Source organism: Streptomyces sp. GbtcB6 (assembly GCF_019091475.1).
In the GTDB taxonomy this organism is placed as follows: Bacteria; Actinomycetota; Actinomycetes; order Streptomycetales; family Streptomycetaceae; genus Streptomyces; species Streptomyces hyaluromycini.
Window position 1 is genome coordinate 106,861 of record NZ_JAGXJL010000021.1, and the last position, 57,031, is coordinate 163,891.

At 72.7% G+C, this 57,031-nt stretch carries 48 protein-coding genes and 2 tRNA genes; 29 read left to right on the plus strand and 21 right to left on the minus strand.

The window, feature by feature from the left end; genetic code table 11:
- From KVT45_RS31280 to KVT45_RS31300, 5 genes are all read right to left on the minus strand, one after another.
- Positions 1-913, minus strand: a 913-nt coding sequence (locus tag KVT45_RS31280; RefSeq protein WP_308310916.1) for a ribonuclease inhibitor, incomplete at its 3' end; no start/stop codon positions are given.
- On the minus strand, positions 910-2,238 hold the full coding sequence (locus tag KVT45_RS31285; protein ID WP_217552493.1) for an SDR family NAD(P)-dependent oxidoreductase: 1,329 nt from the start codon (positions 2,236-2,238) through the stop codon (positions 910-912). The genes KVT45_RS31285 and KVT45_RS31280, both read right to left, overlap by 4 nt.
- 27 nt (positions 2,239-2,265) lie before the next feature.
- Positions 2,266-2,337 (minus strand) — tRNA-Glu (locus tag KVT45_RS31290).
- An 11-nt stretch (positions 2,338-2,348) separates the two neighbouring features.
- Positions 2,349-2,419 (minus strand) — tRNA-Ala (locus tag KVT45_RS31295).
- Between the two features lie 67 nt (positions 2,420-2,486).
- The gene (locus KVT45_RS31300) at positions 2,487-2,741 is read right to left on the minus strand and encodes a WhiB family transcriptional regulator (protein WP_174856072.1); all 255 of its coding nucleotides are present in this window, start codon (positions 2,739-2,741) and stop codon (positions 2,487-2,489) included.
- Between the two features lie 259 nt (positions 2,742-3,000).
- Between KVT45_RS31300 and KVT45_RS31305 the strand changes: the two genes are divergently transcribed.
- Positions 3,001-3,792, plus strand: a complete 792-nt coding sequence (locus tag KVT45_RS31305) for a VOC family protein (protein ID WP_217552494.1) — start codon at positions 3,001-3,003, stop codon at positions 3,790-3,792.
- A 35-nt stretch (positions 3,793-3,827) separates the two neighbouring features.
- Here KVT45_RS31305 and KVT45_RS31310 read toward each other — a convergent pair whose 3' ends face one another.
- Positions 3,828-4,856 carry a LacI family DNA-binding transcriptional regulator gene (locus tag KVT45_RS31310; RefSeq protein WP_217552495.1) on the minus strand — a complete coding sequence of 343 codons (1,029 nt, stop codon included), beginning with the start codon at positions 4,854-4,856 and terminating at the stop codon, positions 3,828-3,830.
- 119 nt (positions 4,857-4,975) lie between these two features.
- Positions 4,976-5,995, minus strand: a complete 1,020-nt coding sequence (ligD, locus tag KVT45_RS31315) for a non-homologous end-joining DNA ligase (RefSeq protein WP_217552496.1) — start codon at positions 5,993-5,995, stop codon at positions 4,976-4,978.
- 140 nt (positions 5,996-6,135) lie between these two features.
- On the opposite strand from ligD, the gene KVT45_RS31320 reads away from it, so the two are divergent.
- Positions 6,136-7,200 (plus strand): ATP-dependent DNA ligase, encoded by a 1,065-nt coding sequence (locus tag KVT45_RS31320; RefSeq protein WP_217552497.1) that lies wholly within the window; start codon positions 6,136-6,138, stop codon positions 7,198-7,200.
- 119 nt (positions 7,201-7,319) lie between these two features.
- On the plus strand, positions 7,320-8,303 hold the full coding sequence (locus KVT45_RS31325; RefSeq protein ID WP_217552498.1) for a DUF3048 domain-containing protein: 984 nt from the start codon (positions 7,320-7,322) through the stop codon (positions 8,301-8,303).
- On the opposite strand, the gene KVT45_RS31330 is transcribed toward KVT45_RS31325, so the two are convergent.
- Complete coding sequence (locus KVT45_RS31330; protein ID WP_217552499.1) at positions 8,273-8,764, minus strand: MarR family winged helix-turn-helix transcriptional regulator; 492 nt, start codon at positions 8,762-8,764, stop codon at positions 8,273-8,275. The two genes, KVT45_RS31325 and KVT45_RS31330, sit on opposite strands and share 31 nt — an antisense overlap.
- A gap of 184 nt (positions 8,765-8,948) precedes the next feature.
- Between KVT45_RS31330 and KVT45_RS31335 the strand changes: the two genes are divergently transcribed.
- From KVT45_RS31335 to KVT45_RS31370, 8 genes are all read left to right on the plus strand, one after another.
- Positions 8,949-9,704 (plus strand): CoA transferase subunit A, encoded by a 756-nt coding sequence (locus KVT45_RS31335; RefSeq protein WP_217552500.1) that lies wholly within the window; start codon positions 8,949-8,951, stop codon positions 9,702-9,704.
- Positions 9,704-10,348: a CoA transferase subunit B gene (locus KVT45_RS31340; protein ID WP_217552501.1), complete on the plus strand. Its 645-nt coding sequence runs from the start codon at positions 9,704-9,706 to the stop codon at positions 10,346-10,348. Before KVT45_RS31335 ends, KVT45_RS31340 begins: the two co-directional genes overlap by 1 nt.
- Positions 10,345-11,547: a thiolase family protein gene (locus KVT45_RS31345; protein ID WP_217552502.1), complete on the plus strand. Its 1,203-nt coding sequence runs from the start codon at positions 10,345-10,347 to the stop codon at positions 11,545-11,547. The genes KVT45_RS31340 and KVT45_RS31345 overlap by 4 nt, the downstream gene beginning before the upstream one ends.
- Positions 11,548-11,638: 91 nt before the next feature.
- Complete coding sequence (gene pcaH / locus KVT45_RS31350) at positions 11,639-12,412, plus strand: protocatechuate 3,4-dioxygenase subunit beta (protein WP_217552503.1); 774 nt, start codon at positions 11,639-11,641, stop codon at positions 12,410-12,412.
- Positions 12,413-12,418: 6 nt separating this feature from the next.
- On the plus strand, positions 12,419-13,021 hold the full coding sequence (pcaG, locus tag KVT45_RS31355; RefSeq protein WP_217552504.1) for a protocatechuate 3,4-dioxygenase subunit alpha: 603 nt from the start codon (positions 12,419-12,421) through the stop codon (positions 13,019-13,021).
- A complete protein-coding gene (gene pcaB, locus KVT45_RS31360; protein WP_217552505.1) occupies positions 13,018-14,358 on the plus strand; it encodes a 3-carboxy-cis,cis-muconate cycloisomerase in 1,341 nt (446 codons plus the stop codon). Before pcaG ends, pcaB begins: the two co-directional genes overlap by 4 nt.
- On the plus strand, positions 14,355-15,473 hold the full coding sequence (gene pcaD / locus KVT45_RS31365) for a 3-oxoadipate enol-lactonase (RefSeq protein ID WP_217552506.1): 1,119 nt from the start codon (positions 14,355-14,357) through the stop codon (positions 15,471-15,473). The genes pcaB and pcaD overlap by 4 nt, the downstream gene beginning before the upstream one ends.
- A gap of 64 nt (positions 15,474-15,537) precedes the next feature.
- On the plus strand, positions 15,538-16,329 hold the full coding sequence (locus tag KVT45_RS31370; RefSeq protein WP_217552507.1) for an SDR family NAD(P)-dependent oxidoreductase: 792 nt from the start codon (positions 15,538-15,540) through the stop codon (positions 16,327-16,329).
- Positions 16,330-16,390: 61 nt separating this feature from the next.
- Here the strand turns inward: KVT45_RS31370 and KVT45_RS31375 are convergent, their stop codons facing one another.
- Positions 16,391-19,072 carry an AAA family ATPase gene (locus KVT45_RS31375; RefSeq protein WP_217552508.1) on the minus strand — a complete coding sequence of 894 codons (2,682 nt, stop codon included), beginning with the start codon at positions 19,070-19,072 and terminating at the stop codon, positions 16,391-16,393.
- 208 nt (positions 19,073-19,280) lie between these two features.
- Here KVT45_RS31375 and KVT45_RS31380 point away from each other — a divergent pair, with 208 nt between their 5' ends.
- From KVT45_RS31380 to KVT45_RS31390, 3 genes are read left to right on the plus strand one after another with little or no spacing between them, the layout of a single operon-like run.
- Complete coding sequence (locus KVT45_RS31380) at positions 19,281-20,525, plus strand: MFS transporter (RefSeq protein WP_308310917.1); 1,245 nt, start codon at positions 19,281-19,283, stop codon at positions 20,523-20,525.
- Between the two features lie 4 nt (positions 20,526-20,529).
- The gene (locus KVT45_RS31385; protein WP_217552510.1) at positions 20,530-21,672 is read left to right on the plus strand and encodes an anhydro-N-acetylmuramic acid kinase; all 1,143 of its coding nucleotides are present in this window, start codon (positions 20,530-20,532) and stop codon (positions 21,670-21,672) included.
- Between the two features lie 54 nt (positions 21,673-21,726).
- Positions 21,727-22,794 carry a DUF2510 domain-containing protein gene (locus KVT45_RS31390; protein ID WP_217552511.1) on the plus strand — a complete coding sequence of 356 codons (1,068 nt, stop codon included), beginning with the start codon at positions 21,727-21,729 and terminating at the stop codon, positions 22,792-22,794.
- 177 nt (positions 22,795-22,971) lie between these two features.
- Here the strand turns inward: KVT45_RS31390 and KVT45_RS31395 are convergent, their stop codons facing one another.
- Positions 22,972-23,586, minus strand: coding sequence for a TetR/AcrR family transcriptional regulator (locus KVT45_RS31395; protein ID WP_217552512.1), 615 nt, complete (start codon positions 23,584-23,586; stop codon positions 22,972-22,974).
- A gap of 225 nt (positions 23,587-23,811) precedes the next feature.
- Between KVT45_RS31395 and KVT45_RS31400 the strand changes: the two genes are divergently transcribed.
- Complete coding sequence (locus KVT45_RS31400) at positions 23,812-24,606, plus strand: phosphatase PAP2 family protein (protein ID WP_217552513.1); 795 nt, start codon at positions 23,812-23,814, stop codon at positions 24,604-24,606.
- On the plus strand, positions 24,603-25,538 hold the full coding sequence (locus KVT45_RS31405; protein WP_217552514.1) for a hypothetical protein: 936 nt from the start codon (positions 24,603-24,605) through the stop codon (positions 25,536-25,538). The genes KVT45_RS31400 and KVT45_RS31405 overlap by 4 nt, the downstream gene beginning before the upstream one ends.
- A 92-nt stretch (positions 25,539-25,630) precedes the next feature.
- Here KVT45_RS31405 and KVT45_RS31410 read toward each other — a convergent pair whose 3' ends face one another.
- From KVT45_RS31410 to KVT45_RS57780, 3 genes are all read right to left on the minus strand, one after another.
- Entirely contained in the window at positions 25,631-27,679 is a 2,049-nt protein-coding gene (locus KVT45_RS31410) for a phosphocholine-specific phospholipase C (RefSeq protein ID WP_217552515.1), read from the minus strand.
- A 202-nt stretch (positions 27,680-27,881) separates the two neighbouring features.
- Positions 27,882-28,340 (minus strand): hypothetical protein, encoded by a 459-nt coding sequence (locus KVT45_RS31415; RefSeq protein WP_217552516.1) that lies wholly within the window; start codon positions 28,338-28,340, stop codon positions 27,882-27,884.
- Between the two features lie 88 nt (positions 28,341-28,428).
- The gene (locus KVT45_RS57780; RefSeq protein ID WP_302832582.1) at positions 28,429-29,361 is read right to left on the minus strand and encodes a hypothetical protein; all 933 of its coding nucleotides are present in this window, start codon (positions 29,359-29,361) and stop codon (positions 28,429-28,431) included.
- Between the two features lie 408 nt (positions 29,362-29,769).
- Here KVT45_RS57780 and KVT45_RS31425 point away from each other — a divergent pair, with 408 nt between their 5' ends.
- From KVT45_RS31425 to KVT45_RS31440, 4 genes are all read left to right on the plus strand, one after another.
- The gene (locus tag KVT45_RS31425) at positions 29,770-32,817 is read left to right on the plus strand and encodes a BTAD domain-containing putative transcriptional regulator (RefSeq protein ID WP_217552517.1); all 3,048 of its coding nucleotides are present in this window, start codon (positions 29,770-29,772) and stop codon (positions 32,815-32,817) included.
- A 106-nt stretch (positions 32,818-32,923) separates the two neighbouring features.
- A complete protein-coding gene (locus tag KVT45_RS31430) occupies positions 32,924-33,589 on the plus strand; it encodes a M15 family metallopeptidase (protein WP_217552518.1) in 666 nt (221 codons plus the stop codon).
- A 118-nt stretch (positions 33,590-33,707) separates the two neighbouring features.
- Complete coding sequence (locus KVT45_RS31435; RefSeq protein ID WP_217552570.1) at positions 33,708-34,190, plus strand: RNA polymerase sigma factor; 483 nt, start codon at positions 33,708-33,710, stop codon at positions 34,188-34,190.
- Positions 34,191-34,337: 147 nt separating this feature from the next.
- Positions 34,338-35,414 (plus strand): C40 family peptidase, encoded by a 1,077-nt coding sequence (locus tag KVT45_RS31440; protein ID WP_254647633.1) that lies wholly within the window; start codon positions 34,338-34,340, stop codon positions 35,412-35,414.
- 54 nt (positions 35,415-35,468) lie between these two features.
- Here KVT45_RS31440 and KVT45_RS31445 read toward each other — a convergent pair whose 3' ends face one another.
- The gene (locus tag KVT45_RS31445; protein WP_217552520.1) at positions 35,469-36,047 is read right to left on the minus strand and encodes a PadR family transcriptional regulator; all 579 of its coding nucleotides are present in this window, start codon (positions 36,045-36,047) and stop codon (positions 35,469-35,471) included.
- A 63-nt stretch (positions 36,048-36,110) separates the two neighbouring features.
- On the opposite strand from KVT45_RS31445, the gene KVT45_RS31450 reads away from it, so the two are divergent.
- Together KVT45_RS31450 and KVT45_RS31455 are read left to right on the plus strand one after the other, a co-directional pair.
- Entirely contained in the window at positions 36,111-36,506 is a 396-nt protein-coding gene (locus KVT45_RS31450; RefSeq protein ID WP_217552571.1) for a nuclear transport factor 2 family protein, read from the plus strand.
- A 247-nt stretch (positions 36,507-36,753) separates the two neighbouring features.
- On the plus strand, positions 36,754-37,032 hold the full coding sequence (locus tag KVT45_RS31455) for a hypothetical protein (RefSeq protein WP_217552521.1): 279 nt from the start codon (positions 36,754-36,756) through the stop codon (positions 37,030-37,032).
- Here the strand turns inward: KVT45_RS31455 and KVT45_RS31460 are convergent.
- From KVT45_RS31460 to KVT45_RS31480, 5 genes are all read right to left on the minus strand, one after another.
- Positions 37,001-39,838 (minus strand): AAA family ATPase, encoded by a 2,838-nt coding sequence (locus KVT45_RS31460; protein ID WP_217552522.1) that lies wholly within the window; start codon positions 39,836-39,838, stop codon positions 37,001-37,003. The genes KVT45_RS31455 and KVT45_RS31460 overlap by 32 nt on opposite strands.
- 145 nt (positions 39,839-39,983) lie before the next feature.
- Positions 39,984-40,580: a TetR/AcrR family transcriptional regulator gene (locus KVT45_RS31465; protein ID WP_217552523.1), complete on the minus strand. Its 597-nt coding sequence runs from the start codon at positions 40,578-40,580 to the stop codon at positions 39,984-39,986.
- A gap of 256 nt (positions 40,581-40,836) precedes the next feature.
- The gene (locus KVT45_RS31470) at positions 40,837-41,457 is read right to left on the minus strand and encodes a hypothetical protein (protein WP_217552524.1); all 621 of its coding nucleotides are present in this window, start codon (positions 41,455-41,457) and stop codon (positions 40,837-40,839) included.
- A 66-nt stretch (positions 41,458-41,523) separates the two neighbouring features.
- Positions 41,524-42,213, minus strand: coding sequence for a CBS domain-containing protein (locus KVT45_RS31475; protein WP_217552525.1), 690 nt, complete (start codon positions 42,211-42,213; stop codon positions 41,524-41,526).
- Between the two features lie 153 nt (positions 42,214-42,366).
- A complete protein-coding gene (locus KVT45_RS31480; protein WP_308310918.1) occupies positions 42,367-44,121 on the minus strand; it encodes a GAF domain-containing protein in 1,755 nt (584 codons plus the stop codon).
- A gap of 315 nt (positions 44,122-44,436) precedes the next feature.
- On the opposite strand from KVT45_RS31480, the gene KVT45_RS31485 reads away from it, so the two are divergent.
- On the plus strand, positions 44,437-44,901 hold the full coding sequence (locus KVT45_RS31485) for a pyridoxamine 5'-phosphate oxidase family protein (protein WP_217552527.1): 465 nt from the start codon (positions 44,437-44,439) through the stop codon (positions 44,899-44,901).
- A gap of 24 nt (positions 44,902-44,925) precedes the next feature.
- Here KVT45_RS31485 and KVT45_RS31490 read toward each other — a convergent pair whose 3' ends face one another.
- On the minus strand, positions 44,926-45,366 hold the full coding sequence (locus KVT45_RS31490) for a pyridoxamine 5'-phosphate oxidase family protein (RefSeq protein WP_217552528.1): 441 nt from the start codon (positions 45,364-45,366) through the stop codon (positions 44,926-44,928).
- Positions 45,367-45,679: 313 nt separating this feature from the next.
- Here KVT45_RS31490 and KVT45_RS31495 point away from each other — a divergent pair, with 313 nt between their 5' ends.
- Positions 45,680-46,060, plus strand: a complete 381-nt coding sequence (locus KVT45_RS31495) for an STAS domain-containing protein (protein WP_217552529.1) — start codon at positions 45,680-45,682, stop codon at positions 46,058-46,060.
- A 42-nt stretch (positions 46,061-46,102) separates the two neighbouring features.
- Here KVT45_RS31495 and KVT45_RS31500 read toward each other — a convergent pair whose 3' ends face one another.
- On the minus strand, positions 46,103-48,487 hold the full coding sequence (locus KVT45_RS31500) for a phosphoketolase (RefSeq protein ID WP_217552530.1): 2,385 nt from the start codon (positions 48,485-48,487) through the stop codon (positions 46,103-46,105).
- Between the two features lie 41 nt (positions 48,488-48,528).
- On the opposite strand from KVT45_RS31500, the gene ppk2 reads away from it, so the two are divergent.
- The 5 genes from ppk2 (at position 48,529) to KVT45_RS31525 (ending at position 56,897) form a co-directional block, all read left to right on the plus strand.
- Entirely contained in the window at positions 48,529-49,332 is an 804-nt protein-coding gene (gene ppk2, locus KVT45_RS31505; protein WP_217552531.1) for a polyphosphate kinase 2, read from the plus strand.
- Positions 49,333-49,642: 310 nt separating this feature from the next.
- On the plus strand, positions 49,643-51,364 hold the full coding sequence (locus KVT45_RS31510; RefSeq protein WP_217552532.1) for a SulP family inorganic anion transporter: 1,722 nt from the start codon (positions 49,643-49,645) through the stop codon (positions 51,362-51,364).
- Positions 51,365-51,571: 207 nt separating this feature from the next.
- A complete protein-coding gene (locus KVT45_RS31515) occupies positions 51,572-52,036 on the plus strand; it encodes a cyclic nucleotide-binding domain-containing protein (protein WP_217552533.1) in 465 nt (154 codons plus the stop codon).
- A 725-nt stretch (positions 52,037-52,761) separates the two neighbouring features.
- Complete coding sequence (locus KVT45_RS31520; RefSeq protein ID WP_217552534.1) at positions 52,762-55,449, plus strand: glucosidase; 2,688 nt, start codon at positions 52,762-52,764, stop codon at positions 55,447-55,449.
- Positions 55,446-56,897 carry an alpha-amylase gene (locus KVT45_RS31525; RefSeq protein WP_217552535.1) on the plus strand — a complete coding sequence of 484 codons (1,452 nt, stop codon included), beginning with the start codon at positions 55,446-55,448 and terminating at the stop codon, positions 56,895-56,897. Before KVT45_RS31520 ends, KVT45_RS31525 begins: the two co-directional genes overlap by 4 nt.
- The last annotated feature ends 134 nt before the right edge of the window (positions 56,898-57,031 follow it).

Consider the following 57,031-nt stretch of genomic DNA (forward strand, 5'->3'; position numbering starts at 1 on the left):
CGGGCCCGCCCCCTTTGCCCCCCCCGGCGCGCCCGCCCCCCGCGCCCCCCCCCCCCGGGGCGGGGGGGCCCCCCCGGGCGGGGCCCCCCCCCGCCACCAGGGGGGCGGCGGCCGACGGCCCGATGCCGTTGCTGGCGACCGAGAGCCGGGTGAGCCGCCCGTACGGTGCCCGGTCCAGGGCGTCGGCCAGCTCCAGCGCGCCCGCGTCCCCCAACCGGGCGGCGGACACGTACAGTTCGCCGAGCGCGCCGCCGGCGACGACGGCGGCCAGGGCCCGCGCCCCGGCCGCGCCCAGCGGATTGCCGCCGGCGAAGAGCCGCTCGATCCGCCGCCCGTTGCCGGTCGCCGCCAGCAGCGCGTCGGCGAGCACCGCCGCTCCGGCCGGGTCGAGCCCGGTCTGGACGAGGTCGAGGGTGCGCAGGGAGCGTGCGGATTCGATGAGTTCGGCGGCGGCCTGCCCGCCTCCGCCGCCCAGCGGGTTGCGCTTGAGCCACACCCCGGTGACGACCTGCGGCGAGGCCCGCAGCTGGTCGGCGATCCGGCAGGCGCCGCCCGCCGTGATGCCGTTGCAGCCGAGGTAGAGCGTCTCCACCCCGGCGCCGGAACCGGCCACGGCTTCGGCGCCCTCGTCGCCGAGCGCGTCCGTGCCGAGCAGCAGGTGCCGTACCGGAGTGGGCCCTTCGCCGAGGGCCTCGGCGATCAGGGCGGCGCCGGCCGCGCCGACGTCCTGCTTGCACAGGTCGAGGCGGCCGTCCGGCAGGGCGGTGCCGGCGGCGAAGTCCAGCCGTTCCCCCGCCGGGCGGCCGGCCCGCAACCAGTCGAGCAGCGGGGCGAGTTCGGCGGCCGGGCGCGGCATGACGTGCGGGACACCGGCGAAGGTCTCCCGCTGAGAGTCCTGCGGGTCCTCGTTCACCACTCCGCCTCCCGGTAGTCCTTCAGGAACACCCCGGACACCGGGTCCCCGGCCTCGCCCCGCACGATCGGGTCGTACACGCGGGCCGCGCCGTCGACGATGTCGAGGGGGGTGCGGAAACCGGCGCCCGCCATCCGGGCCTTCTTCGGCGCCGGGTTCTCGTCGGTGATCCAGCCGGTGTCGACGGCGCACATGTGGACGCCCCGCTCGGCGAGTTCGGCGGCGCTGGTGCGGGTGAGCATGTTGAGGGCGGCCTTGGCCATGTTGGTGTGCGGGTGGCCCGCCATCTTGTTGCGGACGGTGAAACGGCCTTCGACGGCGGTCACGTTGACCACATAGCGGCGCGGGTGCGGGGAGGCCAGCAGCAGCGGCAGCAGCCGGTCGCAGAGCAGGGCCGGGGCCAGGGCGTTGACGAGCTGGGTCTCCAGGACCTCGGCCGGGTCGAGGTCGCCGAGCCGGGCCGACCAGGAGTTCTCGGGTGACGGGTCGGGCAGCAGTCCGGCCTCGTCGGCCTCGCGCAGCGCGACGGGCAGGGCCGCGGCCGAGCCCTCCAGCCGGCGCATCGGGGTGAACCCGGGGGCCTGCCGGACACCCGGGGGCAGGGCGTCACGCTCGCCGGCGGCCAGCAGGGCGTACGACTCGGGCGGTCTGCGCACGGTCTGTGCCGCGTTGTTGACGAGGATGTCCAGCGGCTGGCCCTCCTGCCGCAACTCCTCGCACAGGCCGAGGACCTGGCGCGGATCGCGCAGGTCGACGGCGAGGACGGTGAGCCGGTCCAGCCACCTGGCGCTGCCCGGCGCCGCCTCGAAACGCCGCCGGGTGTCGTACGGGAAGCGCGAGGTGACGAGGACGTCGGCGCCGTCGCGCAGCATCATCAGCGCCAGCTGGAAGCCGATCTTCACCCGGCCGCCGGTGAGCAGCACCCGACGGCCGTCGAGGTCAGTGCTCAGGGCGCGGCGTGCGGAGTTGTCGACGGCGCAGTCGGGGCAGAGCCGGTGGTAGAAGGTGTCGACCTGTCGATAGGGCGACTTGCAGACGTAGCAGGTGCGCGCCTTGTGGAAGACGCCGCCGGCGCCGGGCACGGCCAGCGGCGCGTCCTCGCGGCGGTCCAGGGCGCCGGTCGCGGTCGCGGCCATCACGGCGGCGTCGGCCGTCGACGTCTCGGTGCTGCGCGTCCTGCGGCGGCGCAGCCGGCCGTCGCGGGCGAAGGAGGCGGCGACCTGCTCGGCACGCAGTCGCACCGGGTCGTCGACGGGCAGCGCCCGCAGCTTCCCCACCACCTGGTGGAAAGCCGCCAGTTCCGCCTCGGTGATCGCCTCGCTCATCCGTCCCGCCCCGTGTCCGCCGTACCGTGGTCCCGGCCGGATTCGAACCGGCGTATCCACCTTGAGAGGGTGGCGAGTCTGCCTCTGCTCTACGGGACCTCGTCACGCTGCCCGGACGACCGGATTCGAACCGGTGTGTCCCGCATGCCATGCGGTGCGCCTGCCTCTGCGCTACGTCCGGCCGCGTCCCCGGATGGTATCCGGGCCTGGGCGTACGGCCGTACCGCATTTCCCGGGCGGGCGTGGGTTCAGCGGGACGCGCGGCGCAGTTCCAGGCGTTCCTTCTCGGACAGGCCGCCCCAGACGCCGAAGCGTTCGTCGTTGTCCAGCGCGTACTCCAGGCAGGCCGAACGCATCTCGCACATACCGCAGATGCGCTTGGCCTCGCGCACCGAGCTGCCGGGCTCGGGAAAGAAGAAGTCCGCCCCGGTCTGCGCGCACAACGCCTGCGCCTGCCAGGCCGGGACGGGCGTGCGGGGCGGGGTGATGGTGTCGAAGTGCATGGCCAGGATCGTGCCGGGCGGCGAAAAACGTTCGATCAACGCCCGCTCAACGTGACAGCGACAGAGCGGGGCAGCCTCGATCATGCGCCTCGGCACCACGCCCGCGCACGGCGGCACGCGGAACGAGTCCGAAACTCGGCGATTGCGTCGGGTGACCCACGGTAACCGGGCCGCGGTGGGCGTGGTCGGGCAGCGATTGTCACTGGGCGGTGGAAGACTCGGCGCAGCAGAGAACAGGACCCTTCCGAGGAGGGCGATGATGCTCACCACCCGTTTCGTCAACGGCGCTCCCAACTGGATCGACCTCGGCACACCCGAGATCGACGGCGCCGTCTCCTTCTACAACGGTCTCTTCGGCTGGCAGTTCCAGTCGGCGGGGCCCGACGCCGGCGGTTACGGATTCTTCCAGCTGGACGGCAGGACCGTCGCCGGCGGTATGCAGACCACCCCGGAGCAGGGTCCGCCGTCCTGGACCGTGTACTTCCAGAGCGAGGACGCGCAGGCCACCGCGAAGGCGGCCGAGCAGGCGCACGGCAGCGTCCTCGCCCAGCCGATGGACGTGATGGGCCAGGGCCACCTGGCGATCCTCGCCGACCAGGCGGGCGTGCCCTTCGGCATCTGGCAGCCGGCGCTGACCAAGGGCGTCGACATGGCGGGCGATCCGGGTTCGCTGTGCTGGGTCGAGCTGTACACCCCGGACATCGCGGCCGCCGCGGCCTACTACCACAAGGTGCTGGGTCTGGAGACCTCCGGCGTGCCCTTCCCCGGCGGCACCTACACCTGTGTCAACCCGGCGGGCGGCGACGACGCGTCGATGTTCGGCGGGATGGTCCCGCTGGCCGAGGACCCGGCGGAGGCGCAGGCCGGCGCGTACTGGCTGCCGTACTTCGAGGTCGAGGACCCGGACTCGGTGGTCGAGAAGGCCCAGCAGACGGGCGGCCGGGTGCGGATGCCGGCGACCACGCTGGAGGGTGTGGGCCGGATGGCGAAGCTGGCCGACCCGTACGGCGCCCGCTTCGCGGTGATCAAGGGCGAGCCGCAGCAGACCTGAGGGCAGCCCCGCGGGCAGACCGAGGCGGAGACGGGCTAGGCGGTCGCGCGCCGTATCAGTGTCGTGGGCAGGACGACGCCGGCCGGCGCGCCGGTCGCCGGCTCGCCGCGGTTCAGCGTGGCCAGCAGCAGCCGGGCCATCAACCGGCCCATCTCCTCGATGTCCTGACGGACCGTCGTCAGCGCCGGCTCGGTCTGTTCGGCGACGGGCAGCACGTCGTCGAAGCCGATCACGGCGACGTCCTCGGGCACCCGGCGGCCGCGCTCGCGCAGGACGCGCAGGGCGCCGAGCGCGGTGAGGTCGTTGGCCGCGAACACGGCGTCCACGTCCGGGCAGCGGTCGAGGAGTTCGCCCATGGCGCGCTCGCCGCCGGACGGGGTGAAGTCACTGGCGACGACCAGCCGTGGATCGGTCTCCCCCATGACGTCCCGGTACCCCTGGAGGCGGTCGGCCGCCGACGTCTGGTCCAGCGGCCCGGTGATGTGCGCGATCCGGGTCCTGCCGAGGCCGACGAGATGGCGTACGGCGTCCTCGGCACCGCCCCGGTTGTCGCAGTCGACGTACACGGCGCTCTTCGAGCCGCCGCTCCAGCCGGGCCGGCCGCCGAACACGGTGGGGACACCGGCGCCCTCGATCAGACCGGGCAGCGGGTCGTCGAGGTGGAGCGAGAAGACCAGTGCGCCGTCGACGTGGCCCCCGGCGAGATAGCGGGCCACCCGTGCGTGGTCGTCCCGTCCCTCGGTGAGCAGCAGCACGAGCTGGTTGTCCTGGGCGGTCAGCTCCTTGCTGATGCCGCGCAGTTGGAGGGCGAAGAAGGGGTCGGTGAAGATCCGGGTCTCCGGTTCGGCGATGACGACGGCGACGGCGTCGTGCCGTTTGGTGACGAGGCTGCGGGCCGCCTGGTTGGGGACGTAGCCGAGTTCCTCGACCGCCCGGCGCACCCGCTCGACGAGGGGCTCGCGCACGCCGTCCCCGCCGTTGACGACCCGTGACGCGGTGGCCCGGGAGACCCCGGCCCGCGCGGCCACGGCCTCCAGCGTGGGGCGGGACACTGCCTCGGACACCTCGGCCCTCCTCCTCGGCGGCTGGCGATCAGCATAGTCCCGGGCGCCAGGAGGCGGTCAGAGCGCTCTCGGGGCCGTGCCGCCGCCGACTGCCGCCGGGGTGCCGCCGGGTCCCGCCGTCAGGAGGGCTGTTCGGGCCGCGCCCGGCTGGGCTGGACGCGTTTGGGCTCGCCCGGCATCTTCGGGTACTCCGGCGGGTAGGGCAGGTCGCCGAGGCCGTGATCGTGTTCGTCGCGGCGGGCGAGTTCCAGGAGGGCGTCGAGGGAGTAGGCGTGGTCGTCCATGTCGGCGTGCACGTCGCCGACTTCGGCGAACCGGGCCGGCATCGTGGCCAGGTCGAAGTCCGCGGGCTGCACGTCGTCGACCTCGACCCAGTGCAGCGGCGCGGAGACGGGGGCGTGCGGGCGGGGCCGCAGGGAGTAGGCGGAGGCGATGGTGCGGTCGCGCGCGGTCTGGTTGTAGTCGATGAAAATGCGCTCGCCGCGCTCCTCCTTCCACCACTTGATGGTCACCCGGTCCGGCATCCGGCGTTCCAGCTCCCGGCCCACGGCGATCGCCGCCCGCCGGACCTGGGTGAAGGTCCAGCGGGGTTCGATGGGCACGAAGACGTGCAGGCCACGGCCGCCGGAGGTCTTGGGCCAGCCCCGCAGCCCGCCGAACTCGTCCAGGACGGCGCGCAGTTCGTGGGCGGCGCGGACCGCGTCGGCGAAGTCGGTGCCGGGCTGCGGATCGAGGTCGATACGGAGCTCGTCGGGCCGGTCGACGTCGGCGCGCCGCACCGGCCAGGGGTGGAAGGTGAGCGTGCCGTACTGCGCGGCCCACACCACGGCGGCCGCCTCCGTGGGGCACATCTCGTCGGCGGTACGGCCGCTGGGGAAGGTGATGTGGGCGGTGGGGATCCAGTCGGGCATGCCCTTGGGGGCGCGCTTCTGGTAGAACCACTCGCCCTCGACGCCGTCCGGGTAGCGCTGGAGGGTGGTGGGGCGCTCGCGCAGGGCGCGCAGGATGCCGGGGGCGACGGCCGCGTAGTAGCGGGCGACGTCCAGCTTGGTGAAACCGCGCTCCGGGAAGAACACCTTGTCCGGGCTGGACAGCCGTACGGTCCGGCCGGCCACCTCCAGTTCCACCGCATCGCCCATGCGGCCACGGTAGGCGCACCACCCCCACCGCGCATATCGGCTCGACGCGGTCTCCGGGCCCGGGAGACACCGGACCACAGGCCCGTACCGGGGGTGCCGCATGCCGAGCGCACACCGGGGACCGCTCGTAGAGTCGTGGCATGGATCTGCCGGTGATGCCGCCCGTGAAGCCGATGCTCGCCAAGTCGGTGGCGACGATCCCGCCGGACATGCAGTACGAGGCGAAGTGGGACGGCTTCCGCGCGATCGTGTTCCGGGACGGCCCCGAGGTGGAGCTCGGCAGCCGTACCGGGAAGCCTTTGACCAGGTATTTCCCCGAGCTGGTGGCGGCGCTGAAGGAGCGGGTGCCCGAGCGGTGCGTGCTGGACGGGGAGATCGTCATCGCCCGGGAGGGCCGGCTGGACTTCGACGCGCTGACCGAGCGGATCCATCCGGCGGACTCCAGGGTGCGCACGCTGGCGGAGCGGACGCCCGCCTCCTTCGTCGCCTTCGACCTGCTGGCGCTGGCCGACGAGTCACTGCTCGACGTGCCGCTCACCGACCGCCGCGCGCTGCTCGCGAGGGCCCTGGACGGGGTGACCCCGCCGGTGTATCTGGCGCCGGCCACGACCGATGTCGAGGTGGCCCGGCGGTGGTTCGAGCAGTACGAGGGGGCCGGCCTCGACGGGGTCATCGCCAAGCCGCTCACCCTGCGCTACCGGCAGGACGAGCGCGCCATGTTCAAGGTCAAGCACGAGCGGACGGCCGACGTCGTGGTGGCCGGCTACCGCCTCCACAAGAGCGGCCCGGTGGTGGGCTCGCTGCTGCTGGGCCTGTACGACGACCGGGGCGCCCTCCAGCACGTGGGCGTGTCGGCCGCGTTCCCGATGAAGCGGCGGGCCGAGCTGATCGAGGAGCTGGAGCCGCTCCGCATGGCCGACGTCTCCGGGCATCCGTGGGCGGCCTGGGCGGAGGAGGCCGCCCATGAGTCGGCCCGGCTGCCCGGTGCGCCGAGCCGCTGGTCGGGCAAGAAGGACCTGTCCTGGGTGCCGCTGCGGCCGGAGCGGGTGGCCGAGGTGGCGTACGACCACATGGAGAACGGGGCGCGCTTCCGGCACACGGCCCGGTTCCGCCGCTGGCGCCCGGACCGCACACCGGACAGCTGCACCTACGCCCAGCTGGAGGAGCCGGTGCGCTACGACCTCACGGAGATCCTGGGGTCCTGACCGCGGGGCTAGGGCCTCCCGCGCCCACGATCGGATTCGACCGGGTATGGCCATCGATGATCCGATGAGCACACAATCAAGGGGGCGGACAGGGGCCGGACCGGGGGGCAGCAGTGGGCATGGGACTGGGCACGGGACACGGGGCGCCGACGCGCCGGACCGTGCTGACGGCAGGGCTGGCGGCGGCCGTGACGGCCTCGCTCACGGCAGGCTGCACCCGGCACGGCCCGGCGGGCGACGACGGCCGCGCGCCGCAGAGCAGCACCCCGACACCGAGCCTGCGGCAAGCCACCGGATCCGTACTGGCCGTGAAGATCGACAACGTGGCCGCGGCCCGCCCCCAGACCGGCCTTGACGCGGCGGACGTGGTGTACGCGGAGCAGGTGGAGGGCGGCCTCAGCCGGTTGATGGCGGTTTACGCCACCAGGCTCCCCGAAGTCATCGGCCCCGTCCGCAGCGCCCGCGAGTCCGACCTGGAGCTGCTGCGCCAGTTCGACCGGCCGACGCTGGCCTTCTCCGGCGCCCAGAAAAAACTGCTCCCCCTGATCCGCCGGGCGCCATTGCGGCCTGAGTCACCCGCCGAGGCGTCCGGCGCCTACTACCGGGGCAGCGGCCGACCGGCCCCGCACAACCTGTACCTCCGTCCGGCCAAGCTGGTGGACGGGGCGCCCGGCCGGGCGGCGCTCACCACCGGCTTCCGCTACGGCCCGGCCCCGGCCGGCGGGACGGCCACCGCCGCACGCACCGTGCGGTACCCGGCGGCCCGCTTCACCTTCACCTGGTCCGCCGGCCGGAACCGCTGGCTGGTGTCGATGGACGGCACACCGGCGAGGACGACGGCGGGCAGCCGGCTGGCACCGGCGACGGTCGTGGTGCAGCACGTGCGGGTGACGAAGTCGACGTATCACGACGTGCTCGGCAACTACACGCCGTTCACCGAGACGGTCGGTACGGGGAAGGCGGAGGTGCTGCGCGACGGCCGGTCGTACGAAGCCACCTGGTCACGCCCGGAGGCCACCGACGGGACGACGTTCACGGGCACGGACGGCAGCCCGGTGAACTTCGCCGACGGTCAGGTGTGGGTGGTGTTCGCCAAGGCCTGACCATGCGGCACGGCCGGCTCGGCCGGGTTGCGCAGGCCCTCCGCCGCGTCCGAGACCCGTCGGATCAGGTCGAAGAACTGGCTCTGCTCCTCGGCCGAGAGCGGGGCGAGGAAGACCTGGTTCATCCGGGCGGTGCGCACGGCGAGCTTGCGGTGAACCCGTAGTCCCTCGTCGGTGAGGCGCAGCAGGAAGCGGCGCCCGTCCTGCGGATCGCGCACCTTGTCGAGGAGCCCGCGCCGGCCCAGCCGGCTGATGACCTCGGCGATGGTCGACCGGTCCAGCCCCACCCGCTCCCCCACGGTCCGCTGGTCCAGCCCCGGCTCGGCGACGAGCGCGTTCAGCACGGCGAACTGCGGCGAGGTGATCTCCTCCGAGACCATCGTGTTCCACAGCAGGTAGTGGGCCTGCTGGAGCCGCCGGGCCAGGTGCCCGGGGTGGGTGGTGAGGTCCACCGCAGCCATATGCGCTCCCATGGTCCGAATTCGTTGGTGCACTGAACGATACCGGCAGACATCGATGCTGTCTGTACACCCGTCTGCCATCGCCCCAGCTCTTGACGGGTGGCGACGCCAGTGGCAGCGTGGCAGACATCTCGCTGAAATACTCAGTGCCCTGATTAATTCGCTGAGAGATGAGGCTTCACGGATGGACAAGGTGGTCGCCACTGCCGGGGAGGCGGTGGCCGATGTGCCGGAGGGCGCGTCGCTGGCGGTGGGCGGGTTCGGGCTGAGCGGTGTGCCGAACGTGCTGATCGGGGCGTTGTTCGAGCGGGGCGTGGGTGGCCTGTCGGTGGTCTCGAACAACTGCGGGGCGATGGACACGGGGCTGGCTGTCCTTCTCGCCGCCGGGCGGATCGCGCGGGTGACCGGTTCCTACATCGGGGCCAACAAGGAGTTCGCCCGGCAGTATCTGGCGGGTGAGCTGGAGGTGGAGCTGATCCCGCAGGGCACTTTGGCGGAGCGGTTGCGGGCGGGCGGTGCCGGGATCCCGGCGTTCTACACCCCTGCGGGGGTGGGCACGCAGGTCGCGGAGGGCGGGCTGCCGTGGCGTTACGACGGCTCCGGCGGGGTGGCGCTGGCGTCGCCGGCGAAGGAGGTGCGGGACTTCGACGGCACCGAGTACGTCCTGGAGCGGGGTATCCGTACGGACTTCGCGCTGGTGCGGGCGGCGAAGGGCGACCGGCACGGGAACCTGGTGTTCAACAAGTCCACCCGCAACTTCAACCCGCTCGCGGCGATGGCCGGGAAGGTCACGATCGCTGAGGTGGAGGAGCTGGTGGAGCCGGGCGCGATCGATCCGGACGCGGTGCATCTGCCGGGGATCTTCGTGCAGCGGGTGGTGGCGCTGACGGCTGAACAGGCGGCGGACAAGAAGATCGAGCAGCGGACGGTGAGCAGCTGATGGCCTGGACGCGCCAGGAGATGGCCGCACGGGCGGCCCGCGAGCTGGAGGACGGCCAGTACGTCAACCTCGGGATCGGGCTGCCGACGCTGATCCCGAACTATCTGCCCGAGGGGGTCGAGGTGGTCCTGGAGTCGGAGAACGGCATCCTGGGCACCGGCCCCTACCCCGCCGAGGACGCCGTCGACCCGGACCTGATCAACGCCGGGAAGGAGACCGTCACGGTCCTGCCCGGGGCGTCGTTCTTCGACTCGGCGCTGTCGTTCTCGATGATCCGCGGCGGGCACATCGACGTCGCCGTGCTCGGCGCCATGCAGGTCTCCGCGCGCGGGGACCTGGCCAACTGGGCGATCCCCGGCAAGCTCGTCACCGGGATCGGCGGGGCGATGGACCTGGTGCACGGGGCCCGCACGGTCATCGTGGTGATGACGCACACCGCGAAGGACGGCTCGGCCAAGATCCTGACCGAGTGCGCGCTGCCCCTGACCGGGAAGGCATGCGTGGACCGGATCATCACCGACCTCGCCGTCCTGGACGTCACCGGCGAGGGACTCGTCCTCGTCGAGACCGCGCCCGGGGTCGGCGTCGAGGAGATCATCGCCAAGACCGACGCCGAACTCACTGTCCCGGAGGGTCTGCTGTGAACACGGTGTACATCGTCGACGCGGTCCGCACACCGATCGGCCGCCACAACGGCGGCCTCGCCGGGGTACGCCCGGACGACCTGGCCGCCCACGCCATCCGTGAACTCCTCGCCCGCACCCCCGACCTGGACCCGGCCCGGATCGAGGACGTCTACTTCGGCAACGCCAACGGCGCCGGCGAGGAGAACCGCAACGTCGGCCGGATGGCCGCGCTGCTCGCCGGTCTGCCGACGTCCGTGCCGGGGGTGACGGTCAACCGGCTGTGCGCCTCCGGGCTGGAGGCGGTCATCCAGGCCGCCCGCGCCATCGCGGTGGGCGATGCCTCCATCGCCGTGGCCGGCGGTGTGGAGTCGATGACCCGGGCGCCGTACGTACTGCCCAAGAACGACCGGCCGTTCCCCGCCGGGCACGCCGAGCTGTACTCGACCACCCTCGGCTGGCGCATGGTCAACCCCAGGATGGACCCGCAGTGGACCATCCCCCTCGGCGAGAGCGCGGAACGCATCGCCGACAAGCACAAGATCAGCCGTGAGCAGCAGGACGAGTTCGCCCTCGCCTCCCACCAGAAGGCGGCCGCCGCCCAGGAACAGGGCCTGTTCGACGCCGAGCTGGCACCCGTGCCGGTCCCGCAGCGCAAGGGCGACCCGGTCCCCTTCGCCGCCGACGAATGCGTACGTGCCGACGCCTCCCTCACCGCGATGGCCAAGCTCAGGCCGTCCTTCCGCACGGAGGGCGGCACGGTGACCGCGGGCAACGCCTCTCCCCTCAACGACGGCGCGGCCGCCTTGCTGCTGACCGACGAGGAAGGCCTGAAGGCGGTCGGGCGGGAGCCGCTGGCGCGGGTCAGCGCGACCGGGGTGTCCGGGATCGACCCGGACTACTTCGGGCTGGCGCCGGTCGAAGCGGTGACGCGTGCGCTGGGCAGGGCCGGCAAGGGGTTCGGTGATCTGTCGGTGCTGGAGCTGAACGAGGCGTTCGCGGCGCAGGTGCTGGGGTGCGTCGCCGAGTGGCCCGAGTTCGATCCCGCGATCCTCAATCCGCAGGGTGGGGCGATCGCCCTCGGTCACCCGCTGGGAGCTTCGGGAGCGCGGCTCGCCGGGACCGTGGCGCATCAGCTTGCGCGGCGTGGCAGCGGTACCGGTGTGGCCACCCTTTGCATCGGCGTCGGGCAAGGGCTCGCGCTCGTCCTTGAGCGATAGAGCGACAGGTCGTAGGGCACCTGCGGGTGCGTTGTGGCTGGTCGCGCAGTTCCCCGCGCCCCTGACGGGGCGCTCACATCTAGGACTTTTTATGACACTAACCCAGGCCGACATCGACCTCGAAATCGCCGCCGAGCATGCCGCTTATGAAAAGCGTGTCGCCGACGGCGGTCCCGTCGAGCATCACCCCCGCCGGGACTACGCCCCCTACCGGTCTTCCGTGCTCCGGCATCCGAAACAGCCCCTGGTCGCCATCGACACGGCCAAGGACCCGGAGCTGGTGGAGCTGCACTCCCCCGCGTTCGGGGAGCGGGACATCACCGGAATAGACAATGACCTGACCCGGCAGCACAGCGGAGAGCCCGTCGGTGAGCGGATCACCGTCTCCGGGCGACTCCTGGACCGGAGCGGCCGGCCGGTCCGGGGCCAGCTGATCGAGATCTGGCAGGCCAACTCGGCCGGCCGCTACGCGCACCAGCGCGAGCAGCACGACGCCCCGCTGGACCCCAACTTCACGGGTGTCGGCCGTACGATCACCGACGCCGACGGCGGCTACCACTTCACCACCATCCAGCCGGGGCCCTACCCCTGGCGCAACCACCTCAACGCCTGGCGTCCGGCCCACATCCACTTCTCGATGTTCGGGACGGCGTTCACGCAGCGGCTGGTGACGCAGATGTACTTCCCGAGCGACCCGCTGTTCCCGTACGACCCGATCATCCAGTCGGTGACGGACGACGCGGCCCGGCAGCGCCTGGTCGCGACCTACGACCACGGCCTGTCCGTGCCGGAGTTCTCGATGGGCTACCACTGGGACATCGTGCTGGACGGCCCGAACTCCACCTGGCTCGAAGAAGGACGCTGACCTGCCATGACGAAGATCGACACGAGCAGCCCGGAGAACGTGCTGCCCACGCCGTCGCACACGGTCGGCCCCTTCTACGGGTACGCGCTGCCGTTCCGCGGCGGCGAGGACATCGCGCCCCTCGGGCACCCGGACACGGTCACGGTCCACGGATACGTCCTCGACGGCGAGGGCACACCGCTGCCCGACGCCCTCGTGGAGCTGTGGGGCGCCGATCCCGACGGAAACGTGTCCACGACCGACGGTTCGATCCGCCGCGATCCGGCGACCGGTGACTACCTCGGCCGCAACGGCGTGGAGTTCACCGGCTGGGGCCGGATCCAGACGGACACCAACGGGCACTGGTACGCGCGGACGCTGCGGCCCGGCGTCCGTGGCGGCGGCGCGCCCTACATCAGCGTGTGCGTGTTCGCGCGCGGGCTGCTGGTGCACCTCTTCACCCGGATCTACCTGCCGGGCGACGACGCGGCGCTCGCCGCCGACCCGCTGCTCACCCGGGTGGGCGAGCGACGCGACACGCTGATCGCCGCCGACGAGGGCCGGGGGACCTACCGTTTCGACATCCGCCTTCAGGGAGAGGGCGAGACGGTCTTCCTGGAGTTCCGGTGACAACAGTGGATCACGACGGCGGTGACGTCGGGCTGCTCGGTCCCGGGTGGTCCGGTTCCGCCGCCGCAGCCGCGACGAGCGACGGCGCGTACCTGCGGGCGCTGCTCGACGCGGAAGCGGCCCTCACCCGGGCCCAGGCCGCCCTGGGGCTGGTCCCGGCCGAGGCCGCGACGGCGGTGACCGAGGCGGCCGACCCCGGCCGCTACGACGTCGGCGCCCTCGCCGAGCGGGCCCGTGGCGGCGGCAACCCGGTCATCCCGCTGGTCGCCGATCTGACGAAGGCGGTCGGCGCGGAGTACGGGCCCTACGTGCATCGGGGTGCGACCAGCCAGGACGTCATGGACACGGCGACGATGCTGGTCGCCGCCCGCACCCTGGACCTCGTGCTCGCCGACCTCGGACGTACCGAGCAGGCGCTGGCCCGGCTGGCCGCCGAGCACCGCGACACACCGATGCCGGGCCGCACGCTCACCCAGCACGCCGTCCCGACGACCTTCGGGCTGAAGGCGGCCGGCTGGCGCTCGCTGGTCCTGGACGCCCGGGACCGCGTGACCCCGGTCCGGGAGTCCCTGCCCGCCCAACTCGGCGGCGCGGCAGGCACGCTGGCCGCCTTCGGGGCGTACGGGGCGGAGCACGCCGAGGAGCTGCCGACCGCGTACGCCCGTGAACTGGGCCTCGCCGCCCCCTTGTTGCCCTGGCACACGCTGCGGACGCCGATCGCCGATCTCGCCGGGTGTCTCGCCTTCGCGGCCGGGGCGCTGGGGAAGATCGCCGCGGATGTGCTGACCTTGTCCCGTACCGAGATCGGCGAGGTCTCCGAGGGCAGCGGGGGCGGTTCCTCGGCGATGCCGCACAAGGCCAACCCCGTGCGCTCGACGCTGATCGCGGCGGCCGCACGGCGGGCCCCGCAGCTCGCGGCCGTCCTGTACGGCTCGATGGTCGCGGAGGACGAGCGGCCGGCCGGTGCCTGGCACGCCGAGTGGGAGCCGTTGCGGGATCTGCTGCGGACCGTGGGCGGTGCGGCGCGGGACGCGGCGGAGCTGGCGGCGGGGCTGCGGGTGCGTCCGGAGGCGATGCGCCGGAACCTCGACCTCACCAACGGGCTGATCGTCTCGGAGCGGCTCTCTGCCGAGCTGGCCCCCGTGCTCGGCCGGGCCCGCGCCAAGGAGCTGCTCACCGAGCTGGCCCGCCGCACCCACACCGAGCACCGAGCACTGCGTGAACTCCTTGCCGAGGAGCCTGACTTGAAGGACATCGAGCTCGACGACCCGACCGATCCCGCCCGCTACACCGGTTCCGCCGGTGTGCTCACCGACCGTGCTATGGAGCGACGTTGACCGAGAACCTCCTCAACCACCGCGTCGAGGGCCCCGCTTCGGCTCCCCCGCTGCTCCTCGGGCCGTCGCTCGGCACCTCGTACGCCCTGTGGGACGCCGTGGCGCCCGAACTGTCCGCCGCGCACCGGGTGGTGCGCTGGAACCTGCCGGGGCACGGCGGTTCGGCACCCGATCTGATCAAGGCGGGGGCGACCGTCGGCGACCTCGCCGGCCTGGTGCTCGCGCTCGCCGACTCGCTCGGCATCGAGCGGTTCGCGTACGCGGGGGTGTCACTGGGCGGTGCCGTGGGGCTGCACCTGGCCGTCCACCACCCCGACCGGCTGGAGAACCTGGCGGTGATCTGCTCCTCGGCCCACTTCGGCGGTTCCAAGCCATGGGAGGAACGGGCCGAGCGGGTGCGCCGGGAGGGCGTGGCGTGGCTGGCGGAGAACGCCGGCTCCCGCTGGTTCACCCCGGGCTTCACCGTGCCCCGGCTGGTCGAGGACCAGCGGGCGGCGGACCCGGAGGCGTACGCCTCCTGCTGCGACGCGCTGGCCGCCTTCGACCTGCGGGACCGGCTCGGCGAGATCGCCGTCCGCACCCTGCTGATCGCCGGCCGGCAGGATTCCGCGACCCCGCCGCCGCATCTGCGGGAGATCGCGGACGCGGTGCCGTCGTCCACGCTGGTCGAACTGCCGGGCGCCGCGCATCTGGCGCCCGCGCAGTGCCCCGAGGCCGTCCTCACCGCGCTCCGCTCCCACCTCGACGGCGGCGCCGGGCGCGGGATGGCGGTACGCCGCGAAGTGCTCGGGGACGCCCATGTCGACGGCGCCCAGGCCCGGCAGACGCCTTTCACGGCCCGCTTCCAGGACTTCATCTCGCGCTACGCCTGGGGCGAGATCTGGACCGACCCCACTCTCTCCCGCCGTGAACGCAGCATGATCACCCTCACCGCGCTGGTCGCCCACGGTCACTACGACGAGCTGGCCATGCATGTACGGGCCGCCCGGCGCAACGGGCTGACGCCGGAGGAGATCGGCGCGGTGCTGCTGCAGACGGCCGTGTACTGCGGGGTGCCGGCGGCGAACTCGGCGTTCGCGACGGCGCAACGGGTGCTGGCGGAAGAGGAAGGGTGACCCTGCCGGTCGTACCTCCAGCGTCACCACCCACCCGGCGCCGTCCCGCGCCTAGGCTGGCGGCATGTCCACTGTTCTGATCACCGGTGCCACCTCCGGGCTCGGCCGGTACGTCGCCTTCGAACTGGTCCGCTCGGGACACGTCGTCCTCGCGCACGGCCGCGACCCGGGCCTTACCGAGCGGCTGGTCGAGGAACTGCGCACCGAGGGCGACGCGGAGGGGTTCGTCGCGGACCTGGCCTCGCTGGCCCAGGTCCGCGAACTGGGCCAGCGGGTCGCCGACGCGCATCCCGACCTGGACGTGCTGGTCAACAACGCGGGCGTCGGCGCCGGCACCCCCGGTTCGGGCCGCGAACTGAGCATGGACGGCCACGAGTTGCGCCTGGCTGTCAACTACCTGGCCCCGGTGACCCTCACCCACGCCCTCCTCCCGGTACTGCGCACGCACACCCCCGCCCGCATCGTGAACGTCGGCTCGGCGGGCCAGGAGCCGCTGGACTTCGACGACCCCGAATTCACCCGCGGCTACCAGGGCTTCGCCGCGTACTGCCGTGCCAAGTTCGCCTTGGCGGCCCACACCTTCACTTTGGCGGATGAGTTGGCGGGCACGGGAGTCTCGGTGAACGTCCTGCACCCGGCGACCTTCATGGACACGGCGATGGTGAGGGAGGGAGGAGTGGCGCCGTGGAGCACGGTGGCGGACGGTGCGCCGGGGGTACTGGCCCTGGCGACACGTGACTTGGGAACGGGTGGCTACTTCGACGGCACGAGCAGGGCGCGAGCGCACGAGGCGACGTACGACCGAGAGGTACAGAAACGCCTCTCAGCGGTAACTGATCAACTCCTCGCGCTATAGCGCCCCTTCTTTTTTGGGGGCGCGGGGAACTGCGCGACAAGCCCCCACGCACCCGCACCCTTCAACGCAACCCCCGCCCCGTGTCCAGAACCTCCCGAGCCTGAGCAACCAGCCCATCGGCTCCACACGACCGAGCCAACGCCAGCCCCCTGTTCAGCTCGGCCACCGACCGCGCGGCGATCCCGTACTCGACCCGCGCCGCCGCATGCTCGTACTGGCAGGGCGACGCCTCCAGATAAGCCACCGCCTGCGAAGCCAGCCGCACCTGCCGCTGTCCGGTCTCCAGCGCGGCAGCGCACCGCAACGCCTCGCCGATCGCGGTGTCCGTGCCGAACCGCTCGGCCTGCCGCCGCGCGTCGCCCGCCAGTTGCGCCGCCCGCGCCGGGTCCTCGCTCGCCAGGGCCCGGGCCAGGTCGAGTGCCCAGGGCACGACCACGGGGTTGAAGTGGCCGCGCGCGGCGGCCGCCTTCTCCGCCGCCTCCAGTTCGTTCACGGCCTCCTTCGTGCGGCCGACGGCGAGCAGCAGCCGGCCGCGCACCGACCGCGGGTCCGGCATGACGATGGTGGAGGGGTACGGCGGTGCGAAGCCGTACTGTTCGGCGGTCTCCCAGGCCTGCTGGACATGGCCGCGGGCGAGCAGCGTGTCGACGAGGTTGCAGGTGGCGGTCCAGTACAGGGGCAGCCGGCGGCCGACCCGCTCGGCGATCCGCAGGGACTCCCGCAGGGAGGTCTCCGCGTCCCGCAGCCGGCCGCGCCTGCGGTGGCCGAGGCCGACGTAGGCATGGGCGAGGGCCAGGTGGCCGCCGCTCCAGCCGGAGGACTCGTAGGCGCGCAGGGCCTCGTTGTACAGGCTCTCCGCGCGGTCGAGGCGGTCGGTGTAGACGTAGGAGTTGGCGAGCATCAGCAGGAGTTCGATGCCCCACTCGGTGTCGGTCCAGCCGAGGCCGGGCGCGAGCCGGCCGTTGACGAGGGCTCGGTCGCACAGTTCGACGACCTCTTCGGCGCTCTCGCCCTGGATCAGCAGGTCGAAGCCGCGCAGCATGAGCAGGGCGCGCTCGGAGTTGTCGCGGCCGGTGCAGGTGGCGGCGAGGTCGGCGAGCCGTTCGGAGCGGCGCGGGGAGACGGCCTCGCCCGCGATGCCCTCCCACATGAACTGGACGGCCTGGAGCCGGAGTCTGGCGGGTCCTTCCTCGTGCCGGGCGGCCTCCGCCTCGACCGTGCGGACGGCTTCCTCCAGCTGGTCGTTGTGGAGGAGGGCCTGGGAGAGCCGGAAGACGGCGTCCACGCGTTCGGGCCCGGCGAGGCCGGACATGCCGAGCGCGCTCTGCAGATGGCCGATGGTGACGGCGGGCTTGGTGAGGAGGGTGGCACAGCCCAGTTCGTAGAGCACGCGGGCGTGGACCTCGGGGACGGGCGGTTCGAGGAGAGCGCGTTCGAGGCAGCGGCGGGCCGCGTCCGGGGCGCCGACGGCGAGGTGTTCCTTGGCGGCGTCACGCAGCTGTTCGACGAGTTCCTCGTCGTCGTCCGGGTGCACCTTCAGCAGATGGCGGGAGGCCTCGGCGATGCCGCGGCCGTCGTCGATGACGATCTGGGCGGCGATGCCGTGCATGGCGGTGCACATCGCGGGCGGGATGGAGTTGTAGACGGCGGTGGCGATCAGCGGGTGGACGAACTCCAGGTCGCCGGTGTCGGACCGGGAGCCGGCCGGGTCGGGCTCGGTGAGGATACGGGCGCTGCACAGCAGTTCGGCACAGCGCTCGGCGTCGTCCACGGCCATGCTGGCGAGCTGGGCGACGAGGCCGACGGAGATGCCGGTGCCGAGGATGGCGGCGGCCCAGGCGAACCGGGTGGCGTCGACGCCGAGGCCTTCGAGGCGGGTGACGAGGCCGCCGCCTCTGGCCGAGCGGTTGAGGGCGCGCAGTTCGCCGGCCCGGGACTCGACGGGTTCGACCTCGCTGTCCTGGACCTTGGCGAGGAGTTCGACGGTCTCGTAGGGGTTGCCGCCGGTGACGGCCCAGACCTCGCGGCAGAACGGGGCGTCGGCGTGCTCGCCGAGGGTGGCACGGGTGAGACCGGCGGTGGCGTCCGGGGTGAGGGCGCTGATGGTGCGGACCGGGCGGCCGGCCGCGGCGGCCACGGCGTCGAGGTAGCGGGCGCTGTCGCCGTTGACCTCGCCGGGGCGGCGGGCCACCAGGACCAGCACGGACAGATCGTCCAGGCGTTCGACGAAGGCGGCGAGCCAGGCCAGGGTCTCCTGGTCGGCCCAGTGCGCGTCGTCGATCAGCAGGACCAGCGGCCAGTCGCGTTTGGCGAGCCGGCGGACGGCGGCGACCAGGCCGTCGCAGACGCCCTGCGGGTCGGCCAGGCGGTCTCCGGGGTCCGTGATGCCGAGGGCGGGTCCGGCGATGTCGTACCAGTCGCCGAGGTACTCCCGGGCCTCCTCGGGCAGCAGGGAGACCAGGGCGGGCTGTAACAGCTGCCGTACGACGTGGAAGGGCACGCTGCGCAGCGTCTCGACGCCGCGGGTGGACCAGACGGTGCAGCCCCGGCGTTCGGCGATGCGGCGGGTCTCGGCCAGCAGCGCGGTCTTGCCGAGCCCGGCCTCGCCGCGCAGCACCAGCAGGTTCCCCGAGGTGGAATGGTCTGCGCCCAGGGCGTCGAGCGCCTCGGTGATGGCGGCGATCTCCTCCTCGCGCTCCCAGAGGGGAGCCGAGGCGCCTCCCGGGAGCTGCTCCTCCGTCATCCCGTTACCTCCCCAAGTCGCCCGAACGACGTACAGACCACGAGCGTAGCCGTCCGGTTGGCTGTCCGGAGGCGGGTCCGGGCAGCTGTTGCCGCGACGGGTGAATGTGGGTACGCCCGGGCGACGCGGGACGGCCCCGACCTGCCGCTGTGCAACGAACGGACCGTCAACGGGCAGGGACATGAGGCTGACTTTCGAAGATCGGGCAGTGCGCGAGCGGAACCGGTCCCTCCGGGCGCTGGCGGCGGGCTCGGTGGGCAACTTCATCGAGTGGTACGAGTTCGGTGTCTACGGCTATGTGGCGACCGTCGTCGCCGAGCGGTTCTTCACCCCGGCGGGCGGGAGTGCGGCCGAGGGGCTGGTGCGTACGTACGCCTCGTTCGGGCTGGCGTTCTTCTTCCGTCCGCTGGGCGCGGCCCTGTTCGGCCGGCTGGCGGACCGGCTCGGCCGGCGGCCGGTGCTGATCCTGGTGGTGGCACTGATGACGGGCGCGACGGCGCTGATCGGGGTGCTGCCGACGTATGCTCAGGCGGGTGCGCTCGCGCCGTGGCTGCTGACGTTCCTGAGGGTGGTTCAGGGGTTGTCGGCGGGCGGGGAGTTCGGGGGCGCGGTGGCGATGCTGACCGAGTTCGCGCCGCCGGGCCGGCGGGGGCTGTACGGGGCGTGGCAGTCGTTCACGGTGGCGTTGGGGCTGCTGGGCGGGGCGGGGGTGGCGGTGGGGCTGTCCGTGCTCCTGACGGCGGACCAGTTCGGTTCCTGGGGGTGGCGGCTGCCGTTCCTGCTGGCGTTGCCGCTGGGTGCGCTGGCGCTGTGGCTGCGGATCGGGCTGGACGAGACACCGGAGTTCCGGGAGCCGGCCGTGGGCGCCGTGCGGGTGCCGGTCGGGGCGATCGCGCTGGCCGCCGCCCGGGTGATGGGCTGGTCGGCGGCCGGGTACACCTTCCTGGTGGTGCTGCCGTCGTACCTCCAGGCCGCGCTGCACACCGGCTTCCGGCAGGCGCTGCTGGCCACCGTGGTGGCGAACCTGGGGTTCGCGGCGGCGATCCTGCCGGCGGGGCTGCTCAGTGACCGGGTGGGGCGGCGGCCGGTGATGCTGGCGGGCGCCGGGCTCGTGGTGCTGCTGGCGCTGCCCCTGCTCGGCCTCCTCCAGGACCCGGGGGCCTCGGCCGCCGTGAAGGGGGCGGGACTGTGCGGTGCGGGTGCGGTGGTGGGGCTGATGGCCGGACCGGGGCCCGCGATGCTGGCCGAGATGTTCCCGGCGCGGGCCCGCTGCACGGGCCTCGGACTCGCCTACGCGCTGTCCAATGCCGTGTTCTCGGGCTGTGCGGGCCTCATCATCACGGAGGCGGTGCGGCGCACCGGGAATCTGGACGTTCCGGGCTACTACGCGGCGGCGACCTGCGCGGTCAGCGTGCTCGCGCTGCTCGGGTCGCCCAGAACGAAGGCGGGTTGAGACATTGCTGGTGATCGGCCTGATGTCCGGGACGTCGTACGACGCGGTGGACGCGGCGGCGGCCGAGCTGCGGCTGCTGGACGGCACGCTGCTGCTGAAGCCACTGGGGATGGTGAGCACGCCGTACGACGAGGAGTTGCGCGAGGCGCTCGCGGGGGCGCTGCCGCCGGCCGCCGTGCCGCTGGCGCGGGTGTGCCTGCTGGACACCCGGATCGGACAGGCGTTCGCGGCGGCCGCGGTCCGGGCGAACCGTGAACTGTGCAGTGGACGGGCCGAGTTGGTGGTCTCGCACGGGCAGACCGGCTACCACTGGGTGGACGCCGGCCGGGTGCACGGCACCCTGCAGCTCGGGCAGCCGGCGTGGATCGCGGAGGCGACGGGGCTGCCGGTGGTCGCCGACCTGCGGTCGAGGGACGTGGCCGCCGGGGGCCAGGGCGCTCCGCTGGTGAGCCTGGTCGACCTGCTGTGGCTGCGGGGACGGCCGGGGACGCCGGTGGCGCTGAACATCGGCGGGATCGCCAACCTCACCGCGCCCGACGGCACGGCCTTCGACACCGGGCCCGGGTGCGCGCTGCTGGACGCGGCGGTCCGGGAGTTCACCGGCGGGCGTCTGACGTACGACGTGGACGGGGCGCTGGCGGCGCGCGGCCGCCCGCACGGACCGCTGCTCGAAGAGCTGCTGGCGGAGCCGTACTACGCGCTGCCCGCGCCGAAGACGACCGGCAAGGAACTGTTCCACGCCGGGTACTGGCGGGCGCCCGCCGGGATCTGCGCCGAGGACGCGCTGGCGACCCTGACCCTGCTGACGGCGCGGACGGTGGCGGACGCGGTGCGGGGCGCGGCGGCGACGGAGGTGATCGCGTCGGGCGGCGGCACCCGCAACCCGGTGCTGATGCGGATGCTCGGCGACCTCCTGCCGGAGATCCCGGTGCGCGTCTCCGACGAGCTCGGTCTGCCCGCGGCGGCGAAAGAGGCGTACGCCTTCGCGGTCCTCGGCTTCCTCACCGCACACGGCATCGCGGGCACGGTCCCGACCGCCACCGGCGCCCGCCACCCGAGCGTCCTGGGCTCTCTGACCCCCGGCCGGAACGGCCTGCGCCTGCCCCCGCCGGCACCGGGGCCGCCGGTGCGGCTGCGAATCGAATGAAGTGTGCCGGATCCTCTCATCCGACTTTCACCGATGCCTCATACGGTAGGGGGCATGACGCAGGTGACTCCTCCCGGGTGGTACCCCGATCCCGGGCAGACAAGTGACGGTCCGGCCACCGAACGCTGGTGGGACGGCAAGGCCTGGACGGAGCAGACCCGGCCCGCCGGGTCGGCCGCCGACTGGGGTCCCCCGCCGCAGCCGCCGGCCGACGGGGCCCACCCGGCCGACGGGGCCCACCCGGCGTACCCGGCGTACCCGGCCGACGGGGCGTACCCCGCGTACCCGGGTTATCCGGGGTATCCGGCGCCGCCGGCGACCGGTAAGCGCGGGCTGCGTACCGGCGTTGCCGTCGGCATCGCCGTGGCGGTCCTCGCCGCCATCGGGGTGGGCGCGTGGGCGCTCACCGGCGACGGCGGCGACAGCGGCAACCAGCAGGCCTCGCAGCAGGGTTCGGGCGGCCAGGGCGGTCCCGAGGGGCAGAACGGCGGGCAGGGCTTCCCGTTCGGCGGGTCGGGCGGCAGCTCGGGTTCCGGTGGCACCGGCGGGGGCGCGTCGCCGTCGCCTGGCCAGTCCGAGGCGCCGAAGGTCAAGGGCGGCGGCACGGTGTCGGACTCGATCAACGCCATCAGCATCCCGGTGCCGGACGGCTGGACCGGGCAGGCGCTGAGCTACGGCGCCAACGTCAGCTCCGACGACTCCTACAAGTGCCCGGGCGAGACCTCTCAGACCTGCACCGCCGGCGGTGCCTACTCGGCGCCCGCGCTGGTGCTGGGCACCAAGGGGACCACGGCCGAGGCGGTCGCCAAGGCGGACATCTCGGCCAACGCCACGGAGTCGTACGGGGGCAAGACCTACGGCTCGATCACCTCGCACGAGGTGCTCGCCTCCAAGGCGGTCACCGTGGCCGGGCAGAAGGGGTACATGGTCCGCTGGAAGGCGATCACCAGCAAGGGCGCCGACGGCTACGTCGAGTCGCTGGCCTTCCCGTCGCCCGCGAACTCCGCGCAGATCGTGGTGGTCCGGTTCGGCGTCGACGTCGGCCAGAAGGAGTCGATCATCGACACGATCACCAGTGGCATCAAGGTGTCCTCGGGCAGCGGCAGCGGTTCGAACGTCTGACCCGGTCTGACCCGGTCGGTCTGACCCGGCCCGGTCCCGGAGAAGCAGTCGGCCGGGTGGAGCGCCCCTCCGCTCAAAGGGGCACCCCACCCGGCCGGGGGTGCGCGCCGCCCCCGTCCCCACGGTGCGGCGCGAGCAGGTCACCGTCCGGTCATCCCGTGGACGGCGGCCTGGGTCCTAGGTCAGTCCGAGTGCGGGCAGCGCGACCGCCTCCACGAAACGGACGAGATAGTCGGCATCGGCGTACTCGCCGGTGAGCACGGGCCGTACCCGCAGGACGCCGAACATCATGGCGGGCACGTAGTCCAGCGCGGGATGCCCCTCGGGCACCTCGCCGCGCGCGACACCGCGGTACAGGATCTCCTGGAGCGCGGCGATCTCGGGTTCCACGAGCGCCTCGCGCAGCGCCTGCGCCAGTTCCTCGTCCGAGTGCACCGCGTGCCCCAGGGCCGCGAGCAGCTTGGTGTCCTTGCGTGACCAGTCGCCCGCGGTCCGTGCCACCTCGCGCAGGTCCTCGGCGAGGGACCCGGTGTCGATGCCGACGAAGCGCACCTCGCGGTTGGCCCGCAGCGCGGCCGCGACGAACTGCGGCTTGGTCTTCCACTGCCGGTAGAGCGTGGACTTGCTGCAGCGGGTGCTGGCGGCGATCCCCTCCATGGAGACGGAGTCGTAGCCGCACTCGCGGATCTGTTCGAGCACGGCGTCGAAGAACTCCCGCTCACGCTCCGGCGTGATCTTGGAGCGGCGCGAGGCGGCGACCATGTCCGGTCCGTCCGCGGCCTGCGACGTCATGTGCCCTGCTCCTCACTCGTTCATCACGTTCGGATCACTTCCGCCCCGCCCTCCGTTCGGCCGGCGCGGAAACCTACAACCAGTGTGGCCTACGTCTATCGATACGCCACTGTACCGGTACTCGACCGTATCGGTACAGTGGCGTATCGGTACGCTTTCGTATCGAAGAGTTCGGGCCACCGCCCGGGACTCGGCACAGCACCACCGTCAGTGAGGGGGCCTGGGATGAGATCCCAGTCCGAGCCTGCTTCAGCGGAGCCGGGCGCGATAGCCCGGCCGCCGCTCGTCCGTGAGCTCCTGCTCGTCGCAGGGCTCTTCCTCGTCTACAAATTCGGGCGCCAACTGGCCACCGGCCATACGGCCGAGGCCCTGCACAACGCGCACCGGATCTGGGACCTGGAACGGACGCTGCACCTGCCCTCGGAGGACGACGTGCAGTCCGCACTGCTGCACGGCGACACCCTCGTCCACCTGGCCAACACCTACTACGCGACCGTTCATTTCCCGGCCACGCTCGCCTTCCTGGTCTGGCTCTACCTGCGGCGGCCCGCGCACTACGTCTGGGCCCGCCGGGTCCTCGCCCTGGTGACCGCGGCCGCCCTGGTGCTCCCGTTCACGTTCCCGCTGGCGCCGCCCCGGATGCTGGCCGCGACCCGCCTCGTCGACACGGCCCGGGTCTACGGCCCCTCCGTCTACGGCCCGCCCTCCAGCGACCACCTCTCCAACCAGTTCGCGGCGATGCCCTCGCTGCACTTCGGCTGGGCCCTGATGGTGGCGATCGGCCTGATCGTCGCCACCCGCTCACGCTGGCGCTGGCTGTGGCTGCTGCACCCCGCGATCACCCTTCTCGTGATCGTCGGCACCGCCAACCACTACTGGCTGGACGCGATCGTCGCCACCGCGATGCTCGGCGTCGCCCTGGCCCTGATCCACCCGCCGCACCGCACGGCCACGACGGCCGGGCGCGGCACCCGGCACCTCGTCGCCGAGGAGCCCGCACTGGTGGGGGCGGGACGATGAGCGCCGCGGCCCTGATCGCCGTCGCCCTCTCCCTGGTCTCGGCCGTCGCCTACGCGGCCGCCGCCGTCGCCCAGGAGCGCCTCGCCTCCAAGTCCGACGGCGCGGGCCTGCTGCGACTGCTCGGCTCCGGCTCCTGGTGGGCGGCGGTGGGCCTGAACGCCGGCGCCGCCCTCCTGCACGTCGTCGCCCTCAAGTACGGCCCGCTCACCCTCGTCCAGCCGCTGGGCGCGCTCACCCTCGTCGCGGCCGTGCCGATGGGCGCGCGGGTGGCCGGCCGCCGGGTCACCGCGACGGAGTGGCGGGGCACCGCCCTGACCCTGCTCGGCCTCGGCGCCCTCCTGGTCACGGCTTCGGGCCCCGCACCCCATCAGGTGCTGAGCCTCACCGAGGCAGTGACGGTGGCCGGTACGACGGCCGCCCTGATCGGCGTCCTGTCCCGCCCCGGCACCCGCCCGGGCCTGCGCCACGCGACCGCGTCCGGCTTCGCCTCGGGCGTCGCCTCGGCCCTCACCCAGACGGTGACGGTGGCGGCGACGGACCGCTCGGGCCCGGCCCTGAGCGTCGAGGTGATCGTGGTGGCCCTGCTGGTCGCCGCGTTCGCGGTCGGCGGCCTGCTGCTCTCCCAGACGGCCTACCGGGGCGGCCTGGGCGCCCCACTTGCAGTGGTCACCCTGTCCAACCCGATGGCGGCCGCGGTCATCGGCCTGACCCTCCTGGGCCAGGGCCTGCAAGGCGGTGTGTGGGGCGTCCTGCTCGCACTGACGGGCGCGGGCCTGGCCTCATGGGGCGTGGTCCTGCTCACCCGGGTGACACCGCCGACCCCGGTCATCGAACTGGACGACGACGAACACCCGGTGGCAGCAGTCCTGGCCCTGGACCCGACCTTGCTCCCCCGACAAACACCGAAGCCGAAAAAACTCACGGCCCTGTAGCGCGCCCCAAAGGGGCGCGGGGAACTGCGCGACCAGCCACGAACCACCCGCAGCCGCCTGACAACAGTCCCCCACGCCCCCTCAGGCGCATCTCACACCGTGATGATCGCCGGGTCGCTGACCCCGGGCTCGCCGTTCTCCACGTGCCCCGCGAACCGCCGCACAAAGCTCGCGTCCGCCTCGGACGTGACCGTCAGGTCGTACCACCGCTCGCTGTGGTTGAGGTGGACGATGTGCGTCACGGTGGCCCCGGCGCGCACCGTGAACGTACGCCCCCGGCCGCCGTACCCGTCGGCCACCTTCAGCTTCACCGTGCCGCTGCCCCTGTTGGTGAAGGTCAGCTCGATGTCGTCGCCGTGCGGCCGGGCGGTGACCTCGGGTCCCGCCACCTTGCCGGGGCCCTGGAAGGTGCGCAGGAAGCCGTTCGGGCCGTGCACGGTCAGGTCGTACGAGCCGCCCGAGTACACCGAGTTCCAGGTGTCGGAGACGGACTTGCCGGCCTCGGTGGTGTAGCTCCAGGGGCCGTCGGTGCGGTTGTTGGAGGTGACCAGGAAGGCGGCGCCGGCCTGTGCGCCCGACGCGAAGGTGAGCGTGAACTTCCCGGCCGCCGCGTCCAGCGAACCGTCCACCAGCGGGGCGTACTTGAGCGGCCGGGTCGGCCGCGAGCCGCGCTCCTGCTTGGGCAGCGCCGGGTTCGCGGGCGGGGTGGGCACGTAGTCGGGGTGGCGGTTGCCGTCCGGCGGCCGGTAGCCGTCCGTGGACGGCAGCGCGACCGGCTTGGTGTCCTTGCGGGAGAAGTCGAACGCGGCGGTCAGGTCACCGCTGACGGCGCGCCGCCAGGGCGAGATGTTCGGCTCGTGGACGCCGAAGCGGGCCTCCATGAACCGGATGATCGAGGTGTGGTCGAGCGTCTCGGAGCAGACGTAGCCGCCCTTGCTCCACGGGGAGACGACCAGCATCGGGACGCGCTGGCCGAGGCCGTAGGCGCCGGCGGGGTGGCTCGCGTTGCCCGCGAAGAGGTCCAGGGCCGGGTCGACCGTGGACTTGCCCTGCGCCGCGGAGGACGGCGGGAACGGCGGGATCAGGTGGTCGAAGAAGCCGTCGTTCTCGTCGTACGTGACGAACACGGCCGTCTTCGCCCACACCGCGGGGTCGGCGATGAGCGCGTCGAGGACCTGGGAGACGTACCAGGCGCCGTAGTTGGCGGGCCAGTTGGGGTGCTCGGTGAAGGCCTCGGGGGCGACGACCCAGGAGATCTGCGGCAGCTTGCCGGCCTTGACGTCGGCCTTCAGCTGGTCGAAGAAGCCCTCGCCCTTGGTCGCGTCGGTGCCGGTGCGGGCCTTGTCGTACAGCGGGTCGCCGGGCTGGGCGTTCTGGTACTGCGTGAAGTAGAGCAGCGAGTTGTCGCCGTAGTTGCCGCGGTAGGCGTCCTGGATCCAGCCCCAGCCGCCGGCCGCGTCCAGGCCGTCGCCGACGTCCTGGTAGATCTTCCAGGAGACGCCCGCCTTCTCCAGGCGCTCCGGGTAGGTCGTCCAGCTGTAGCCGGCCTCGTCGTTGCCGAGGACCGGGCCGCCGCCCTGGCCGTCGTTGCCCGTGTAACCCGTCCACATGTAGTAGCGGTTCGGGTCGGTGGAGCCCATGAACGAGCAGTGGTAGGCGTCGCAGATCGTGAAGGCGTCGGCGAGCGCGTAGTGGAACGGTATGTCGTCCCGGTTCAGGTACGCCATGGTCGTGGTGCCCTTGGCCGGCACCCACTTGTCGTACTTGCCGGCGTCGACGGCGGTGTGCGTGTCGTTCCAGCCGTGCGGGAGGTCCTGGATGAAGGCGAGGCCCAGGTCGTCGGCGTCCGGGTGGAAGGGCAGGATGTCCTTCGTGCCGTCCGACTGCTTCCACACGGACTTGTTGTTCTGGGTGACCGGACGGGGGTCGCCGAAGCCGCGGACGCCGCTGAGGGTGCCGAAGTAGTGGTCGAACGACCGGTTCTCCTGCATCAGGACGACGATGTGCTCGACGTCCTCGATCGACCCGGTGCGGTGGTTCGCGGGCAGTGCGGCGGCGCGCTGGATGCTGCTGGACAGCGCGGTGAACGCCGTGGTGGCGCCCGCGAGTTGGAGGAATCGGCGCCGATTTACTTCGGGCATGGGTGAGCGACCTCTCATCCTGACGCACGGGTTGGCCGGAACAGGGCGGATTGTGCGCGGTGCGAGTGTTCCAAGGGCATCGAACGTCAGGGAAGGGTCGGGTGTCGCGGATGTGAAAGTCGGCGGTACGTGAGGTAGGTAATCGGTAAGGAGACGGCGCCGGCCGCGGCGGGGGGCGGTGACCGCGGCCGGCCGCCGGGCCTCAGCTGATGAAGGAGCCCGCGGCGCAGGCGCTCTCCGTCACCCACTGGTGGGACAGGATGTTGTCGTTCATGGAGTGACCATCGGTGAAGTGGTCCCGGGTGAGGTCGTCCACGTAGAGCTCGCCCGGCTTCAGGCAGCCGTAGCCGCCCGCGTAGTTGGCGTAGTAGTAGAAGGCGACGACGTCCTTGCCGCCGACGTAACCGCTGTTCATCACGGAGGAGGCGGCGTTGCCGGCGCCGGCCTGGAAACCGCCGGAGTTGTCGTTCCAGTTGACGTCGTTGCCCGCGGTGACGCCGAGCAGGCCGCCCGCGCAGTCCCAGTCCTTCCAGGCGCGCACGTTGCCGTCGCGGCCCGGCCACTGCGCGTTGCAGCCGGCGGAGGCATGGGCGGTCGCCGGCACGGCGAAACCGACGGCCGCGAGGGCCAGCGTGGTGAGGGCGAGGGTCATTTTGCGCATGATGAATCCCGTTCTGCCTCGTCGGAGGCGGGTCGGTGGGGGAGAGGGCCGCGGCGGGCGCCGCGGAGTCATGGGGTCGCGGCAGGTGTCAGGTGCGGGCGGGCACGATCTGCTCGGCGCGCTCCAGCGCCTTGAGGCGCACCTGCCGGTAGGCGTCCAGCCGGGCGCCGTACTCGCCGTCCAGCTGGGCCAGATAGTGGGCCTCGCGGTCCTGGCCCACGGACTTGAGGGAGACCTCGCGGGCACAGGTGGCGTCGGCGACCGCGATCCGGGTCTCGACGGCGAAGCTCCTGGCCTCCTCGGCCCGGGTCTGGACCGCGGGGTGCTCCCGGGTGGACTGCCGGGCCGCGTCCGGGTCCGGGTAGGGGTGGCCGGCCCGCTTCATGCAGCCGGACCACGCGTGCACGGCGGCGGTGAACCGCCGGTCGTGCAGCAGCTTGCCGACGTAGAGCGGGCGCAGGTTGCTCGCCGTGGTGTCGAGCCGGAACCAGGTCTGCGGATCGCCGTACAGCTGCCGCTCCGCCTCGCCGTCGCAGCCGCCGGTCTGCTTGCTGACCTTGCCCCCGCCCGGGACGTCGGTGCGCAGCAGTTCGGCCTGCCGGCCGCCGTCGAGAGCGGTGTCGTACGCGGCCTTCCGGGTGGCGCTGAGGCCCTTGCGGTAGGCGCTGTTGGGGTTGCGCAGCCGGGCGCGGTCCTCCTTCGCCGCGATCCGGCTGCCGTATCCGTAGGTACGGGCCCAGCGCACGTCGTCCTGGACGTAGCCGAGCGGCCTGCTCTCGGCCAGGCTCAGCGGGCGGTCCGTCCAGTAGCGGAACCCTTGGCGGGCCATGCACCGGGCGACCAGACGCTGTTCGGCGTCCGAGACCCGCAGGTCCTCCGCGTAGGTGAGGTCGCGGACCCGGTGCGCGGCGACGGGGGCCGAGCCGTCGCCGGACGCCCGGGAGCAGCCGGTGAGGGCGAGCGCGGCCACGGCGGCGGCGCTCAGTTGCGCGGCCCTTCGGCGGAAGGCGGTGCGCTTCATCGGGTCACTCCCTGGGCGTACGGCGAACGGCTCGGTGCTTACGGGCCGTTGACGCCGCCGGCGGGGCGTTCGTATGACATGCGGCCGCGGGGAATTTCCGGCGCCACGGATTCGCCACGGATTTCGCGGCGGATCCGGGTGCGCGGTCATACGAGGGCCGGACGCCGCCCGTCTCCCGCACAGGGGCCGCTATGACCACCCACAGAAACCAGCCAACTGCGGCAGGAGGGAGAACGGCTCCCGCGGCGCCGACGGGCCAGGGCCCCGTTCGGTACACCGGGCGTCGTGGCGGTTCCGTCCGACCGGTCGGACGGAACGGTTCCGGACACGACGGCCCGGCTGTCGGTCTGCCCGGACGGTGGCCGCCGATATCGTTGTCGCCATTCGCGGGGCGGCGATCGGGGACCGATGTTCGAAGTACGTCTGCTCGGCCCGGTGGAGGTCTGGGAGGGGGGCAGGCGGGCCCCGCTCGGTGGCTCCCGGCCGCTGGCCGTCCTCGCCGCTCTCGTCGTCCATCTGGGCGAGGTGATCTCCACCGAGCGCCTGGTGGACTTCGTCTGGGACGAGGAGGCACCGGCCACCGCGGGCGCCCTGGTCGCCACCCATGTCTCCGCCGTACGCCGGGCCCTGGCCCGGGTCGGCACGGCCGAGGTGATCCGCACCCGGCCCCCGGGCTACGTCGCCGAGCTCGCCGCGGACCGGGTCGACGCCCGCCGCTTCGAGGAACTCCTCGCGGCCGGGCGGTCCCTGGGGCGCACGGAGGAGGCGGCCGACGTGCTCGCCGAGGCGCTGGGGCTGTGGCGGGGCCGGGATGCGCTGGAGGGGCTCGGCCAGTCGTTCGCCCGGATCGAGGCGGCCCGGCTCGCGGAGCTGCGGCTGGTGGCCCAGGAGGAGTCCTTCGGGCTGGCCCTGGAACTGGACCGGGCGGACGGCACCATCGCTCCGCTGCTCGCCCATGTGGCCGCGCATCCCCTGCGGGAGCGGCCGCGCGGCCAGCTGATGACGGCCCTGTTCCGCACCGGCCGGGTCTCCGACGCCCTGCGCGTCTACCAGGAGGGCCGCGCGGTGCTCCGCGACGAACTGGGCATCGACCCGGGACCGGAGCTGCGGGCGGTGCACCAGGCCGTCCTCACCCATGACACCGGCGTGCTGGGAACCGGGCGGGCCACCCGGCCGGTGCCGGCTCCCAGAAGCGGGCGGACGCGCCCCGCACCCTCCCATCTCCCGCCCGACATCGCCGACTTCGTGGGCCGGGCGGAGCAGGTCAAGTGGGCGACCGAGCTGCTGCGGGGCGTCGGCGACACCGGCCGGACCGCGCCGCCGATCGGGGTGATCTCCGGGCGTTCCGGCATCGGCAAGACGGCGCTCGCCGTGCACGTCGGCCATCGCACCGCCGACCTCTTCCCGGACGGCCGGCTGTTCGTGGACCTGCGGGCCGCCGACACCACCCCGCTGGAACCCGCCGACGCGCTGGCCCGGCTGCTGCGGGCGATGGGCGTCGACCCGGACACGCTGCCGTCCGGCGTCGAGGAGCTGACCGGCCTGTACCGCACGCACATCGGGCACCGGCGGACCCTGATCGTCCTGGACAACGCGGCCGGTGAGGCGCACCTGCGGCCGCTGCTCCCGCCGGGCCCCGGTTCGGCGGTGCTGATCACCAGCCGCCGCCGGCTGGTGGCGCTGGAGGGCGCCGCCCATCTGGACCTCGCCGTCCCGGACGAGGCCGAGGCCCTCGACCTGCTGCGCCGGGTGGCCGGGGCGGGGCGGACCGGGGCGGAGCCGGAGCGGGCCGCCGAAATCGTCGCCCTGTGCGGGCGGCTGCCGCTCGCGGTGCGGATCGCCGGTGCCCGCCTGGCGGCCCGCCCGCACTGGGCGCCCGGCCGGCTCGCCGGACGGCTGCGCGACGAGCGCCGCCGGCTCAACGAACTCAGCGCCGGGGACCTGGAGTTGCGCACCAGCCTGGAACTCGGTTACGCCGACCTCGACCCGCAGGAGCGCCGGGCCCTGCGCCGCCTCGCCCTGCTGGACCTCCCCGACTTCGCGGCCTGGATCGCCGCTCCCCTGCTCGGCATAGGGACGGAGGAGGCCGAGGAGGCCGTCGAGCGGCTGGTGGACTGCCACTTCATCGACGTGATCGGCGTGGACGGCACCGGCCTCGCCCGCTACCGCATCCACGACCTCGCCCGCGAACACGCCCGCGAGCGCTGCCTGTCCGAGGAGAGCGCCGAGGACCGCACGGCCGCCGTTCAGCGGCTGGCCGCGAGCTGGCTGGACCTCGCCCGGAAGGCCGCCGCCCGGGGCCCCGGCGGCGCGGCCCGCCACTTCCCCGAACCGGCCGCCGTCCGCCCGCTCGACCCGGAGACCGAGGAGGCGCTGCTCGCCCGGCCCGCGGCCTGGTTCGCCGCCGAGCAGGCCGGGCTGCTGGCCGCCGTGACGCACTTCGCCGACCATGGCATGGCACGCACCGCACGTGATCTCGCCGGGGCGCTGATCGCGAGTTCGGCCGCGCTGTACAACCAGTTCGACGCCTGGTCCCGGGCGCACACGGCGGCCATGGCGGCGGTGCGGCGCGGCGGGGACGTGGAGGGCGAGGCGTGGCTGCTCGCCGGGCTCGGCCAACTCCGTTACGAGCAGGACCGTTTCGAGGACTCGTACAGCTACTTCGCGGACGCGCTGCGGCTGTTCGGGGAGCGGGTGCCGGACGGGTCGGCCGTGGCACTCGCCGGGATGGGCACCGCCCGCCGTGAACAGGCCCGCTACGCGGAGGCGTTGGAGCTCCTGGAGGCGGCGCTGGAGCGGTACGGCGACACGGGCGACGTCGGCGCCCGGGCGGGGGTGCTGTACGGCATCGGCTATGTGCACCTCGAACAGGGGCACGGCCCGCGGGCCCGGGCGGCGCTGTCCGGGGCTCTCGCGCTGTACCGGGCCGCGGCCGACCTGCACGGCGAGGGACTCACCCTGCGCCTGCTGGCCCTGTGCGACCGGGCCGAGGAACGGTACGCCGACGCCGAACGCCTGCTCCGCGACGCGCTGCGACTCTTCACCGGCCTGCACGACACCTTCGGCGTGATGTACACCGAACAGGCCCTGGCCAAGGTGGAGTTGCGCACCGGGCGGACGGCGGAGGCGGGCCGGCGGCTGGCCCGCTGCCTGGCGGTGGCCCGGGAGCGCCAGGACCGGTTCGGCGAGGCGCTGGTGCTGCGCACGCTCGGGGAGCTGCGGCTGGCGGCCGGGGACACCGGCGGGGCCCGGGAGCCGCTGGAGCTGGCGGCGGCCCTCTGGGCGGAGTTGGGACTGCCGCTGTGGCGGGCCCGCACGCTGTGGGATCTGACCGTGGTGTGGTCGGCGGACGGCGAGACGGAACGGGCCCGGACGGCTCGGGCGGAGGCGCTGGAGGTGTTCCGGTCGCTGGGCGGCCGGGAGGCGCGGGAGCGGGCGGGCGACGAGGTGCCGTAGCCGGGTCTCGGGCGCGCGGGGCCTGACTGCGGCTGCAGAAGCCCTGGTGACGCGCTTGCAGGGAAGCTGCAGAGCAATTGCAGGGGGTCCGGGCACGCTGTTCTGCGTGACGGACATCATCACGCTCTCCGACTCCCGGGTCGCCGAGGTCACCGAGCAGGAGTGCGGTGAGCCACTGGTCGACCTGCGGGAGACACCCGGCCTGCGGATCGACCTCCGCCAGGCCGACGCCGACGGCAGCTACGCGCACCTGCGCCTCGGGGTGCTGCGCAGGCTGCTGCAGGCCCAGTCCCTGCTGCCCGCCGGGGTCCGGTTCCTGGTGGTCGAGGGGTTCCGGCCGCCCGACCTGCAGCGCCGCTACTTCGAGCAGTACGCGGCGACCCTGCGCGCGGCCCATCCCGACGCCGGTCCGGACCGGATCCGCGAGCTGGCCAGCGCCTACATCTCCCCGCCGGAGGTGGCCCCGCACGTGAGCGGCGGGGCGGTGGACCTGACCCTGTGCACCGCCGACGGCACCGAGCTGCCGCTGGGCACGGAGGTCAACGCCACCCCGGAGGAGAGCGCGGGCGCCTGCCGTACCGGGGCACCGAACGTCGGCGCCGAGGCGCGCGCCAACCGGGTGTTGATGGGCCGGGCGCTGACCACGGCCGGCTTCGTCAACTACCCCACGGAGTGGTGGCACTGGTCCTACGGCGACCGGTACTGGGCCCTGCTGAGCGGGGCGCCGGCCGCCCGCTACGGACCCGCCGCCACGCCCGTCCGGCCCGCCTGACCGACGGACCGGACACCTCGCCCACACCACCGACGACCAACGGGGGACGACCATGGAAAACCACGGCGGCACGTGTACGCGGGACCCGCGCGACGATGCGGACGACGCCTTCGAGCCCATGAGCCCGGACGAGTTCGACGCCGGCTTCACCGCCGACATGCCCAGACTGCGCAGACGGCTGCTCGCCCTGACCGGCAACCCGTACGACGCCGACGACCTCCTCCAGGAGACGTACCTGCGGCTCTCCCGGCGGGCCCGGGCCAGGAACCTGACGCCCCAGCAGCATCCGTACGCCTACACCTGCACGGTCGCCCTGAACCTGCTGCGCGACTCCTGGCTGCACCCCTCCCGCCGGGAGCGCACCACGGACCGGCTGCCGGAGGCCGGCTGGGACGGCGGCCTCGGCACCTACGAGGCCTCGGCCACCGCCCTCGCGCTGCTGAGCGTGCTCTCGCCGAAGGAGGCGGCCGCGGTGATCCTCGTCGACCTGGAGGGGCTCACCCACGACACAGCCGGGGAACGGCTCGGCGCCCATCGCGGCACCGTCCAGCGCAACCGCATGCGGGCGCTGGCCAAGATGCGCGCGGCGCTGGCCGGTTGAGCTCCGGGTGCCGCGCCCCGACGGGGGTGGGGCGCGGCACCCGGTGGATCCGCCCGACCCCCGCACCCGGCTCCACGTCGACGAAGGATGTACACCTTGAACCTCACCACGCCTGCCAGGACGCTCGCGGCGGTCGCGGCCCTGGCAATGGCCCCGCTGCTCCCCGTCACCGCGCATGCCGCCGCCCAGGACACCTCGTGCGGTGTGCTGGCCTCCGGCGCCTCGGCCACCGCGCAGGCCGCCGTCGAGGCGGCCTGCTCCCAGATCGGCGTCTGGTACAGCTGGGGCGGCGGCCACGGCGCCACCCCGGGTGCCACCTACGGTTACTACGACGGCTCCGACCCGGACAGCCTGCACGACAACGAGCGCAAGGGTTTCGACTGTTCGGGCCTGATGCGGTACGCCTACTACCGGGCCACCGGCCATGACCTGCTCAACGGCACCGCCGACGACCAGTTCCACAGCCCGCAGGCCTCGGCCCGCTTCTCGGCGGGCCAGGGCACCGCTCCCCTGGTCCCCGGTGACCTGATGTTCTGGGGCAGCGGGCACATCCACCACGTCGCCATGTACCTGGGCGCGGGGCAGATGGTCGAGGCGTACGAGTCGGGCACCCACATCCGGGTGACCCCGGTCCGCACGGGCGGCGACTACGCGGGCGCGATCCGCATCAACCCGTCCGGCACGCCGGTGCCGCCGCCGGCGAACGGCGGTACGACGTTCGAGACCTGGGGCACGGGGGTGCACACGCACTCCACGCCGAGCGTGCACGCCTCGGTCGTCGACACCTTCGCCGGTCCCACGCAGGTCTCCGTCCAGTGCCAGGAGCACGCGGAGGAGGTGACCGCCGAGGGCTACACCAACGACATCTGGGCCAAGCTGGCCGACGGCTCCTGGATGACCAACATCTACATCAAGGGCCCGGCCGAGCTGCCCGGCATCCCGGACTGCGGCGGCGACAACCCGCCGCCGCCGAGCGGGGGCAGCACGGCGTTCCAGACCTGGGGCACGGGGGTACGCACGCACAGCGAGCCGAACGTGAACGCCGGTGTCGTGGACTACTTCGCGCAGCCGACGACAGTCAACGTGGTCTGCCAGGCGCACGCGCAGACGGTCACCGCCGAGGGCTACACCAACGACGCCTGGTCCAAGCTGACCAACGGCGCGTGGATGACGAACATCTACCTCAAGGGCCCGGCGTGGCTGCCGGGGGTGGCGACCTGCTGACCTGAGCCGATCGCGGGGTGCCCGACTCGCCGGGCACCCCGTCTTTACGTATAGCTACTCACTTTGTTGGCTATGAAGGGCTGCCCGCTGTTCGAGTCTGCGCAGCGCCAGCTCCCCCCACTGGAGGTTCTCCCGTTCGAAGGACATCCCGCGCAGCAGGGTGAGATACGGGCCGATGCGCTCCGCCTCGGCGAAGTACGCCTCCTCCGAGCGGCCGGCGAGCAGGCGCTGCCGGATCCGTTCGTAGCGGGTCAGTTTGGCGGTGGCCCACTCCATGCGCTCGGCCACGGCGGTGCGGACCGCGTCGAGGTCGCCCGCGTCCGCGCACTGCACCTTGACCAGCAGTTCGTCGCGGACCACGGACGGCCGTGCCGGTGGCTCGGCCGTGTAAGCGCGGACCGCGTCCCGTCCGGCCCGGGTGAGGGAGAACAGCCGTTTGTTGGGGCGGCGTTCCTGCTCGACGACGCGGGCGGTGACCAGCCCCTCGGCCTCCATGCGCTCCAGTTCGCGGTAGAGCTGCTGGGGCGTCGCCGTCCAGAAGTTGGCGACCGTCGCGTCGAATCCCTTGGCGAGGTCGTATCCGGAGGCCTCTCCCTCCAGGAGGGCGGCCATCACCGCGTTCCGCAGAGCCATGCGTGCACGCTAGCATGCGCCTACTCAACTTTTTGAATAGGTGAGGTGGACCCCATGCACCCCGTGCACCCCTTCCGCGAGGCCGTCGAGAACGGCGACATGGACGCCGTGGCCGCCCTGCTGTCCGACGACGTCGTCTTCACCAGCCCGGTCGCGTTCAAGCCGTACCCGGGCAAGCCGATCACTGCCGCGATCCTGCGAGCGGTGTCTCAGGTGTTCGAGGACTTCGCCTACGTACGGGAGATCGCGAACCCGGACGGCCGCGACCACGCCTTCGTGTTCACGGCGACGGTCGCCGGCAAGAAGCTCCAGGGCTGCGACTTCCTGCACTTCGACGAGGACGGGAAGATCGACGAGTTCACGGTGATGGTGCGCCCGTTGTCGGCCGCGCAGGCCCTGTCCGAGGCGATGGGTGCCCGGTTCGAGCAGATCGCCCAGGAGGCCGCCGCCGCCCGCTGACCCCGGCGGGAGCGGCGGGCCCGGCACCCGGGTCGCCCGATCGAGGGACTGGTGGGACCGGGCACCGGCCACAAGACTCGGGCCATGACCGCTTCCCCCGACCGGCCGCAGGCGGCGCTCGCCTGGGACACCCCCGCGGCGGCGGCCGTCTACCGCGACCGTGACATGCGGCTGGCCCGGCAGCTGATCTTCCCCGCCGCTCCGGCCCGGCGCCCCCTATGTCCTCGCGGACCTCAACCCGGGCGCGGTGGGGGAACAGTTCGCCACGCTGCGGTACGGCGAGCCCGGCGCCTCCTACGCCGAGGGGGCACCCGTGCCCACCGAGCTGCGCAGGCTCGACGGCGGCTGCGTCACGACCGTCTGCCACTACCGCTCGCTGTCCGCCTACACCGCCCTGCTCACCGGGGCCGGTTTCGGCGCGCCCGCCACCGACACCCCCGCCGTGACCGGGCCCGACCGGGCCACCGGGCCGGGCCGGGCTCCGTACATGCTGCTCAGCACAGCCCGTCCCGGGGCAGGCCGGTGAGCGCGTCGCGCAGCCCGGCGCGGGAGGAGACGCCGAGTTTCGGGAAGGCGCTGCTCAGGTGCGCGGCCACCGTGCGGGGCGAGAGGTAGAGCCGGGCGGCGATCTGCTTGTTGGTCAGCCCGGTCGCGGCCAGCTCGGCCATCTGCAGTTCCTGCGGGGTGAGCAATGCCGGGCGGTCCGCACCGGACGCCGTGCCGGGGACGGCGATACCGCTCGCCCGCAGTTCGTTCGCGGCCCGTACGGCCCAGGGTGCGGCGCCCAGGCGCTGGAAGATGGTGAGCGCGGCGTCGAGATGGACCCGGGCCGCCCGTCCGGCCTTGGCCCTGCGCAGCCGTTCGCCGTAGAGCAGGCGGATCCGTGCCCATTCGAAGGGCCAGCGCTGGGCGTCCGGGGTGGCGATGGCGCTCTCGAACAGGTCGTGGGCGACGACGTCCGGGGTGGCGGCGGCGCGGGCGGCGGCGGTCAGCATCGCCAGGCGGGGCGAGAGGGCGGGGATCTGGGTCTCGTCGACCGCGGCCACATGGGCGGCGGCCTCCGCGTGGCGGCCGGTGCGGGCCGCGGTCTCGGCGAAGTCCAGGAAGAACCAGAGGGCATGGGGCTGGTACGGCGGCAGCTCGCCCGGGGTGACGACCGTCGCCAGGTGCCGGTACGCGCCCTCGAAGTCGGCGCTGCCGAGCGCGCACATCGCCCTGATGTGGGCGGCGTACAGGCCCAGCGTGTCCAGTCTTCGCGGGGCGCCCCAGGACACGAGGCGGTCGGCGACGGTCAGCGCGGTGCGGGTGTCGCCCTGGGCGGCGGCCAGCACGCCTCGCAGGTACCGGCAGGGCTGCGCCGTGAGCCGGTAGCTGTGCCGGTCGCACCAGCGCAGCCCTTCCTCGGTCAGCTCCGGTATGTCGTCCCACTGTCCGGAGAAGTAGGCGTCGTTGGCCAGCATGAAGCTCGCCTCGATCGCGGCGGCGACGGCTCCCCCGTCGCGGCCGCTGTCGACGACCCGGCGCAGGGCGCCGCGGCAGCCGGGCAGGCGGTCGACGAAGGCGGCGGCGGCAGCAACCCCGATGACCCGTCTGAGGTCGGTCTCGCCGTCCAGGTCCGCGACGAGGCCGTCGAGCGTGTCCAGCACGGGCAGTGCCGAGTGCACGGGATCACCGAGGGCGCCGCGGAGCACCGGCAGCAGCGGCTCGGAGCCCGCCGACGGAGTCTCGCGCACCGCGTCGTCGAAGGTCCGCCACAGCTCCGGCCGGCCGCTGTAGAAGCACACCCGGATCAGGGTGAGCACCGCTTCGTGCAGGACGTCGGTGCTGAACCGGTTCTGCGGATTCCTGCCGCCGATCGCGCCGACGAGGAGTTTGTGGGCGGTGTCGGCATCACCCTCTCCGTTGACGAGCTGACTGGCCGCGGCGGTCGCGGCGGCCAGGGAGCCGGGGTCCGTGGGATCGGCGAGCGCGGCGTCGGCCAGCAGGGCGCGTACGTTGCGCAGGTCGCCGGTGATGTTGGCGCCCAGGCAGGCCGCCTCGGTCAGCATCCTGGCCTTCGCCGCCCCGTCGAGGCTCAGCTCGGAGGCGCGCAGCAGGGTGGTGATGGCGCCGACGGCGTCACCGCGGCCCAGGGTGCGGTGGGCGACCTCGTACAGGAGACCGGCCACCGCGTCGTCCGGGCCGATCGTGGCGTCGGCCAGGTGCCGGGCCCGGTGTTCGGATCCTTCCGGGAACTCGCGGGCCAGGGCCAGGTGCCCGCGTCGGCGTTCGGCGCTCGTCGACAGCTCCAGGACCGCGGACCGGGTCAGCGGATGCCGGAAGACGAGACGTCCCGACGCGGCGTCCACCCGCACCAGGCCCGCCTTCTCGGCGGGGGCGAGTGCGGCCGGGGCGTCGCCGCCCCCGGCCCGTCGCAGGATGCCCAGGTCGCCGGAGCCGTCGAGGACGGCGAGCAGCAGCAGTTCGCGCGCCGGTTCCGGCAGGGCGCCGACCCGGACGCCGTAGATCTTCTGCAGCCGGTCGGTCAGGGGCAGCGCGGCCGGCAGCGGCCCGCCTTCGGTCAGCTGGGCCTCGTCGAGGGTGGCCGGCAGTTCGAGCAGGGCGAGCGGGTTGCCGGCGGCCTCGGTGACCAGTCGGCGGCGGACCCTCGGCGTCATGGCCGGGAACCGCTCCGCCACCAGCCGGTGCGCGGACTCCGCGTCCAGCGGCCGGACCTCGTGGGTGGGCAGGCCGGTGCCGCTCAGGTAGGACTCGTCACCGGTCCGGGAGGCGGCCAGCAGGGCCAGCGGGCTGGTGCGGATGTGGCGGGCGAGGTTCGCCAGGACGGCCGCGCTGGGACGGTCGAGCCAGGTCACCTGGTCGACGACCAGCGCGACGGGCCCGGTCCCGGCCGCGGTCCGGGACAGCAGGGTGCGGACGGCACCGGCGACCGCGAGGAGCTCGGCCGGCTGCTCGTCGGACAGGCCGAGGGCCGCCCGGAGCGTCTTCGCCTGGCGTGCGGGCAGTGCGGACATCTCGTCCGTCAGCGGCTGGAGCATCTGGTGCAGGGCCGAGAAGCTGACGCTCTCCTCGAAGGGCGAGCCCACCACCCTGACGACCCGGAAGCCCCGCTCGCCGGCCCGCCCCGCCGCGGCGTCCAGCAGGGCGCTCTTGCCCACGCCCGCGTCCCCGGTCAGCATCAGCGCGGCACCCCGGGTGGCGGCGGAGGCGAGGAACCCGTCGAGGACGGCCAGTTCCGCCGACCGCCCGACCAGGCGGACACCCGGACCCGTACCGGTCCCGGCAGCGAGCTGCGCGGCGCCTTCTCCGGCCGGAGTAGCGAGGGGGGTCATGGAGCTTCCCGTCGTGTCGATTCGGTTCGGGGCGGCGGCCCGACGCCGGTCGGACCGCGGGTTTTCGACGAGGGATTCAGCAGTGAATTCGGCCAGGGATGCGACGCGGGAGGAGTGCGAGGCGGCTGCTTCGCACGGCCGCGGCTCAGGTCGGCGGAGTCGCCGCCGCGCCCGCGACCGTGATGTCGGCGATCCGCTCCAGGTAACGGCTGTCGACGGGCTGACGGGTCAGGAGCAGCCTGAAGTGGATCGGCGAGACGAACAGTTCCAGCAGCGTGCGGCTGTCGACGTGGGCGGGGAGTTCGCCCCGGGCCCTGGCGCGTTCCATCATGACCTCGGCCCCGGTGAGACGGTTCTCCCAGAACTCGTGCCGGGTCCGGGCGGTGTCGGCGTCGTCCTCGTGGGCGGCGAAGCCCCGGACCAGTGCCGAACCCAGCGGAGAGGTTCCGTGGCCGACGATCTTCTGCCCCAGGGCGACCAGGTCCCCGCGCAGTGAACCCGTGTCGGGGATGGCGAGCCGTTCGGCGCTGAACTCGATCATCGAGTCGAGGACGAGCCGTTCACGGGTCTTCCAGCGCCGGTAGATCGAGGTCTCGTGGACCCCGGCGCGCGCGGCCACCTCCGCGATGCTCAGTTTCTCGGGGCCCGACTCCGCGAGCAGCTCGACGGTGGCCGCCGTGACGGCGGAGCGGACCTTGGCGCTGCGGCCGCCGGTACGCCGGCGCACCGGGTCGGTAGTCATGCCGGACACCTTAACGCAAGAGTTTTGCGTTTGCTTCCTACCGGATTCCGGCCCTGCCCGACGCCGGGCCGCACGCACCGGACCGCCCCCTCGGAGAATGTCCTCGATCGGCGCCCCGATCTCCCACGTCATCGACGGCCCGATCAACGGCGACTCCGCGCCGACGCCCGCGGGGTGGACGTGGAGCACGGATCCGCGCCGGTCCAGCTCGGCGAAGACCGGCTCGAACGCCGGGTCGGCCACCCTTCTCCCGCCGTCATCCCTTGCCTCCGCTGAAGTTCCGCCACTGGGGCCCGATCTGCCGCCACTCCGCGTCCCATTCGGCGAGACGGCGCCGTATCAGCTGCCGCCGGACCACCCATCCACCGCCCCACACCACGGTGGCGACGAGCGGGGCCACGAGGACGGCGGTCGCCAGGGATTCGCAGGCGACCTCGGCCCCGCTCGGCGGCGGGCCGACCAGCTGTTCACCGTGGTTCACCCACACCTGCAGCCGGCTGCCCGCCTTGGCCGTGGGCAGGGCCTTGGCCAGGCCGGTGCGGGTGGAGCCGTCCGCGGCCGTCCAGCGCACGGTGACCCACGACTTCCCCACGTCGTAGCCGGCGAGGACGGGTGAGCCTCCCCCAGCGGGGGTACCCCCCACCGCGTTCTCGGTCAGCCGGGCCGAAACCGGGTGGGTGGCGGCACGCCGGTCGGCGAAGCTCCGGTGCACGGCCGCGCCGGCCGCCCCTCCGGCGAACAGCCCGCCGAGGAGAGCCACGGTCCAGACGGCGAGCACGATCCAGGCCTCCACGACATCGCTGTGGCGCCGCAGCGGATTGCGCCGCCAGCGCCAGAGCGCTCTCCTGGTCACGCGTACGCGACGCGTCCTGGTCATGGTCCGGCACCTCCTTCCGGGGTCCGAGGTCCGACGTCCGGGGCGTAGCGCCGCGGGCGGCCGGGCTCAGGCCGGTGGGACGGGCTGCGGGTCGGGAAGATCGGGGTCCAGGTCCGGGCGGCGGGGCGGACCCGCGAGCGCGCAGTCCACGGCGACCACGCCGTCGACGCCCCGCACCCACCCGGTGGCCACCGGCACCAGTGCGGTGTCCGGAACGCGGCCGGTGAGGGTGACAACACCGTCGCGGACCCGCACGCGCACCGGTTCGGCCGAGTCGGGAAAGAGGTGCGGGACGATCTCGCGCCGGATCTCCTCGGCGATCTCCTCGTCGTCCCGCAGGAACACCTTCAGCAGGTCGGCCCGGCTCACGACGCCCCGCAACAGGCCGTCCGCGTCGACCACCGGAAGCCGTTTGACGCCGTGCCGGGCCATCGTGCGCGCGGCCTCGGGCAGCGTGGCCCCGGGGTGGACGGTGATCGCCGGGACGGTCATCAGCTCCTCGGCGGTGACCGCCGTCGCCTTGGTACGGTCCGACTCCGGCCGACGGCCGGCCGCGTCGGCGCGGGCCTGTTCCTTGCGCAGCAGGTCGGCCTCCGAGACGACACCGACGACGCGGCCGTCGTCGTCGAGGACGGGGGCCGCGCTCACCTGCCACTGCTGCATGGCCTTCACGATGTCCTTGAAGGCCGCGCCGTGGCGCAGGGCGAGGACGGTGTGGGTCATCACGTCGCTCACGACGTGTGGAGTGCCGGTCATGGCGACCTCCAGGGTTCGGTTGCCGTGGTCCGACGCCCTCAGGATCGTTCATCCGTGCCCTGCGGGCATGGGCCGAACGGTCCCGTTCCCGGTCCCGGCCCTCCCGGGACCGGGCAGCCGGGCGGCGAGCCGGGCGGCGCGGGCAATTCGACGCTACGGCCTCGTCACCGGCACCCGCCACACCAGCGTCGTACCGCCGGCCTGGAGACCCTGGAAACCCTGGAGATTCTCGGGGCCTTCGGGGCAGGTCCACTCCAGGCTGCCGCCGAGTTCCGCCGCCCGCTCCGCCATGTTGCGCAGCCCGCTGCGGCGGCCGTCGGACGGGATACCGACGCCGTTGTCCCTGACAGTGAGGACCAGTTCCCGGCCGTCGGTCGCCAGGACGATCTCCGTCCGGTCGGCTCGGGCATGCCGGGCAATGTTGGTCAGGGCCTCGGAAAGAACAGCGACCGCGTGATCGGCGATCTCCTTGGGCACATCGGTATCGATCAGCCCCTCCAAGCGCACACTCGGCGCGAACCCGAGCGCCGGGGCCGCCTCACCGGCCACCCGCACGGCACGCGCCCGCAGCCCGGCACCGGCGACACCCTCCCGGGTCCGCAGCCCGAAAATGGTCGACCTGATGATCTTGATGGTCTCATCCAGGTCGTCCACAGCACGCAGCACCCGCTCGGACGCCTCCGAGTGCTCGATGAAACGCCCCGCGCTCTGCAGGGTCATCCCGGTGGCGAACAACCGCTGGATCGCCAGGTCGTGCAGATCCCGGGCGATCCGGTCGCGGTCCTTCAGCACCGCGATCTCCTCGGCATCCCGCCGCCGCTCCGCCAGCTCCATCGCGATGGCGGCCTGAGCCGCGAAAACCTGCAGCGGCTCGGTCTCCTTCGCCGTGAACAGCGGCTGCCCCACCTCACGGGCCAGCAGCACCACACCACGCACACCCGCCTCGCGAGTGCCGATGGGGATCGCCGCCGCCGGGCCGAGCCCCCCGAAGCGCGGCGGCTCGGGCGAGACCCGCTCGTCCTGGGTGACATCCGTGCTGGTCACCGCCGCGCCCTGGGAGAACGCCAGGCCCATCAGGGTTCTGTCCAGGGGGAGCACCAGCCCGCGGTGAGCGTCGGCGTCCATGCCGACGGCGATCTCCACGGTGAGTGAGTCGGTGTCCGCCATCGGGGTCGCGACGGCGGCCAGCGCCGAACCGGTGATCTCCCTGGCCTGCTCCGCGATCAGCCCGAGGGCCTCGGTGCTCGCGCTGCCGGACATCAGGCTGTTCGTGATCTCCGCGCTCGCCCGCAGCCAGCGCTCGCGCAGCCGCGACTCCTCGTACAGGCGGGCGTTGTCGATCGCCACACCGGCCGCCACGGCCAGCGTCGACGTCACCGACACGTCCTCCTCGTCGAACTGGCCACCGCCCCGCTTCTCGGTGAGATAGAGGTTGCCGAAGACCTGCTCACGGACCCGGATCGGGACACCCAGGAAGGTGTTCATCGGCGGGTGGTTCGGCGGAAAGCCGTACGAGGCCGGATGCTCGGAGAGCTTGGTCAGGCGCAACGGCTCGGGGTGGCGGATCAACTCACCGAGGATGCCGTGTCCCTCTGGGAAGGGGCCGATCCGGGCGATCTCCTCCTCGGTGACGCCGACCGTGTGGAAGGCCGACAGCCGCCTGCCGTCGGGTCCGATCACCCCGAGAGCCCCGTACTCGGCATCGACCAGCACCGCCGCCGCCTCCACGATGCTGCGCAGAGCCTGCTCCAGGTCCAGTTCCCGGCCGACCGAGAGCACCGCCTCCAACAGGCTGTGCACACGGTCCCGGGTGCCGCGCGCGGCGTCCAGCCGGGCCTGCAACTCCTCCAGCAGCTCGTCCAGCCTGAGCTGCGGCAACCGCACCCGGGCCGCCTCGTGGCTCTCCACCGCACTCCTCCCGATCCCGTCGAGTCGTATACCGGCAGGTCCGGTCAAAGCCCACCGTAGTGGGCACTGACCGCGCCGGGCACCCGGATCCGGCAAGTCACGGACGCCCCTGCGGAACCCGACGGTGCCCGGCCCGGAACGGGGCATCCGTAACCGGTGCGCCGCCTGTGACAGAAGGGCCGACCGGCCCCGGACAGGTGACCATCGGCACCTGCTGCGGGGCGGGGGCGGGGAGAGACTGGGCCCAGGAGCGGCACCGTTCCCCCGCGGTGTCGCTCCGCCCGGGTCACCGAAACCGACTCACAGAGACCTGCCATGGCCGACGACGACCGCATGTCCGCTACGCCGCCCGCGCGCCGGAGCATCGAGCTCGGCAGTGCCGAGGCGCTGCGGCTGCTGGGCAGCGTGTCGCTGGGGCGCATCGTCTTCACCCGGCAGGCGCTGCCCACGGTCCGCCCGGTGAACCATGTCCTGGTGGACGGCGCCGTCGTCGTCCGCACCCACGAGCGGGCGGCCCTCACCTCGCACACCCGGCAGGCCCACGACACGGGGGTGGTCGTCGCCTACGAGGCGGACGACATCGACCCGGTCACGCACCTCGGCTGGAGCGTGGTGGTCACCGGCTATGCCCACCTGGTCACCGACCCGGCCGAACTCGCCCGCTACGAGGCGCTGTCGCTTCCCTGGGTGGACCGGACCATGGAACACACGGTCCGTATCCGCCCCGATCTGGTGACGGGCATCGCCCTGACCGCGGGCGACCAGGCGGACGCCACCTGATCCGGCGAGGGGTACGGCAGACGGTCAGGAGATGGGATCCAGGCCGTACCGGGAGCGGCCGCCGGTCAGTTCGCGTCCGGTGACCAGCTCCGGCTCGATGCGGACGAAGACCTCCCGCGGGGACGGTACCCAGGACCTGGGGCCGTCACGGACGAGCCGTTCGTGTTCGCCGGGGTCGCCCACCACGGTCGCGCGGCCGGTCACTACGACGCTCCAGCCGGCGTGCGCGACGGCGTCGACCTCGTCGGCCTCGAAGGCGACGACGGAGCCGTCGATGGCCCGCACCAGTTCCGAGGCCTCGGACGTGCGCAGCACCACCGCTCCGTCCGGGTCCAGGCCGAAGTTGACGGGCAGCACGGCGGGCAGCGCCCGGCGCGTGTGCACGATACGGCCGACCGGCACCCCGGCGAGCAGTCTCAGGCACTCCCGCCGGTCGAGTTCACGGAATCCGTCGTTGGCATACATCGGCCGTCTCGTCTCCCAGGTCTCTCACGTCGTACTGCTGGGGGGCGCAGTCGGTCTTCGCCGTCGGGCGGCTCTCCCAGGCGCACTGCCTGGGGGCCGGAGGCCGGCGTCGCCGGTCTCGCCGGTGCGCCCAGCAGATCCAGCTTGTCCCGGCTCGGCGGATTGCGCTTGGGCCGTCCGGCCCCGGTCAGCCGCCGGACGGGCCTCGCACGCCGGAACACGGCAAAGACGGGCCGTTCGGGCCTGCCGCCAGAGAGCCGAGGGGGCCGAACGGCCCTTCCGCGCGACCCGCCGACTGGACTTCGCTCTGTCCATGGCCGACAACCACGCGAGGTCCGTGACGTACCGCACGACCCGTACCGACGGCGGCGCCACCGTCGTCACCCTGCACGGTGAACTCGACCTCCTGGCGGTTCCGGTCCTCTCCGCGGCCCTCGACGACCTGACATCAGGTGCGGAGCCGGATCTGGTGCTCGACCTGGGTCCCGTCTCGTTCATCGACTGCTCAGGCCTCAGTCTCCTGTGCCGGGCCCACAACCGGGTCCGGTACCGCGTCGGCAGACTGCGGCTGGTCACACCGGACGACGGCTTCCCCCGGCTGCTGCGCCGCACGGGGCTGGGCGACACCTTCGAGCTGTATCCCGGCCTCCCCGAGGCCCTCGCCGGCAAGGACGTGCCAGGAGCGGTTGTCTGACCATGCCCCGCCCGGCGCCGGCGGCCGGCGGGGGCCGGGTGTTCAGCCGGTCCAGGTCCAGTCGGCGACCTCGGGCAGGTCGGTGCCGTGCTCGCGGATCCAGGCCTGGTGGCGGGTACGCGCGTCGGCCATCTGCTGACGTACGGCGGCGCCGCGGACGGCGAGGCCCGGGACGCGGTCGATGACATCCATGACCAGGCGGTAGCGGTCCAGGTCGTTGCGGACGACCATGTCGAACGGGGTGGTCGTGGTCCCCGACTCCTTGTAGCCCCGCACGTGCAGGTTCTGGTGGCCGGTGCGGCGGTAGGCAAGGCGGTGGACCAGCCAGGGGTAGCCGTGGTAGGCGAAGATCACCGGCTTGTCGGTGGTGAACAGACCGTCGTACTCGGCGTCGCTCATCCCGTGCGGGTGTTCCTCCTTCGGGAGCAGCCTCGTCATGTCGACGACGTTGACCACCCGCACGGCCAGCTGCGGCAGGTGCCGGCGCAGCAGCTGGGCGGCGGCCAGGATCTCCTGGGTGGGCACGTCACCGGCGCAGGCGAGGACCACGTCGGGTTCGTGGGAGCCGTTCTCGGTGCCGGCCCACTCCCAGATCCCGGCGCCGCGCGCGCAGTGCACGCGGGCCTGGTCCATGGAGAGCCAGTCGAAGCAGGGCTGCTTGCCCGCCACGATCACATTCACGTAGTCACGGCTGCGCAGGACGTGGTCGGCGACGGAGAGGAGCGTGTTGGCGTCCGGCGGCAGGTAGACGCGGACGACCTCGGGGCTCTTGTTGAGGACGTGGTCGACGAAGCCGGGATCCTGGTGCGAGAAGCCGTTGTGGTCCTGCCGCCACACATGCGAGGTCAGCAGGTAGTTGAGGGAGGCGATGGGGGCTCGCCAGGGCAACTTCCGCGAGGTCTTCAGCCACTTGATGTGCTGGTTGACCATCGAGTCGACGATGTGCACGAACGCCTCGTAGCAGGAGAACAGCCCGTGCCGGCCGGTCAGGAGATAGCCCTCCAGCCAGCCCTGGCAGAGGTGTTCGGAGAGGATCTCCATCACCCGGCCGTGGTGTTCGAGGTGCTCGTCGACCGGGAGCCGCTCCGCCTGCCAGGCCTTGCCACTCACCTCGAAGACGGCCTGGAGCCGGTTGGAGGCGGTCTCATCGGGACCGACCAGCCGGAAGTCCCGGCGCAGCCGCGTGTCCTTCATGACCCGGGCCAGGAAGTCGCCCAGGACCCGGGTGGGTTCGTGCAGGGTCGTGCCCGGCTTGTCGACGGGGACGGCGAACTCGTCGAGATCGGCCAGGGGCAGGTCGCGGACGAGCAGGCCACCATTGGCATACGGCGACGAGCCCAGCCTCCGCGCACCGTCAGGGACACAGGCCAGCACGTCGGCGACCGGCCTCCCGTCAGGGCCGAAGAGCTCCTCGGGCCGGTACGACCGCAGCCACCCCTCCAACTGCCTCAAGTGCCCGGGATTCTCCCGGACCCCGGCCAGCGGCACCTGGTGGGCCCGCCAGGTGCCCTCGACGGGTACACCGTCCACCTCGGCCGGACCGGTCCACCCCTTGGGCGTGCGCAGCACGATCACCGGCCAGTGCACCCGCTCGGTGACCCCCTCCTCGCGCGCCGAGCGCTGCATGACGGCGATCCGGTCCAGGGCGTCGTCCATCGCCGCGGCCATGGCCCGGTGCACCTCGCGCGGGTCGTCGCCCGTGACGTGGATCGGGTCGTGGCCGTATCCGCGCAGCAGCGAGTCGAGTTCAGCCTCGGGCAGACGGGAGAGCACGGTCGGGTTGGCGATCTTGTAACCGTTGAGGTGGAGAATCGGCAGGACGGCGCCATCGTGCATCGGGTCCAGGAACTTGTTGGAGTGCCAGGACGCGGCCAGCGGCCCGGTCTCCGCCTCGCCGTCGCCGATCACACAGGCGACCAGCAGGTCCGGGTTGTCGAAGGCCGCGCCGTAGGCGTGCGCGAGGGAGTAGCCCAGCTCACCGCCCTCATGGATCGAGCCCGGGGTCTCGGGGGCCACATGACTCGGCACACCACCGGGGAAGGAGAACTGCTTGAAAAGCCGGCCCATCCCCTCCCCGTCCCGGGAGACATCGGGGTAGGTCTCGCTGTAGCTGCCCTCCAGCCAGGAGTTGGCCAGCACGGACGGACCCCCGTGCCCCGGCCCCCACACGCACAACGCGTCCAGGCCACGCGCCCTGATCACCCGGTTCAGGTGGGTGTACACCAGGTTCAGACCCGGCGAGGTACCCCAGTGGCCCAGCAGCCGGGGCTTGATGTGCTCAGGACGCAGCGGCTCGGTCAGCAGCGGGTTGGACATCAGGTAGATCTGGCCCGCCGCGAGGTAGTTGGCGGCACGCCAGTGCGCGTCCAGGGTGCGCAGTTCCGCATCGGACAGTACGGTGGCGTCCTGGTGTTCGACCTTGGACATCGGATGGCTCCATGGGTAGGTCATCGGGCGGTGGAGGCGGCATGGCCGGCAAGAAGGCGGCGGAGCTGCCGCGCAAGGTGTACGAGGCGGAACTGCTCCGCCTGCAGACCGAGTTGGTGAAGCTGCAGGAGTGGGTGCGGGCCACGGGCGCCCGCCTTGTAGTGATCTTCGAGGGGCGGGACGCGGCCGGCAAAGGCGGCACGATCAAACGGGTGACCGAGCACCTCAATCCGCGTATCGCCCGGATCGCGGCGCTGCCGAAACCCACCGAGCGCGAGCGCGGCCAGTGGTACTTCCAGCGGTACGCGGAGCATCTTCCGGCGGCCGGGGAGATCGTGCTGTTCGACCGGTCCTGGTACAACCGGGCCGGCGTCGAGCGTGTGATGGGCTTCTGTACGAAGGAGGAGTACCAGCTCTTCCTTCGGCACTGCCCGATCTTCGAGCGGATGCTGGTGGAGTCCGGGATCCTGCTGCGCAAGTACTGGTTCTCGGTGAGCGACACCGAGCAGCAGGACCGGTTCCGCAAGCGCCTCGACGATCCGCTGCGGCGCTGGAAGCTCTCGCCCATGGACCTGGAGTCGATCACCCACTGGGAGGCCTACTCCCGGGCCAAGGACGAGATGCTGGTCCACACCGACGTCACCGAGGCGCCCTGGTACATCGTGGAGAGCGACGACAAGCGCCGGGCCCGGCTGAACATGATGGCCCACCTGCTGTCGACCGTGCCGTACCACGACGTACCGCCGCCGGTGCTGGAACTCCCGAAGCGTCCGCCGTCGACCGGCTACGAACGCCCGCCGCGGGACCTGCAGACCTACGTCCCCGACCACGCGGCGAGCCTCTGAGCAGCCGCTCACCGCGGTCACGGCGGCGGTCCGGGGCCGGCCGGCGGACGGCGGGCGGAAGCCGGAGCCCCGGTGCGGGGGCTCGTGCACTGCCATGACGGTCATCCCTTCGGGGCGTCGGGGACGGTGCGTACGATTCCTGACACCCCTCACTGTGGTGGGGCGGGCTCGGTCGCGCCGGATGCCGAAGGTCCGTGCCCGTTGGGCTGAACGGCCCTGTCCGTGAGGCCTGTTGGACGTGCACCCGGCGCGTGCCTCGCGGTCCGGCGGGGACCGATGGATTCTGGGATCACCGGACGAGAGGCGGCGCATGACCCACGGCAGAGGCGGACACCCGGGGTGGCACCGGCTCGTGCCCGGACTCGTCTCGCTGCTCGGCTACCGGCGCGCCTGGCTGAAGGGCGACCTGCTGGCCGGGGTGACGGTCGCCGCGTACCTGGTGCCGCAGGTGATGGCGTACGCCGGGGTGGCCGGGCTGCCCCCGGTCGCCGGCCTGTGGGCGATCCTGCCCGCCCTGGCCCTGTACACGGTGTTCGGCTCCTCACGGCTGCTCTCGGTCGGCCCGGAGTCGACCACCGCGCTGATGACGGCCACCGTGGTCGCCCCGCTCGCCACCGGTGACCCCGGCAGGTACGCCGTGCTGGCGGCTGCCCTCGCCGCCGCGGTCGGCCTGCTCTGCCTGATCGCGCGGGCGGTCCGCCTGGGCTTTCTGGCGGACCTGCTCTCCCGCCCCGTCCTGATCGGCTACCTGGCCGGCGTGGCCCTGATCATGGTGGTGGACCAGCTGCCCAAACTCACCGGAGCACCGGCCACGGGAACCGAGTTCTTTCCCCAACTCTGGTCGTTCTTCACGCACTTGGACGAGGCCCAGCCGACGACCGTGATCTTCGCGGCGGCGACGCTGCTCTTTCTCCTGATCGTCACGCGGTACTTCCGGGCGCTCCCCGGCCCGCTGCTGGCCGTGGTCCTGGGCACGGCGGCCGTGGTGGCGTTCGACCTGGACGGCCGTTACGGCATCCGGGTCATCGGCACGGTCCCCGCGGGTGTGCCCGACGTCGCCGTACCGGACCTGACCGAGCTGCCGCGCCTGGTCCTGCCCGCGCTCGGCGTCCTCCTGGTGGCGTACACGGACTTCATCCTCACCGCCCGCGCGTTCGCCGGCAAAGGCCCCGACGAAGGCCCCGGGCTCGACGCCGACCAGGAGTTCCTGGCCCTCGGCGCGGCCAACCTCGGGGCGAGCGTCCTGCACGGCTTCCCGGTGAGCAGCAGCGCCAGCCGCACCGCCCTGGCCACCTCGGCCGGGGCGCGCAGCCAGGCGTACTCGCTGGTCGCCGGCGCCCTGGTCCTCGCGGTCCTGCTCTTCCTCAGCCCGCTCCTCACCCGGACGCCCGCCGCGGTGCTGGGCGCCCTGGTCGTCTACGCGGCGACCCGCATGACCGACCTCGCCGGTTTCCGCCGTCTGGCCGCCTTCCGCCGCCGCGAACTGCTCCTCGCCCTCGGCTGCCTGGCCGGGGTCCTCGCCCTAGACATCCTGTACGGCGTGCTGGTCGCCGTCGGACTGTCGGTGGCCGAACTGCTGACCCGGGTGGCCCGCCCGCACGACGCGGTCGAGGGCCTGGTGCCGGGCATGGCCGGCATGCACGACATCGACGACTACCCGACCGCCCGCACGATTCCCGGCCTCCTGGTCTACCGCTACGACTCGCCCCTGTTCTTCGCCAACGCCGAGAACTTCCACCGCCGGGCCCTGGCCTCCGTCGACGAACAGACCGAGCCCGTCCGCTGGTTCGTGCTCAACACCGAGGCCAACGTGGAGGTCGACATCACCGCCCTCGACGCGGTCGACGCCCTTCGCCGCGAACTCACCGCCCGCGGCGTCGTGTTCGCCCTCGCCCGCGTGAAGCAGGACCTCCTGGACGACCTGGAGGCGTACGGCCTCGCGGACGCGGTCGGCCACGACCGCATCTTCCCGACCCTGCCGACGGCGGTGACGGCGTACCGCGAGTGGCTGGCGGCACAGCCGGGTCGGTAGGCCGAGGGCGGCGGTGGGAACACCCGTGCGGGAAGCCAGGCACGCACCGGCCCGAAGGTCCCGGCTCAGGGACGTACCGAAGGTCCCGGGCCGACGGGCCGTTCGGCCTATGCCCGGCCCGGCCCCGGCGCCGCACGCTGGCGGTGCCGGCTCGTAGAGACACGTCCCGTCACACGTCCCGCCACACGTCCCGTCCGGGAGGCCGCCATGAACGTCCCGTCGACCCTCGGTATGCTGCGCGCACTGCCGGCCGATCAGCAGCGGCAGCTGATGCGCCATGCCCGGGAGGTCTCCTTCCCGCCGGGAACCCGGCTCTTCGAGGAAGGCGGTCACGCCGACCGGTTCTGGATCATCCGCACCGGCCGCATCGATCTCGACATGCGCGTCCCGGGCCGCCGGGCCGCCGTCATCGAGAGCCTCGGACACAATGAACTGGTCGGCTGGTCCTGGCTGTTCGCACCCCCCGTGTGGCACCTGGGCGCCGAGGCCACCACGCCCGTACGCGCCTACGAGTTCGACGCCGCGACCGTCCTGACCCTGTGCCGGGAGGATCCGGAGCTGGGCAACGCGGTCAGCCAGTGGGTGGGCCAGGTGGTCGCGCACCGCCTGCGCGCGGCCCGTAAACGCCTGCTGGACCTGTACGCCCCGTACGGCGCCGGCGCGAGCGTCTGACGCTGTCCGGGGGGGTGGTGAACGAGGGATTCGAGCTGGCGTCCGACCGCGCCGGGGAGGCAAGTGGGGCCGGTCGGCCCTAGTGCAACCGGGCCCGGCGGACAATCATCCTCATGGGGCAGCCCGCAGTCTGCCCTCCTTCCGGGAACAGCCGGAGACCGGGGGCCGGCCGGCGAAGTAGGTCACCAGGGCCGCCACCCGCGCCGCCGGGCCAGTCGCCGGGGCCCGCCGGGGGGCTTCGTGGCGCACGGGGCTCACTCCCCCGCGGGCGGGGCGATCCCGCCCCGTACGCCGCGGGCTTCGAAGGCGTGGAACGGGGCGCGGCCCGTTCTGGCGCCGGTCCGCCTCGGAGATGCCGCGGTCGTGCCGCCCGCTGAAATGAGAGCGATGCTGCTCCGGTCGGCTGCTCCGAGCGGCGGCGCACCCACCTGAGGCTCCAGGATGATGCGTGCGGGTGGTTTTCGTGCGCCGACTCGACGCAATGGGCGATTGCGCGCGTCGAGCCAACTTCGCAGGAGAAGCCCCTGCCTCCGGTCGGCCGCCCAAGCACACCGGCCTTCTCAGGCCGTCCTCGCCCTCCACCTGACCTGTCGGACTCACTGCCGACAGCTGACCGAAGAGGCTCGACGAGGGCTCCGGCGGCCCGGCCCGCCGCACAATGGTGGCGACCGAGTCCGAGACGTCCGAGTCCGAGTCCGAGTGAAGGTGTCCAGGGAGGGCGTGCCATGACGGAGAACACGGGCGGGGCCGACGCCGAGCGGCTGCGGCTGGCGGAGGCCGACGCCGGCCGGGTGCCGTGGCGGCGGTGGGGGCCGTATCTCAGTGAGCGCCAGTGGGGCACGGTCCGCGAGGACTACAGCCCCACCGGCGACGCCTGGTCGTACTTCACGCACGACCAGGCCCGCTCCCGTGCCTACCGCTGGGGCGAGGACGGCATCGCGGGCCTCAGCGACGACAAGCAGCGGCTGTGCTTCGCGCTCGCGCTGTGGAACGGCCGCGACCCGATCCTCAAGGAGCGGATGTTCGGCCTCACCAACGCCGAGGGCAACCACGGGGAGGACGTCAAGGAGTACTACTTCTACCTCGACTCGACGCCCACCCATTCGTACATGAAGTTCCTCTACAAGTACCCGCAGGCGGAGTTCCCCTACGACGAGCTCGTGGCCGTCAACCGTGACCGCGGGCGCGACGACTTCGAGTACGAGCTGCTGGACACCGGTGTCTTCGACGAGGACCGCTACTTCGACGTGTTCGTGGAGTACGCGAAAGCCGGTCCCGAGGACCTGCTCGTCGAGATCACCGCGCACAACCGCGGCCCCGACGAGGCCACACTGCATCTGCTGCCGACGCTGTGGTTCCGGCACACCTGGTCGTGGGCGGGCGGGACCGCGGTGCCCGGCCTGCGGCACACGGACGGCGCGATCATCGCCGACCACGAGGAACTCGGCGCCCACCGGCTGTACTTCGCGGGTGAGGCGGAGACCCTCTTCACCGAGAACGACACCGACAACGAGCGGATCTTCGGCAGCCCCAACGCCACCCCCTATGTCAAGGACGGCATCGGCCGGTACGTCGTCCACGGCGAGACCGGCGCCGTCAACCCCGGGCACACCGGCACCAAGGCGTCCGTCCACCATGTGCTCAACGTGCCCGCCGGCGACAGCGCCACCGTCCGGCTGCGCCTGACGCGCGATGAACTCACCGATCCCTGGGGCGAGTTCGGGCAGGTGCTGGAGGCGCGCCGGGCCGAGGCCGACTCCTTCTTCGAGGGTGTCGTCCCGGACGGCCTCGGCGCGGACGAGCGGCGGCTGGTACGGCAGGCACTGGCCGGGATGCTGTGGAGCAAGCAGTACTACTACCTCGACGTGGAGCGGTGGCTCGCCGAGCACGGCGTCGATCCGCTCGCCGCCGACCCGCGCGTCCGCAACAGCGCCTGGTACCACATGGTCAACGACGAGATCATGTCGATGCCGGACACCTGGGAGTACCCGTGGTTCGCGGCCTGGGACCTCGCCTTCCACACCATCGCGCTGTCCATGGTCGACATCGGCTTCGCCAAGTCGCAGCTGGAGCTGCTGCTGCGCCGCCTGTATCTGCATCCCAACGGCCAGATCCCGGCGTACGAATGGAACTTCGGCGACGTCAACCCGCCCGTGCACGCCTGGGCCGTCCTCTTCGTCTACGAACTGGAGAAGCACCGCACCGGCCGCGGTGACCGCGCCTTCCTGGAGAACGCCTTCCAGAAGCTGATGAAGAACCTCTCCTGGTGGCTGAACCGGAAGGACGTCGACGGCAACAACGTCTTCCAGGGCGGGTTCCTCGGCCTGGACAACATCGGGGTCTTCGACCGCAGCGCGCCGCTGCCCACCGGCGGCCACCTCGACCAGGCCGACGGCACCGCCTGGATGGCCCTGTACTGCCAGAACCTGCTGGAGATCGCGGTCGAGCTGGCGGCCGACAACCCGGTGTACATCGAGCAGGCCCAGACGCTGTTCGAGCACTTCGCGTGGATCGCCGTCGCCATGAACCGCATCGGCAAGGACAACGCGAGCCTGTGGGACGAGGAGGACGGCTTCTTCTACGACGTGCTGCGGCTGCCCGACGGCAGCGCGACCCCGCTGCGGGTGCGCTCCCTGGTCGGTCTGATCCCGCTCGTCGCGAGCAGCGTGGTCGGCGCCTGGACCGACCGCCGGTTCCCCGAACTCGTCCAGGGAGCACAGGAGTTCGTGCGACGGCACCCGGCCGTCGAGGGCCTGGTCGCCTCCCGTCATATCCTCGGGTCCGGCGCGGAGGGACGGCACCTGTTCGCGCTGTTCGACGAGGACCGGCTGCGCCGGATCCTGGCCCGCATGCTCGACGAGGAGGAGTTCCTCGGCCCGCACGGCATCCGCTCCCTGTCCCGCCACCATGCGGCGCACCCCTACACGTTCGAGGTGCACGGGGAGACGTACGGCGTCGGCTACCTGCCCGCCGAGTCCGACTCTGGCATGTTCGGCGGGAACTCCAACTGGCGCGGCCCGGTGTGGTTCCCGGTCAACATCCTGCTCGTCCGCGCCCTGCTGAACCTGCACGCCTACCACGGTGACGGCTTCACCGTGGAGTGCCCGACCGGCTCCGGACGGCAGCTGAACCTGTACGAGGTCGCTCGCGAGATCTCCGGCCGGCTCACCTCGACCTTCCTGAGCGACGACGACGGCCACCGCCCGGTGCACGGCTCCCAGCCCAAGTTCGCCAAGGACCCGCACTGGAAGGACCTGATCCTGTTCTACGAGTACTTCCACGGCGACAACGGCGCCGGTCTCGGCGCCTCCCACCAGACCGGCTGGACCGGGCTCGCCGCGGTCACCGCCACCCTGTTCCATGTCGTCGGCGCGGGAGACTGGGGCGCCCTGCGCGAGGAGCCGCTGTCATGACGGTGATCTACGAGATCAACACCCTCGTCTGGCTCGGCGAGTTGAGCGGGCGGTACGGGCGCCCCGTCACCCTCGGGGACGTTCCCGGCGAGGTCTGGGACGAGATCGCACGGCCGGGCGTCGACACCGTCTGGCTCATGGGCGTCTGGGAGCGCAGCCCGGCCGGGCTGCGGATCGCCCTGCACAACGAGGAGTTGCTCGCCTCCTTCCGCGAGGCGCTGCCCGACCTGACCGAGGCCGACATCGCCGGATCCCCGTACTGCGTAAGGAACTACGTGGTCGACGACGCCCTCGGCGGTCCGGAGGGACTGGCCGCGGCCCGGGCCGGACTCGCCGCGCGCGGAGTGCGGCTGATCCTGGACTACGTCCCCAATCACGTGGCCCCCGACCACCCCTGGCTCGTCGAGCGGCCGGACTGTCTGGTCCAGGGCACACCGGACGACCTGGCCCGCGCGCCGGAGGCGTTCCTGGAGGCCGGCGGGACGGTGTTCGCCCGGGGCCGTGACCCCTACTTCCCGCCCTGGCCGGACGTGGTCCAGCTGAACGCCTTCAGCGAGCGGCTCCGGGCGGCGACGGTCGACACGCTGGTGTCGATCGGCGACCAGGCCGACGGCGTGCGCTGCGACATGGCGATGCTGCCGATGAACGACGTGTTCGCCAAGACCTGGGGCGACCGGGCGGGGCAGGTCCCCGCCGAGGACTTCTGGCCGTACGTCATCCCCCGGGTGCGGGAGAGCCACCCCGGTCTCCTCTTTGTCGCGGAGGCGTACTGGGATCTCGAATGGGCCCTCCAGCAGCAGGGTTTCGACCACTGCTACGACAAGCGGCTCTACGACCGTCTGGTCCACGAGGACGCCGGCTCCGTCCGCGCCCATGTGCAGGCCGGTCTCGACTACCAGCGCGGACTCGTCCGGTTCCTGGAGAACCACGACGAGCCCCGGGCCGCCGCCACCCTGCCGGGCGGCAAGGAGCGGGCGGCGGCCGTGGCCGTGGCCACCCTGCCCGGCGCGACCCTCTGGCACGAGGGCCAGTTCGAGGGCCGCCGGGTACGCCCGCCCGTGTTCCTCTCGCGCCGGCCCGAGGAACCGGCCGACGCGTCCCTGCGCGACTTCCACCACCGTCTCGTGGCCGCCGTGGCCCCCGTACGCGACGGTGACTGGGAGCTGCTCGCCTGCACCGGCTGGCCGGACAACGACACCCACCGCAACCTGCTCGCCTGGTCCTGGAGCACCGCCCGGGAACGCACCCTGGTCGTGATCAACTACTCCGGGCAGCCCGCCCAGGGGCGCGTTCCCCTGCCCTGGGACGAGCTGCGCGGGCGCTCCTGGCGACTGACCGGGCTGCTCGACGAAAGCGGCTACGACCGGGAGGGCGACGAACTGGTCGACCCGGGCCTGTTCGTGGCGCTGGACCCCTGGGGCCGGCACCTGCTCTCGCTCCCCCGGTAGCCGACGGACGGCCCTCGGGGCGGAGCTTCAACTTCGCCCACTCTCGCATCAGTTTCCGTCCCTCGAACGAACGAATGGTGCAGCTCTTCGACCATCATGCGTCAGACCCGGAGACGCCGTCCCGGCGCCGCTCC

Bases quoted from the DNA above. Each gene is read 5' to 3' on its own strand.
- KVT45_RS31305 (WP_217552494.1), top strand. From the start codon at position 3,001: ATGCTCACCACCCGTTTCGTCAACGGCGCTCCCAACTGGATCGACCTC.
- KVT45_RS57780 (WP_302832582.1), bottom strand. From the start codon at position 29,361: ATGAAGCGCACCGCCTTCCGCCGAAGGGCCGCGCAACTGAGCGCCGCC.
- KVT45_RS31520 (WP_217552534.1), top strand. From the start codon at position 52,762: ATGACGGAGAACACGGGCGGGGCCGACGCCGAGCGGCTGCGGCTGGCG.
- KVT45_RS31285 (WP_217552493.1), bottom strand. From the start codon at position 2,238: ATGAGCGAGGCGATCACCGAGGCGGAACTGGCGGCTTTCCACCAGGTG.
- KVT45_RS31465 (WP_217552523.1), bottom strand. From the start codon at position 40,580: ATGACTACCGACCCGGTGCGCCGGCGTACCGGCGGCCGCAGCGCCAAG.
- pcaH (WP_217552503.1), top strand. From the start codon at position 11,639: ATGACACTAACCCAGGCCGACATCGACCTCGAAATCGCCGCCGAGCAT.
- ligD (WP_217552496.1), bottom strand. From the start codon at position 5,995: ATGGGCGATGCGGTGGAACTGGAGGTGGCCGGCCGGACCGTACGGCTG.
- KVT45_RS31320 (WP_217552497.1), top strand. From the start codon at position 6,136: ATGGATCTGCCGGTGATGCCGCCCGTGAAGCCGATGCTCGCCAAGTCG.
- KVT45_RS31460 (WP_217552522.1), bottom strand. From the start codon at position 39,838: ATGACCCCCCTCGCTACTCCGGCCGGAGAAGGCGCCGCGCAGCTCGCT.
- KVT45_RS31325 (WP_217552498.1), top strand. From the start codon at position 7,320: ATGGGACTGGGCACGGGACACGGGGCGCCGACGCGCCGGACCGTGCTG.
- KVT45_RS31470 (WP_217552524.1), bottom strand. From the start codon at position 41,457: ATGACCAGGACGCGTCGCGTACGCGTGACCAGGAGAGCGCTCTGGCGC.
- KVT45_RS31375 (WP_217552508.1), bottom strand. From the start codon at position 19,072: ATGACGGAGGAGCAGCTCCCGGGAGGCGCCTCGGCTCCCCTCTGGGAG.
- KVT45_RS31425 (WP_217552517.1), top strand. From the start codon at position 29,770: ATGTTCGAAGTACGTCTGCTCGGCCCGGTGGAGGTCTGGGAGGGGGGC.
- KVT45_RS31400 (WP_217552513.1), top strand. From the start codon at position 23,812: ATGAGATCCCAGTCCGAGCCTGCTTCAGCGGAGCCGGGCGCGATAGCC.
- KVT45_RS31485 (WP_217552527.1), top strand. From the start codon at position 44,437: ATGGCCGACGACGACCGCATGTCCGCTACGCCGCCCGCGCGCCGGAGC.
- KVT45_RS31440 (WP_254647633.1), top strand. From the start codon at position 34,338: ATGGCCCCGCTGCTCCCCGTCACCGCGCATGCCGCCGCCCAGGACACC.
- KVT45_RS31415 (WP_217552516.1), bottom strand. From the start codon at position 28,340: ATGCGCAAAATGACCCTCGCCCTCACCACGCTGGCCCTCGCGGCCGTC.
- KVT45_RS31525 (WP_217552535.1), top strand. From the start codon at position 55,446: ATGACGGTGATCTACGAGATCAACACCCTCGTCTGGCTCGGCGAGTTG.
- KVT45_RS31515 (WP_217552533.1), top strand. From the start codon at position 51,572: ATGAACGTCCCGTCGACCCTCGGTATGCTGCGCGCACTGCCGGCCGAT.
- KVT45_RS31300 (WP_174856072.1), bottom strand. From the start codon at position 2,741: ATGCACTTCGACACCATCACCCCGCCCCGCACGCCCGTCCCGGCCTGG.
- ppk2 (WP_217552531.1), top strand. From the start codon at position 48,529: ATGGCCGGCAAGAAGGCGGCGGAGCTGCCGCGCAAGGTGTACGAGGCG.
- KVT45_RS31495 (WP_217552529.1), top strand. From the start codon at position 45,680: ATGGCCGACAACCACGCGAGGTCCGTGACGTACCGCACGACCCGTACC.
- KVT45_RS31510 (WP_217552532.1), top strand. From the start codon at position 49,643: ATGACCCACGGCAGAGGCGGACACCCGGGGTGGCACCGGCTCGTGCCC.
- KVT45_RS31435 (WP_217552570.1), top strand. From the start codon at position 33,708: ATGAGCCCGGACGAGTTCGACGCCGGCTTCACCGCCGACATGCCCAGA.
- KVT45_RS31500 (WP_217552530.1), bottom strand. From the start codon at position 48,487: ATGTCCAAGGTCGAACACCAGGACGCCACCGTACTGTCCGATGCGGAA.
- KVT45_RS31340 (WP_217552501.1), top strand. From the start codon at position 9,704: ATGGCCTGGACGCGCCAGGAGATGGCCGCACGGGCGGCCCGCGAGCTG.
- pcaG (WP_217552504.1), top strand. From the start codon at position 12,419: ATGACGAAGATCGACACGAGCAGCCCGGAGAACGTGCTGCCCACGCCG.
- KVT45_RS31395 (WP_217552512.1), bottom strand. From the start codon at position 23,586: ATGACGTCGCAGGCCGCGGACGGACCGGACATGGTCGCCGCCTCGCGC.
- KVT45_RS31405 (WP_217552514.1), top strand. From the start codon at position 24,603: ATGAGCGCCGCGGCCCTGATCGCCGTCGCCCTCTCCCTGGTCTCGGCC.
- KVT45_RS31370 (WP_217552507.1), top strand. From the start codon at position 15,538: ATGTCCACTGTTCTGATCACCGGTGCCACCTCCGGGCTCGGCCGGTAC.
- KVT45_RS31410 (WP_217552515.1), bottom strand. From the start codon at position 27,679: ATGCCCGAAGTAAATCGGCGCCGATTCCTCCAACTCGCGGGCGCCACC.
- KVT45_RS31475 (WP_217552525.1), bottom strand. From the start codon at position 42,213: ATGACCGGCACTCCACACGTCGTGAGCGACGTGATGACCCACACCGTC.
- KVT45_RS31335 (WP_217552500.1), top strand. From the start codon at position 8,949: ATGGACAAGGTGGTCGCCACTGCCGGGGAGGCGGTGGCCGATGTGCCG.
- KVT45_RS31445 (WP_217552520.1), bottom strand. From the start codon at position 36,047: ATGGCTCTGCGGAACGCGGTGATGGCCGCCCTCCTGGAGGGAGAGGCC.
- KVT45_RS31490 (WP_217552528.1), bottom strand. From the start codon at position 45,366: ATGTATGCCAACGACGGATTCCGTGAACTCGACCGGCGGGAGTGCCTG.
- KVT45_RS31330 (WP_217552499.1), bottom strand. From the start codon at position 8,764: ATGGCTGCGGTGGACCTCACCACCCACCCCGGGCACCTGGCCCGGCGG.
- KVT45_RS31390 (WP_217552511.1), top strand. From the start codon at position 21,727: ATGACGCAGGTGACTCCTCCCGGGTGGTACCCCGATCCCGGGCAGACA.